This window comes from Sulfitobacter sp. AS59 (assembly GCF_038899995.1).
Taxonomy (GTDB): domain Bacteria; phylum Pseudomonadota; class Alphaproteobacteria; order Rhodobacterales; family Rhodobacteraceae; genus Sulfitobacter.
In genome coordinates, this window is the sequence record NZ_JBBMQK010000005.1 from 173,014 (window position 1) to 230,684 (window position 57,671).

Genomic DNA, 57,671 nt, shown 5'->3' on the forward strand with positions numbered 1-57,671 from the left:
AGTACCCTTTGACGTCCTTGGCCGCGCTGTCATCAACGGAGGTGACCGATGATCCCAGACGTGTGGGCGGCAACAGCGGCACGCCATAAACCATCCCGTCAACCTTGGCATCCAGACCATAGATTGCCTGACCGTTGGTCTTGGTCCCGATGTCCAGCGCGGTCACGTCCTTGCCGACCAAACGCAATTCGGAATGCGGCTTAAGCGGCAGCGCCTTCAGCTCGTCTTCGGTAAAGCTGCGGGTCAGACCGCCGCTGACCAGCTCTGCATAGGTGATGCTGTTGGTACCATCTGTGATAGTCCCCTCGCGGGCCGTACAGGTGGCTGGATCAACGCCCCATTTTTCAGCGGCGGCTTCGATCAGCGCAACACGTCCGGCAGCCCCGGCTTGGCGGTAAACCGGCCAGCTTTGCCAGACCGACCAGCTGCCGCCGGTGACCATAAGGCCCCATTTTTCGGCTGTGTCGACGTGGGTGATATTCACGTTTTCCCATGCGACCTCAAGCTCGTCCGCGAGGATCCGCGCGATGGCAGTGCCAACGTGTTGGCCCATTTCAGCGCGGATGATGTTGACGTTCACCTTGCCCTCGCTGTCGATCCAATACCACAAGGACGGCTCGAACGTTTCGCCAGTGGGGGCGACCGGCACGCCGTCAGCGGCGGCGGGGTCCATCGCGGCAAGCGACGCGCGGGGGAACCCGAATGCAACGCCAGCGGCGGTCATCGAGACAAGGAAACCGCGACGGCTAAGCTCTGCCGGTTTGGCGGTGTTGGTGAGGCGTGAAAGCAATTTATTACCCATTATCTTGCGCTCCTGTCATTGCGGTCGCAGCTTCGCGAACGGCTTTGCGAATGCGCGGATATGTCATGCACCGGCACAGGTTGCCGGTCATGACGGCATCAATGTCGTCATCGGTGGGGTCGGGGATGTCTTGCAACAATGCAGCAGCTTGCATGATCTGACCCGATTGGCAGTAGCCACATTGGGGCACGCGCAAGTTGCGCCATGCTTCTTGCACCGGGTGATTGGATTGTTCATCCAGCCCTTCGATGGTGGTCACGCTGGTTCCGGCGACATCAGACAGCGGTGTGATGCACGACCGCGTGGCGCGCCCGCCAACGTGAACCGTACAGGCCCCGCACATGCCAATGCCACATCCGAATTTTGTACCCGTTAAACCGACTTCGTCACGGATGGCCCACAGCAGGGGTGTATCAGGATCTGCGTCGACGCTAACATCGCGTCCGTTGATCTGAAATTTTATCATCTTGTCTTCCTTTAGATTAGTGTGCGGTGGGACCGTTCACACGGATATCAGCAACCGTATCGGCCAGATTTGGCCAGTCGGGTTTGCCTGCGCGGTTGCTGCGCAGATAGGCGGCAATCGCGGTGATTTCGTCGTCGTTCAGCGCGCCACGAAAGCCCGGCATCACAACGCCCGGAATACCCTCGGGGCCGTTGACGCCGTCCAGCATGACGTGGATCAGGTTATTGGGCTGTTCCATATTGGTGGCAGAGTTGATGCCCAAGTCGGGACGGCCTTGGCGAATTTGCTCGACGTTATAGTGGCACGAGGCACAGGCCGTGGCGTACAGCCGTTCGCCTAAGTCGCGACGATACTGCGGGTCGGGTTGGTTGCGTTGCAGGCTGGCCAAGACGACTTCGCTTTGTGCAGGATCATCGTCGGTCGCCCCGACCTTGTCCGCCAGATACACGGCCAATGCGTCCATGTCGCTTTCGGGCAATTCGCGCACGCCTTCGTGGACAACCGGGCCCATGGGGCCGGCAGCGACCCCGTGATAGGTCGTTGTGCCGTCAATCAGATATGTTTTGAATTCAGCCGCAGTCCAAGGCACCGCAGACGCGTTGGCAGCTGTCAGGGCAGGGGCGTTCCAGCGGTCAATCTCGGCCCCGGCGTATTGCTGCGATTGTTTTTCGGCACCCAGCAAGTTGCGTGGCGTGTGACATGCCCCGCAGTGGGTCAGCCCCTCGGCAAGATAGGCGCCACGGTTCCACGCCTCCGAATGGGTCGGGTCCGGTTCGTATTGGCCAAAGTCGGCAAACAGCAGTTTCCATCCGGCCTGCAAGAACCTTTGGTCCAGCGGGAAGGGCAGTTCGTTTTCTTTCTGAACGGTTTTGACCGGTTCGACCTCGGTCATGATGTAGGCATAGATCGCATCCACGTCTTCATCTGTCATTTTGGTAAAGTGATCATAGGGGAAGGCAGGGAACAGATGGCGGCCTTCGCGGTCGACACCTTCGTGCATGGCGCGGCGGAATGCGGCGGGGGAATATGACCCGATGCCTGTTTCCACGTCAGGCGTCAGATTGGTGGAATAGATCGTACCAAACCCGGTATCCATCGCATAGTTGCCCGCATATGCTGGGCCGTCGGCAGCCGTGTGGCAGGTGGCGCAATATCCAGCCGCAGCCAGAATGCGGCCCTTTTCGACGGCGTCAGGATCAAATTCATCGCGCTGATCGGCAGTGATCGGATCAATCGGTGACTTATATGCGTAGACGCCAAACCCCAATGCCCCGATGACCCCTAGGGCAATAGCTCCGAGGAAGATTTTTTTCAGCATGGGGATATCCTTGATCTGTTGGCGCGCGTTTGGCTTGCGAGGGTGTCGAAAATTAACACCGCTGAGATCAACGAAGGGGATGCCCGGAAAGTTCCGGGAAATATCAAAAAGATAATTGGTATTTGGCGGGTACCCATACCCACCCGGTAACCGCGCCCCTCCGCACGCCCAAGCGGGGTGCGGAGGGGGCCGTTTGATCCCGCCGAAGTAATCCGTCTTTAGGCGGCTTGCGCCTCGGCCACGCGTTCTTTGCGCAGATAGGTGTGGTACAAGACCGGCACCCCGATCAGGGTAAGCACCGAAGCAAAGCCAAGGCCCGCCATAATCGTCACCGCCATCGCGGCAAAGAACCCATCATAAAGCAATGGGATCATACCAAGGATCGTCGTGCCAGCGGCCAAGATCACAGGACGCAAACGCGAAACGCTGGCCTTGATGATCGCCTCTTTCTGAGGGAGCCCTTCGGCCTTTTGCACGTCGATTTCCTCGACCAGAACAATCGCGTTTTTGATCAGCATCCCTGACAGGGCGAGCAGCCCCAAAAGCGCGGTAAAGCTGAACGCCAACCCAGTGAAGAGCAGACCCAGCGACACACCGATGATAGACATCGGTACAATCGTCCAGATCACAGCCGTCTGACGCAGCTTGCCGAACAGCAGGATCGTGATCAGCAGCATCGTGCCAAAGCTAAGCGGCATTTGCTTGCCCAGCGATTCCTGCGCATTGCCTGCGCTTTCAAATTCACCGCCCCATTCGAGGGAATAGCCGGGGGGCAGTTCAATCCCCTCGATCTGGCTGCGAATTTCGGGAAAGACGGTTGGCGGGGTCAGGCCGTCGATGACGTTGGCATTTACCGTAATCGTCTGCACCCGGTTACGCCGCTCGATCACGGGGTTCTGGGTCACAACCTCGAACCCGTCGATCACTTGGATCAGGGGCAGGTAATCCTGAATGGCACCGGAATAGACAATCTGATCCAACAGCTGGCCGTCGCGGGCTGTTTCACTGCGCGGGGTGCGCACAATGATGTCGATCAGCCGGTCGCGTTCGCGGTAGGTGCCTGCGGGAATGCCGTTGGTGGCAAGCGCAATTGCATTGGATACATCACTGCGCGAAATGCCTGCGGCCTGCGCGCGATCCTCGGCGTAAAGCGGTCTGGTCACGATCTCTTGCTCGCGCCAGTCGATGTATTCGCTGTGCAGATTTGGCGTCGCGGTGGCGAGGATTTCCTTGGCCTCGTTCGCCAATTCCCGCAGTACATCCGCGTCTGGCCCGGAAAACCGTGCTGCGATATCCGAGCTGACGGGCGGGCCAAAGATGATCCGTTTCGACTGCAGTTCGGCCCAAGGCAGGGTATTGATCACGAATTGATCCAGATCGGCACGCAAGGCGGGGATGGCGTCGTTGGTTTTCGCGCGGATCACCAGTTGCGCAAACGAGCTGTCGGAATCCGGTGCCGCATAGGTCAGCATAAACCGGCTAAGCCCTTTGCCAATCGTGGTCGTCACGGCATCGACATCGTCGCGCGCCGCCAGCCAGTCTTCGACGATTTTCACGTCTTCCGAAGTCGTCTCGATCGAGGTGCCCTGCGCGCCTTTGTATTCAAGATAGAACAGTGGCGTGGTGGCCGGTGGAAAGAACTGCTGCTTTACGTTGCCAAATGCGATGACGCTGGCGACTGTGGTGCCGAGAAGGGCGGCAATCACCAGCCAGCGCACCTTGAGCGCCGACCGAACAAGCCAGCCATAGCTGCGGAAAACCGGTCCGTCATAGCCGCTGTCATCAGCGGCCAATCCGCCAACCTTGAACATATAATGCCCAAGCAACGGCGTGATGGTCACGGCGACCAGCCACGACAACATCAGTGAAATGGTGATCACGGCGAACAGCGAGAACATGAATTCGCCTGACGCATCCGGCGACAGCCCGATCCCGGCAAAGGCCATGACACCGATCACAGTCGCCCCCAATAGCGGTATCTGAGTCTTGTTCGCGGCGCTGTCAGCGGCATCTTTTGACGACCGCCCTTTGCGCATATCTTGTTGCATGCCTTCGGCGATTACGATGGCATTATCCACCAACATCCCCATCGCGATGATCAACGCACCCAGACTGATCCGTTCGACTTTGACCTCGAACAGGTACATGAAAAAGAACGTCGCCAGAACGGTAAGCAGCAGCGAAACCCCGACAACAACCGCTGCACGGGGACCCATAAAGATGGCGAGAACCGCGATCACCACACCCACAGAAAGCGCGAGCGAGACGAGGAAACTGCCGTTGGATTCCTCAACAACGCGGTGTTGTTCATAAATCGGTTCTATCGTGACGCCGATGGGCAACATCGTTTGCAGCTTTTCTAATTCGGCCTCGACACGGTGGCCCACTGCCACGATGTTTTCGGACGACAGGCCGGATACGCCCATGGAGAATACCTCATGCCCATTGTGGCGCAGTATATGTTCCGGCTCGTCAACGCGGCCGCGGCTGACGCTGGCAATATCAAGCAGGTTCATCACCTCGCCCTGAAAACCGAAGGTAAGGCCGCTAATCTCGCTGACGCTGTCCTCGGCCGAGGGGGCCGCCACGCGCAAATTGCTGGTGCCGTTCGATACAAAGCCGGTTGGGTTAATCTCGGTAGAGGCGCTGATCGCCCCGATGATCAGGCTGGGATCAACGCCAAGCGACGATAGAATTTGCGACGAAGGCTCAACGAATATGGCCTCTTCGGGCAGTCCTTGGATCTGGACATTTGCCACACCATCGACGGTCAATAGGTTACGGCGCAGATATGTTGATATCTCCCAGATTTCAGCATCGGAGAAGCCGGGGGCCGACACCGCGTATAAAATGCCGTAAACATCGCCAAAGTCATCATTCACGGTCGAGGGTAAAGCACTCTCCGGCAGGTCTGCCCGCGCATCAGAGACGCGGTCGCGCAGATCGTCCCAGACCTGAATAAGCTCATCCCCGCCATATGTATCCTGAACTTCGACCTCGATCACCGAAAGGCCGTGGGTGTTGCGCGATGTGACCTTTTTGATCTCGTCCATCTGCTGGATTTCAGCCTCCAGCACCTCGGATACCTCGGTCGAGACTTCGGCGGCATCGGCACCGGGGTAGGGGGTAATGACCAGCGCGCTTTTCAGCGTGAATGTGGGGTCTTCGAGCTTGCCAACGGATAGATAGCCAAAGGCACCGCCAAACAGTGCAAACAAAATGAATATCCAAGTGTAGATTGGATACTGAATCGAAAAGCGTGCAATTTTCATCAGATCAATCCGCGCTTAGCCCGGCATAGGGCCGTACTGTTTCGCCAGCGCGTAGCAGATGCGCCCCCGCAGCCACGATTTGTGTATCAGGGTCCAGCCCGGACAGCGTGATGTCGGTGCCGGTAACCGATCCGATCTCGACATCTTGCCAATCAACCGTGCCGGTTTTTGCGTCACTGGCGGGGGTGTAAACCATCACTTTAGTGGTGTCGCCGTCGATCGTCACCGCAGATGGCGGCACGATTGCGATAGGGCTATGGGCGGCATCCATCGTTGCAGTAACTGTCATCGACGCACCGGGAATGATCGCAGGGCTGACTATATCATCTGGCAGGGCAAAGGTGACGCGATAGCTTTGGCCGATGCTTTGCGTTTCCGCGTTGAATTCACGCAGCTCAAGCGGAACCTCGGTGGCGAAAAGCGGGGACACACCGGTAAAGGTCAGGCCGCCCGTGGCATCACGTTGCTGGAACAGCCGCTCGGGCACGTCGATTTCCACACGTACTTCGGACATGTCATGCAGGCGCACGATGGCCTGACCGGGGGACACATTGGCAAAGTTCGGGGTCAGCCGCGATGCGACCAGCGCGCGGAACGGAACAATTAATGTGGCATCATCCAAGTCGTCTTGCGCTTCTTCCAAAGCAACCTCGGCAAGATCACGGGTGGTCTTGGAATCCTCGACCTGCGTTTCGGCGACGGTGTTGGACTGGGCCAGTTTTTGCGACCGGACATAATCACGTTCTGATTGTTCTAACTGCAGCCGCGCACGCTCAACAGCGCGTTCAAAAGGGGCACGATCTAGTGCTGCAATCTGTGTGCCGGCCTCGATAAACTCGCCTTCCTGGGCGTCGAAGGATACCAGCCGCCCGCCAACCTCAAAGGATACGTCGACAGTTTCCTTGGCGACGATCTGCCCGAAAAAGACCCGTTTGTCTGGCTGTGCAGATCCGCTTGGCGTGATCAGTTTCACCGCCCGCATCGGTGCCGGATCCCCCGACGGCGTCAAAACAGCCGCGTCTTGGGCGAGACCTGCCAGAGGTAAAAGACAGATAATTGCGGTTAAAACAGGTTTAATCATGCCGGGCTCCTGATGAGTACTGGCTGGTACTTAAACCGTTTGACATCATGTGCAAGGCAACTAAGTACTGTTTAGTACTTTGAGTGCGATAAAAATACAATTTGGTGTAGTTATGTGTATGGTTTCTGCCGAGATTAGAATTTTGAATGCGGCCCGTGATTTGTTTTTTCAACACGGGTTTTCCGACGTGTCCACCGATATGCTGGCACGAGAGGCCGCGGTGTCAAAGGCCACTATTTATAGATATTTTGAGAATATGGCCGATATCCTGCGCCGTCTGACCGAGGTCGAGACGGCCAAGATCAGCGGTACGGATCAGCCGAAAATTGAAACGCGCGAGGACCTGCAAGACGCGTTGACGCAATTCGGCATGCGTTTGCTAAATTTCTTGAATCAGAGTGATACAATCGAGTTTGGCCGCCTGATCCACGAGGAAGCGCGCAAGAATCCTGACATGGGGCAAGCGTTTTTTCTGACGGCATATGGCAAGACGCATGATGCGCTTACCCGGATTATCCAAGAGGCTGCGGATAACGGCCTGCTGACCCTGACGGCAACACCCCAAGATATTGCCGAGGATCTCATGGCGCTGTTTACGGGGTCGGGGATGAAGCGTGCGATGCTCGGCGTTTGCGACAAACCTTATGATGGCCTTGACTGCAACGTCGATCGCGCAGTGCACACCATAATGACGGTATACGCGACGAAAGGCTGAGACCCAGCCTTCGATGCGTTGGCGAATTTTCGCGAAAAACGGGAAATTATTTAATCCGACTAATTTTGTCGGATTGACATACCTTACTAAATAAATCAGGAAAGACCTCATGCAAGCCATCCCGATTCCGATTGCGGTTCTGGCAATAGATTCGATAAGCGAGGTCTTTTTTGAAATGTTATTCACGGCACCACTGGTATCCTTGAACTTTGGCGCACAGGTTCGCGCGCCAAGCAAACTCCCAGTCTTTGCAGGAGCAGCCTCATGAGCCTTCAGCAAAGCCCGCCCCAGACGACAGCACATCAATCTGCGTTGCCAACCTATGATGCCCGCGACCTGACCCAAAGCGGTGAGCTGGCGCATATCGTGCTCGAAGAACAAATCTATACGTTGCGGATCACCCGCGCTGGCAAATTGATTTTAACGAAATGACAGAGCCACGGCAAAATCGCGGTGGCGCGCCGGTTGGTTATGTGACCGAGCTTGATCATATCGGCGCGGCATCGGTTATCTTTTTGCGGCTTTGGTCAGATGGCGCGGATGCGCAGGCCAAGGTCTGGAAAGATCTTTCGGCGGCATTGGGCCCGGTTAGGGGCCGCAAAGCGCTGCAATCCTTTGAACAGCTGTGCAACCTATGTGCCCGCCACGGGCGCAGGCCGCTGATGCGCCATTCGGTGCAGTGCAAATGCCTCGGTGCCGATGAATCCTGCTTCGCGAATTTCGTCACATCGGCGGCAGATGGCGAACACGAAGACGCGATGCTGATTGCGACTTTACTCGTTCGGGCCGACGTGGCACCGCTTATCGTATCCTGTGCTGCCGATTTCGGCTTGGCGCTAAAGCGGATGCATCTGGCAACCGCGCCAATCCCGACAGCCTACCCCACAACCTTACATTAAAAGGACGGTCCCATGACGCGTATGACATTTATGACAACAGTCGCCGCACTGGCGCTCGCGACACCTGCATTGGCAGTAGAAAAGTCCGAGGTGCTGAACACCTATGTCACGATCGCGCAGGCCAATTATCAGGACAGCTTGATCACAGCGGAGCGCCTGCAGGCTGCCGTGAATACATTGCTGGATGCTCCGTCTGCTGAAAACTTGACCGCCGCGCGTGCGGCCTGGCTTGAGGCGCGCGTCCCTTACCAGCAAACCGAGGTTTACCGCTTCGGCAATGCCATCGTCGATGACTGGGAGGGTAAGGTGAATGCTTGGCCACTGGACGAGGGGCTGATCGACTATGTTGATGCGTCCTATGGCGGTGCGTCGGACGAGAATGAATTCGCAGTCCTGAACGTCGTGGCAAGCCCCAAGTTCACGTTGTCCGGCAATGACATCGACGCGACCGCGATCACACCAGCGCTGTTGTCAGAGACGTTGCACGAAGCTGACGGTATCGAATCCAACGTGGCCACAGGGTATCACGCGATTGAATTTCTGCTGTGGGGCCAAGACCTGAATGGCAACGACCACGGCGCGGGCGACCGTTCTTGGACGGATTATGCTACGGGCGATGACTGCACAAACGGCAACTGTGACCGTCGCGGTGCCTATCTGAAAGCCGCCACCGATCTGTTGGTATCTGATCTTGAATGGATGGCCGCACAATGGGCCGATAACGGTGACGCGCGCACCACGCTTTTGGCTGACGAAAATGCAGGTTTGGCCGCAATGCTGACCGGTATGGGATCGTTGTCCTATGGCGAACAGGCGGGCGAGCGCATGCGTCTGGGGCTTATGCTGAATGACCCCGAAGAAGAGCATGACTGTTTCTCGGACAACACACATAACAGCCACTACTACGATGGGATGGGCGTTCAAAACGTCTATCTTGGCGAATATGTGCGCGTTGACGGCACGCTGGTGTCCGGTCCGTCGCTGTCGGATATGGTTGCCGAAGCGGATGCTAGCCTTGATGCAGAAATGCTCAGTAAGCTGAGCACGACGATGATGGCCTTGGGCCGCATCAAAACGGCAGCCGAGGCTGGTTTTTCCTATGATCAGATGCTGGAACGCGGCAATGAAGCTGGCGAAGCGTTGGTCATGGGTGGTGTGAATGGCTTGATTGATCAGACCCGTTCGATTGAGCGCGTCGTGAAAACGCTTGGTCTTGATCAAATCGCATTTGAAGGCTCAGACAGCCTTGATGATCCAAACGCAGTGTTCCAATAAGCGGCTCGGTCAGCTTTGTAACAAGCTGACCGATAACAATTAAAAATCTGGATAATAACGATGAAAACGACAGTATTTTTGGCGGCACTTGGTGCCGTAGGTATCACAGGTGTGACAGCCGCATCCGCGCAACAAATCGGGTTCGAGTGGGAAGGCAGCGTCGAGATCGGCGTTGATAGCACCGTATCTTCTGATGACGCATCGGCCGAACTGACCGACACTTATGTGTCGATCTCAGCCGCGTTCGAGGCCGCATTGACCAATCGTATTACCGCCTTTGGTGGGCTTACGCTTGAATCCGTCACCGATGCCGTAGACAGCCGCGAGCTGGACGATCTGGGCCTTTACGTTAGCGAATTGGGTCTGCGGTTTGATCTGGGCGGCGCGACCGTTTCCGCGGGTAAGATCAGCCCTGTATTCGGTGTGGCATGGGATGCAGCACCGGGCTTCTATGGCACATCGCTGGCCGAAGATTACGAACTGTCCGAGATGATCGGCCTGCGGGCAGATACCGAACTGGCCAGCACAGGCGGTGTGTTGTCCTTTGCGCTGTTCTATGCGGATGATACCTTCCTAAGCGATAGCATCGGGACCAAGCGGGGCCGCAATTCCGTGGCGGCTGGCGGTGCTGGCAACACTGGAAAACTCAACAACTTTGCCATTCAGTACAGCCAGGAAATCGGTTCTGGCACCGGATGGGTTGGCCTGCGGAAACTGTCCGCAGGGACGGGCGACGCATCTGACGAAAACGGCATCATCGCCGGTATGGCCCAAGATTTGGGCAACGGTTTTGAAACGCTCATTGAGGTGGCGCATTTCAGCGGCGCGGGCGGTAACGACGAAAACGCGACATATGCCACATTGGGCGGTGCCTATGGCATGGGCGTTTGGACGTTCTCCTCTACCGGGACCATCGTTGATCGGGAAGCCGGTACCGATAGCATGATTGCATTGGGTGCAGACCGCGTATTGACCGAAAATTCCGAGATCAACTTTGGGCTGGCACGTTTTGATGTCGATGGGGTCAAATCGACTTCCGTCGGTCTGGCGGCAGTGGTATCGTTCTAGAAAGCTTTAACAATTGTTTGCACCCCTTCAACATTCCAGACGCTGCCCGGCCATGATGGCGCTTGTGGGGCAGTTATGGGCGGGCAAGCATTCGTTACCCTAGTTAAGAGCAGTGAAAGACCAGATGCCTCACTTGAAAGTTCATAGTTTAATAATGATCGGAAGTGGGGTGATGATGGCGGCGGTTCTGGGAACCGCCGCCATTTCTGATCAAGGGGTGTGGGGTCTGGGCGATCCGCATCTGAACGTCGTCCCCAGAACGCCGCAAGAAGCCGCGCGTATCGCGGATGTGACGGCCCTGACCGATGATTTCTCCAAACCGCAACGGTTCGAGGACAAGCCGGCCGGTGCGGCCACCGTGCGTGCGCGCAAGGATGCCGATGCGTTTTCGCAACCGTCGGGCAACATCAGCTTTGAGGACGAACTGACGTTCAAAGTGGGCAACGGATTGTTCCGCAAACTTTGGGTGTCTGCGCCGTCTTCTACGCTTGCATCTGATGGGCTTGGCCCGCTGTTTAATGCGCGGTCGTGCCAACGCTGCCACCTAAAAGACGGGCGCGGCCATCCGCCAGAAAATGCCGATGACAACGCGATTTCGATTTTCCTGCGCGTGTCGATCCCCGGCACGGCCGACGATGCAGTCGCTGACATTCAGGGCTATTTCGGGACCCTGCCGGACCCGACTTATGGCACGCAATTGCAGGATTTCGCGGTGCAGGGATACAGCGCCGAATACAGCCTTGGGATCAGCTATCAAGAACAACCCGTCGAATTGGCGGACGGCACAATTGTCAGCTTGCGTGCGCCAACCTACAGCGCGGAAAACCTGGGCTATGGCCCCTTGCACCCCGCCGCGATGCTCAGCCCACGGGTTGCACCGCAGATGATCGGCCTTGGCCTGCTTGAGGCGATCCCGGCGCAAGATATCCTTGCCGGTGCCGACCCTGATGATCTGGACGGCGATGGTATCTCGGGTCGCCCCAATGTGGTGATGTCAGCGGTGTATCAGCAACCCATGCTGGGCCGTTTCGGGCTCAAGGCAGGGGCACCCACCGTGCTGGAACAATCTGCGGCAGCCTTTGCCGGTGACATCGGCATTTCGTCGCCGCTGCACCCGTCGGGGGCGGGGGAATGCACCCAAGCGCAAACCGATTGCCAAGCCGCCATTCACGGGGACGGCGACGACCGCGTCTATGAAATTGACGGCGAGGGGCTGGATCTGGTTGCGTTCTACAGCCGTAATCTGGGCGTTCCAGCGCGGCGGGGCGTGGATGATCCGCAGGTCTTGCAGGGTAAGAAAGTGTTTTACGAAACAGGCTGCACCGCCTGCCACACGCCCAGCTTTGTGACCCACCGGTTGGAAGACCAACCCGAGCAAAGCTTTCAGTTAATCTGGCCCTTTACCGATTTGTTGTTGCACGACATGGGGCCGGGCCTTGCCGATAACCGCCCCGAGGCGCGGGCATCGGGCAGCGAATGGCGCACGGCCCCGTTGTGGGGCATCGGCTTGACACAGCAGGTCAGCGGGCACACGTATTTTCTGCATGACGGGCGCGCGCGATCGATCCTTGAGGCCGTCTTGTGGCACGGCGGCGAGGCGCAAACCCAGCGTGACGCAGTCGTTGCAATGCCCACCGCAGACCGTGACGCGCTGATCGCCTATTTGGAGAGTTTATGAAACGCATTCTATTGATCGCTTTGGCCGTCGCCGCGCCCTGTATTGCAGCCGCGCAAGCAGCTGATCCGGTGGTGAGTAAAGTCGTCGATGCGCATATCTTGCCAAGGTTCGAGACATTGGCGCAAACCTCTGATCAGTTGGCAAGCGCAGCCGCGACAGAGTGCACGCCTACCTCCGAAAACTTGCGCGCCGCCTATGGCGACGCGTTCGATGCATGGGTCGCGGTCAGCCATTTACGCTTTGGCCCGACCGAAGTGAACGACCGCGCGTTTGCGTTGGCGTTCTGGCCCGACAGCCGCGGCGTGACGCCGCGCACGCTTGCCACGTTGATCGCTGACCAAGACCCGGTCATCGCAACACCGCAGGCGTTTTCCCAAGTGTCGATTGCGGGGCGGGGGTTCTATGCGATGGAATTCCTGCTGTATGACGATGTCATTAGCGCCGCAGGGGATGCCGCCTATCACTGCGCCTTGGTACAAGCGGTAGCGACTGATATCGCGGCGACAACAGTGGCAATTTTGGCAGACTGGCAGGGCGACTATGCCGCTCGCATGCTGAACCCCGGCCCAACCGGAACCTACCGGTCGCAAGAGGAAACCGTGCAAGAACTGTTCAAAGCGTTGACGACGGGGTTGGAATTCACATCGGACACGCGGCTGGGTCGACCTTTGGGCAGCTTTGACAAACCGCGCCCGGCCCGTGCCGAGGTCTGGCGTTCGGGCCGTTCCGCGCGACATGTGAAGATCAGCCTTGAGAGCCTTGAAAACCTGATGATGCTTTTGGTGGGGGATAATGGCGATCTTGCTGCACGGTCAGAGCATGCGTTTGAGAATGCTTTTTCTAAACTCAGCGATTTGAACGATCCGGTTTTCGCAGGGGTCGCAGCGCCACAAACCCGTTTGAAGATCGAAGTCGTACAGCAATCTGTCGATGCTATTCGCGACATCGCCCGTGCGGAACTTGGGCCGACATTGGGGGTCGCTGCTGGCTTTAACGCGCTGGACGGGGATTGATATGCAGGCCAACCGGCGGCGATTTTTGGGCGGCTTGCTGGCCGCTGGCCTGATCCCGAAACCGACATGGGCAGATGCGGGCGGCCCGGCCTATCTGGCCGCAGCGGCCAAGCCCGACGGGTCATTTACGCTGTGCGGGATTGGCAAGGCGCTGGACATCACGTTTGAAATACCGCTGCCCGCGCGTGGTCATGCTGCCGCCGCCCATCCGACTCGTCCCCAAGCCGTTGCATTCGCGCGGCGTCCGGGCACCTTTGCCCTTGTGATCGATTGTGTTTCAGGCGCTGTCAAAGCGCAGCTACATTCGCCCCAGGGGCGGCACTTTTACGGTCATGGGGCATTTTCCCAAGACGGCGATTGGCTGTTCACGACCGAGAATGATTATGAACAAGGGCAGGGGCGCATTGGCGTTTGGGACGTTAGCAAAGGCTATACCCGCGTGGGCGAATTTCCCAGTGGCGGTGTCGGACCACATGATATCAAGCGGTTGCCCGCGTCGGATATTCTGGTGGTCGCAAATGGTGGGGTCGACACGCACCCCGATTCCGGTCGCGTGAAACTGAACATTGCCACGATGCAGCCAAACCTGACCTATCTGGAACAGGGCAAGATCATTGAGGTTGCGGAACTGCCCTCTGAATTGCACAAGAATTCGATCCGTCATTTGGCGATTGGGCCAGATGGTCAGGTCGCCTTCGGTATGCAATGGCAAGGCGATGGCCAGATGTCGGCCCTGATTGGCCAGCACCGGCAGGGGCAAGCAATTCAGTTGATCGGCGCGGATGAGGACCATGCCCGCGCATTGGACGGATATATCGGCAGTATTGCCTATTCCAGAAATGGTAAAAAGATCGCAGTGACATCGCCCCGAGGCGGGGTCGTGCATCAATACGACGCAAATGAACTGACGTTTGACCAGATGTTTGAACTGCCAGATGTGTGCGGTGTCGCCCCCCTAGATCGCGGTTTCGCGATCACATCGGGCAGGGGGGACATTGGCAGTCTTGGCAGCGCGGGGGCCGCCTTTGCGCAGTCAGATGCACTGCGGTGGGACAATCATCTGGTCGAGATTTGAGGGCGGGAAAACCGGCGTTGCCCAATGCCACGCCTTTTGGCTGGGGCCGGTCGGGGAGTACGACACCTGCTTTACTCCTATCCCGCATCTCTTGGCCTTAGGCGCAGGGCGATTTACCTGAAATCATACCGGTATCGGCCCACGCTATTGCAGCTTTCTTCAGAATCGTGGTGAATGATCGTCGCGCAGACGCCTTGACCCGCCTTCGGAGTAATACTTTGGATCAGTTTGACTATGTAATTGTCGGCGCGGGGTCGGCTGGGTCTGTTTTGGCCAACCGGCTGACGACCTGCGGCAAATTCAGCGTGCTGCTGCTTGAGGCGGGCGGATCAGATTTGAATCCGTGGGTCCAGATGCCCATCGGTTATGGCAAAGTATATTACGACAAGCGGGTGAACTGGAAATACACGACCGAACCGGTTCCCGGTCTTGGTGACCAGCGGTCCTATTGGCCGCGCGGCAAGGTGCTGGGCGGATCAAGTTCGATCAACGCCATGGTCTATGTGCGCGGTCACCCCCGCGATTACGCGGAGTGGAATGCGGTGGCCCCCGGATGGGGCTGGGATGACATCGCCCCGGTCTTTCGCCGCATGGAAGATTGGGACGGCCCAATAAGCGAAGCACGCGGAGTTGGCGGCCCCTTGGCTGTGCATGACGTCACCGACGAAGTGCACCCGTTGACCCTAACCTATCTTGAGGGCGCAGCGCAGGCGGGTATCCCTACAAACCGCGACTATAACGGCCCCGATATGGAAGGGGCTGCCTGCTATCAGATCACGACCAAAGGTGGCTATCGCGCCTCGGCGTCGCGCAGCTATCTAAGCCCGGCCAAAAAACGCGGGAATCTTGAGCTGCGCACCGAGGCCCATGTCACGCGGGTCTTGATGGAAGGTACCCGCGCTGTGGGGGTTGAATACCGGCGGGGCGGGCAAACCCACAAAGTGCGGGCAGGGGCGGAGGTTATCCTGTGCGGCGGCGCGATCAATTCGCCGCAACTGCTGCAACTGTCGGGCATCGGGCCGGGCGCTGTGTTGCAACAGCATGGGATCGACGTGATTTCTGATGCGTCGCAGGTGGGGCGTAACCTTCAGGATCATTTGGGCAGCGATAACCTGTATGTATCGCGGGTACCCAGCCTTAATCAGGAATTGGGCCCGCTGCTGGGCAAGGTGAAAGCCGCGTTGCAGTACGCGATTGCACGCAAGGGGCCGCTGTCGCTGAGCCTTAATCAGGGCGGTGGCTTTGTGCGCGTCTCGGAATCTTCGGACGGCCCGGATTTGCAGCTTTATTTCTCCCCCGTTAGCTATACCCGCGCGCCTGTGGGTGTGCGCCCCTTAATGAACCCCGATCCGTTTGCGGGCTTCTTGATGGGGTTTAATCCCTGCAAGCCGACCAGCGTCGGGCATCTGCAGATCAGATCACCCGATCCCATGGATGCGCCCGAAATGCACCCCAACTATCTGGATACGGAATACGACTGCGCCATGATGCTGGCAGGCACCAAACTGATGCGCGACATCGCCGGAACCGCCGCGATGAAATCTGTCATTGAAAGCGAACTTTATCCGGGGCCGGACGTGGTCAGCGACGCAGATATCTTGGCGTATAACCGGCAAAAAGCGTGGACGGTTTTCCACCAGTGTTCGACGTGTCGGATGGGCAGCGATCCCGCCACTTCCGTTGTTGACCCGTGGCTTAGGGCGCATGGCATTCAGGGGCTGCGGGTCGCGGATGCGTCGATCTTTCCAACAATTCCAACCGGCAATACCAACGCGCCTGCCATCATGGTGGGGGAAAAAGCATCGGACATCATCCTTTCCGACGCGCAGCGATAAAAGGGCATACTATGCAGCTGAAATCGATTGAAACATTCACCACCCCCGATGTCGGCTTTGTGCGGGTCACAGCCCAAGACGGATCGCAAGGCTGGGGGCAGGTGTCGACCTATCATTCGGACATCACCTGTCAGGTTTTGCACCGGCAGGTCGCACCACATGTTCTGGGGCAAGACACCACCGATCTGGATGATCTGCTCGATATCGTGGCAGAGCGTGAACATAAATTCCCGGGCTCGTATCTGCGCCGCGCGATGGCAGGGGTGGACACGGCGATCTGGGACCTGCGTGGCAAACAACAGGGTAAATCGGTGGCCGAATTGCTGGGCGGCACACCGGGTTTGATCCGTGCCTATGCGTCGTCAATGAAGCGTGACATCACCCCCAAGGACGAGGCCGCGCGTTTAAAGCATCTGCGCGACACCCAAGGGTTTGACGCCTTCAAGGTGCGTGCAGGAGCAGAGGTCGGCCGTAACAAGGACGAATGGCCGGGCCGCACCGAAGAAATCATCCCAACCATGCGCCGAGAACTGGGTGATGATGTTGATCTGCTGATTGATGCCAACAGCTGCTATTCCCCCGACCGCGCGATTGAGGTGGGGCAGATGCTGCAAGATAACGGGTTTTCGCATTTTGAGGAACCTTGCCCCTATTGGGAGCTGGAGCAAACCAAGCAGGTCACCGATGCCCTTGATATCGACGTGACCGGCGGAGAGCAGGATTGCGACCTGCCGACATGGAAACGGATGATCGACATGCGCGCGGTAGATATCGTGCAGCCCGACATCCTGTATCTGGGCGGGATCAGCCGCACGCTTAGGGTGGTAAAAATGGCAGCAGCCGCTGGTCTGCCTGTCACGCCGCATTGCGCGAACTGGTCGCTGGTCACATTGTTCACCATGCATCTACTGCGGGCGATCCCGAATGCGGGCAAATATCTGGAATTTTCGATCGAGGGGCCGGACTACTATCCGTGGCAATATGATCTGTTCGTCGAAAACCCCTATGCGATCAAGGATGGGCAGGCCTGCGTGACGGACGCGCCCGGTTGGGGCGTTGAAATCTCGCCCGAATGGCTTGCCCGGTCCGCCTATCAGATCAGCGAACTGGAATAGGGCGCAGGGGCGGGCGAAGGTTAGGTTTTAAACGGCATCGGTTGTACGACGGTCTCAAAACGCGTGCCTATAATTAACGTCAGCCCTTGGCCGTTCGGTTGGAGACCCGTCTGAAAATGGCTTTTTGAAATTAATGTAACAATTTTGAAAAAATCCGCGAAAACCGCCTTGCAGCCCGCGCTCAACAGAGATAGCACACCCCTGCGGGATGGAGCAGTCCGGTAGCTCGTCAGGCTCATAACCTGAAGGTCGTAGGTTCAAATCCTACTCCCGCAACCAACTTTAGCGAACTTTCGCTTTCAGCAAGGCCCGCCTCTCCGGCGGGCCTTGCTGCGTTTATGATCTCCAATAGTTTTCCGCGCAGTTCGAGGTGGTGAACCTTCTCGTCAGCGTCCCAATCAACCGACACAGTATCAACCAAGCTGTGCAGTTCCTCGCTGGCGCGGCCAGATACCTCTTCGTCTTGCAGGGTTGCCACAATGTCCTCGACATAGGCTCGGTAAAGAGCCGGCAGGTCGGTAGGCAAGGTGATCGGCTCTGGCGTTAGTTCGGCTCGTTTGGCGCGGGCTTCGATCAACTCAGCGTCTACCTTGTTAAGTTGTGCGACAATCGGGGCAGAAAAATCGCCATCCTCGACCGCTTTCATCAGGTTTGCGTGCCTTGTCTCCAGCTTGCGGATGCTCTGGTTGTGAATGCGTAGCATATCCTCACGCTCCTTCTCGGCGGATTTCATACGCGCCAGAAACTTCGCCCGAAACTCGGCATAGGCTTCGTCTTGCATCAGCCCGGTCTTGAGGCCTGAGAGGATTGAGATGGCCGCATCCTGTTCTTTCAAACCTGGCATTCCGGTGCAGATGGCCGCGCCTTTTTCTTTGGCATTGGCGCAGTAATAGCGTCGCGCCTTGCCGCTCCCCGCGATGGTAAGATTGCCGCCGCATTGCCCGCAAGACAGCAGGCCGGAAAGCAGATACTTGCGACGTCGCATTCCCTGAGCCACGGATAGGCCGTTGGGGTCGCTTGCCGCTTGTTTGGTTCGTAGGCTTTCTTGGGTAGTCTGGCGCGCCTTTGCGGACTCCCAGACAGATTGTTCGACAATCCGGAGTTCCGGGACCTCAAACGTGATCCAGTCTTCCTGTGGGTTTAGCCGCGAGACCCGTTTGCCAGTCTCAGGATGTTTGGAGTAGCGCAGCCGATTCCACACGCGCCGTCCAATGTAGAGCTCGTTGTTCAGGATCCCAGTGCCGCGTTCACGGTTGCCGTTGATGGTTGTCTGACGCCAGTGACCGGAACTGTTGCCCTTGCCGCGCGGGGCAGGAATCCCGTCGGCATTGAGGTCTGTGGCAATCTGGATCGGCGATTTACCTGCGGCGTATTCCGTGAATATCCGCTCCACCACCAGTGCCTCATCGCGGTTGATGTCCTGCTCGCCCTTGTTGACGTCGCCGGCTTCTGTGCGGCGCACGCAATACCCATAGGACAGGCCGCCCGCGCTTTTGCCTGCCTCGATTTTACCAATCAAGCCGCGCCGGGTCTTGTAGGAGAGTTCTTCGAGAAATATTTGGGCGAATGTGCCTAAGATACCGATGTCGAAGATGCCCAGTTTGCCACGATGCAACTGGTGCAGCTCACACTCTGCGTGGCGGGCTTCCTTGTAGAACGCCATCAGAAACTCAAGATCCCGCCCCAACCGGTCGAGATGTTCAAACATGACGATATCGAATTGTCGGGCTCTCACAGCCGCCAGCAGTGCCTCATAACCTGGACGGCCCTTGGTGGCTCCGCTGAGGGCTGTGTCCTGGAACACTTGGACAACTGACCATCCCTCACGATCAGCATGCTTGCGGCATTCGCGCTCCTGATCCTCGGCAGACTTGGGGTTCTGCATATCTGTTGAAAAGCGGGCGTAAATCGCAACGCGGGGCGTAAATGTCATTTATGATCTCCTTGAGTTACGAAGCTGCCGCACGGCCTCGAAAAATACAAATCCAATTTTTGAAAAGCGGGGACGTAAGCGTCTTATTCTGGACAAATTTTTCCTTATCATCCAAGCTACTGCGTTCGGTGTTTCCTCCTTCGTTCCGCTCTCCTGAGCGGCCCGCTTGGCGGCGACTTCGGCAATCAGGTCGATCAGATTTGTGAGGGTCATTTGCTTCTCTTTCGGTTGTGGACACCAAAAACCAACAACACGACGAGACACGGTGCCCTTTTACGGTTGGTCGTTTGCGCCCGCACAGAGTTGATCTGTGCGGGCGTTTTTGTTTACGGGCGGCCGACATCTGTAGCAGCAGAAGGTGGGGATCGGCGCGCCCTGACGCAGGGTGTCTAAACCTGCGTGTCTCGGGAGGTCAGAGCGTTTGGCGCAGCTCTGACAGGGCCGTCTCGGCGTGCATAAGGTCGTGCACAGCCATCAACGTCTCAAGCAAATCCAGCAGGATGAAAAACGCCCGCGCGCAGTCCTGTGCTTGTTGCGTCTGGCGCGCCTCATTCCAGCAGGCAGGTGCTGACACATTGCATTCGTCGTAATCGACGTGTGAGAGCACTGTCGTGCCGCTTTCGATATGGCGGGAGAGAACGTCGATCTGCACATCCAGTTCGTCCACCATCTCTTGGGTGAAGATTTTGCGGTTCTCAATCGCATCGACAAGACGCTGAAACCCGACGCGTTCCTTTGGTTTGATGTTGTGCAAGATGTCCAACTGGATTGCCGTGAGGCAGTCACGTGACTTGGCAAAGGCTGATGCTGCGAGGGCGTCGATGTTATCATAGGTGATGGGAAGAAGTTGGGTCATGAAAGACCTCCTTTAAGTTTGAGTGGGGTGGCTTCGCGAGATGCGCGGTTCCGCAAAAGGAAACCGTGCTCTTCGCGCTGCCAGCGCTCTTTTTCCTCTCTTTGCTCCCGCAGGGCCTCGGCGTGGATATCTGCCTCTGCATGAATGCGCGCGCGCACGTCGTTCATGCGCTCGATCAGCGGTGGATCGAGCCGACCGATGAGTGTCCCGCGATTATCACCCCCGTCGAAACCAGGATGGTTCACGCTGACGATGACGCGACGCGCGCAGACGAAGCGCGACGGACGATCAAGCCCTGCGGCGTGGCACGAGGGCGTCTGGTTCACCCTGACTTCATAGCCGCGGTTGGCCTCTGTTGGGGCCGAGGTGCCGTAAGCGAGTTCAACAAATGTGGTGCCGTTGAGGTCGAAGACGTCGAGCACCAGGCAGGGGCGGCGTTTGGGCTGCTCTGCCGGGGCATCAGCGTCGTCGTTGACCGGAAAGCGAAACAGCACGACATCGCCGCGCTCGATAAGGTCTTGCCAGTCAAAAACCGGCACGAAGGATTGGGGGGAATAATACATCTGGGGTCTCCTGTGATGCGATTGAAAATCGACACCAGCTTTGGAAACCTAAAAAGCCTCCAGTTTTGCTGCGCGTCACAAAGACCGCGCAGCAAAACTGGAGGCGAAAACCGGGAGAGCGACGAGAGGGATGCCCTCTCGTCAAATTTTTATTGGAAGTTCTGGATTAGGTGTATCACGTTGAAACCGTTACGATCAGCACAATGGGCGGAAAGTGTGCATTCGCTGCAAGTGCGAAGTTGAGTTACGTTGATGGCGACAGGTCAGAGTCAAGCAGTCAAGGAACAGGTGTTTGTGCTGCGATACGGAAGGCGGCTTCGAGCCCTCTTTATCAAATGCCGTCCCGGTCTATTTCCGAGAAGCAGAAAATCAAAGTTGTTGAAACCGCCCCAAATTCAGTTTTGAGGTGGTTGATAATCACTGGACTGTCGCTCACCTATGCAGAAATTAGCTCCTAAGACAGCGCGCCTTACGCTCGTACCAGATAGATAAATTCGAATTAGAAAGATTCATTACACTAACTTGTTAGTGGTGCAAAAGTGCTGATCGTAACGTTGACGGCTTTAGAACGGCCGGTGTCGTCCGTCTGGATATCATACTTGGCAATACCACCTAAACATAGGTCTTGCCAAACTAAATCGTTTACAGCAGCCCTAGGAACAAATGTCTCTCGACCAGACGACTCGACAAGAAACCCGAAGTTTGGTTTGCGACCTTGCTCTTTAAGTGAACCCTTCACGCCTCTGATCGTAATATCTGGCCCATCGACGGTATCATTCACAACCTTCGCAGCTGCGGTCTCAATCAATTCATTCAGCTTCTTTATCAAGGGTTCCCCGAGTTTTGTGTTGATTGTCAAACGACAAACTTCGAAATGAGCTTTCTGCAGGTGCTGTAACATAGTTTCGTCGACTATGGCTGAATCAATAGTTTCCAAAAATCCCAAAAACTGCTCCATGGGTTTGATCAAATCAGCTTCAATTCCATTCTGAGCAAAATGAGATATCATCTTTTGAAAATTCTGTGTTCTCAAATCTGAAAATATCAACTTCGACTTCAAATTTGAAAAGTGCTTATCCAGCTCCCCTGAGAGTAGTTCTTCAGCCCCAGAGAAATTAAAATCGAACATTTTTGCACGAGCTAGCTCACGCTTCACTTCAATTGAATCTGGATCAATTCGACACGCTTCACTTAAATGAACAATGGCACTTTTACAATCATTGTAGGAGCGTAGAAAGAAGCCGCCATAAAAGTAGTGGATTTGGGGGATTTCGGGTGCAAGTTCTATTGCAGTCACGTATGAATCATTTGCGCCAGAAAGATCATTATGACGGATCTTTACGAAGGCCTCAACACGGTACACCTCAAAATAGTCGGAATGAGCGATTTTAATAGCCTCCAAAGCTTCAAGGGCACCTTGTAAGTCATTGCCAGACGAAAGACGCAAAACATTCCTGAGTTGTTGAACCGCCAGCGCTTCTGAAATCGACCTGACCGTATAGTGCCGAGGATTGTACCATGATTTCCCTCCAGCGCCTTTCTCTGTCTGATAAACAGAACTTAACCCCCGAAAACGAGAGATTATATCGTTTTTATTTACAGGTGTCTCTTTGAGGATTCGGCTTACGTAAGATCTCGCAAATGGCCTGATTTTATAGTTCACCTCTAGGCCATCGAAGTTCTCAGTATCCACTATAGTGAACTTGAGCAGCTCAGCCAAACCAGACTCAAGTTTTGTTACTTCAATATCTGATACATATTGAAGTACACCAAGTGAGACCGCGCGTGGTAAGGATATGATTATTGAAAGTGTCAGCCGAGCATTTTTACCTAAAACATCAAAGACATTTTCCAAGCAGTATCTCAGGGCTATCTCTGGATTGGCCAGAATTTTTGTAGGTGTCAGCCCTGAGGATACACCAAGACAAAACCATTTCAAAAGGAGCGGCTTGTAATCCAATTTCCGTGCGAAGAATTTTATCTCATCATTGTTCACCTTTGAAAGCGCTTCGATACCGTATGCTTTAATTAATGCACGCAAATATGTTGTGCTTTCTGCCTCTGAAAGTGTGCCTACTGATACAGTCAGCCCACCCGTCACTGGCACCCTTGAGGTAAATACAATTTTGCTGTCACCAGGAATATCAGCAACGAAATCTGTGATCGTTTTATCCAATACTGTTTCCAAGTTATCAATGACAAGTAATATTCGATTATTTTCAAGTAGCTGCCGCACTATATATAGAGGATCTTTCCCAGTATCTCCGAATACTTCTCCGATCTTATCAAATAGTCCAAGTGAGTTAACAATTGCCTGCTCTACTCTTTGAATTTCACCAACTGTCAATTTAGACGATTTTGCAGAGACCCAAACAATTGCTTCGAATTCATGGTCTCCCGAATTTATTAGGCCATAAAGTGATTGAAGCGCTAGCGCAGTTTTCCCGTTCCCACCATCGCCAAGCACGGTCACCACTGGGTGCCGCCCAAGGATTTTTTTACGCAACTCTTGCTCTAACTTGGGGCGGGGAACGAAGCCGGTATCGTCATAGTCTGGAAGAGGTAAGTTATGAAAAATAGAAACATCACTCACATCGTCCAAATAAGAGACAGATTTTCGCGTCACGGAATCTGGGTCATTATTGTATTCTGTCAATTGTCGTTCAAGGTTCGGCCAATACGCTTTATTTTTTACGAGGTCGTTAGCCAAAGCGAATGAAACGGCATGTTCATTTACTGTTAACGGGCGACCGTGCATCAATGAGTTCCTTATAGGCACGCATTTTTCTAAAATCTGGCGCTTGGAGGAAAAGTGGCTTCGCAAAGAATCATCTAACTTACTGCGAAACCTCTGAACAATTGCTATTTTATCGCCTAGGTCTAGATAGTTTAAAAGATCAAAATCATCCGCATTTTCCGTCGGTTCATCAGTGCTATTAGCCGATCGCAAAATCGTTTTTTCTCGCTCTTGCTCTGTGAGAAGGTGGTCGTCAACTTGACTGGAAATCGATCTGATGTGTCGAACCAGGTCCCGCTCGATAGCGTCAAAAAAAATAAACAATGCAATTCGTTGATAGCTTGCCATTTGGTTGTCCCAACTTAGTCACGGTCCGATACGTATTTCTCGATATAAGGCACTAGAAAACTTCGGAATACAACTGCAGGTTTGAATTGTGGTCCCTGAGGTTAGCTAACTTGCAGTGCCAAATCTGAGGAGTTCGTAGCTAACCTTGATAGATGATCAAGCCGCCTTGGATTCGCGCGGTCTGGTATATCGCAAAAAGGTGACGCGCTCCAGGCAACGCGACTAGTCTAACGCACATGCTACGAAGATCCGGTTGCCGCCACAAATGTTGATGTCAATCTGACAGTGTTCAGATTTTTGCGCTTGCAGCGAACGGCAGAAAATGTCCGCAGACTGTGAATTAGCCATTTCTCTGATTTAGCGGTTGCAGCGAATGGCAAGTTCGGCGGGCCTCACCGCAGCATCGAACCTGCATAGTCAACGGCAGCAATGGGACGCCTATTGACCTGTGATTCCCTGCATTCCAAAACCGTCGGAGGCGCCTGAGAGGGTGCAGGGACAGACGGCGAGTGGTCCTTGCCTTGGAGTGTCCAGAGAGGGGAAGGCCCCTCTTTGGTCCCAGACGGACAGGCTGCCAGGGGGTGCAGGGGGAGTGGCGAACGACGACCCTGCGAGTGGGGATGAAAGGGGTGGGCGAAACCTCCCTTTCTCGGGCTGAAAGCCCCGTGCGGGTTTGGGAGAGTTGGACGTCTCCCAAGGTCGCCGCAGGCGGCCCGGGGTCCAGGGGCTTGCCCCTGGCGAACGCGTAGCTCGCACGCAGAACCGAAGGGCCGGAGTGCGAGCTACTTAGTGAGTAAATGACTAGCGCTCCGAAGAAGCCGACGCATGTCGTTTCCGGCCCACAGGAAATAATCGGCGGGAGTAGCAGCGCCGATCTGAAGTCCGCCCGTATCTGCGGGCGCTCACGGCACTAAAGCGCGACACGTCCAGACTGAGAGTCACATGTGAACGATAAGACCAATACTGGACTTATGGTCTCACGTAGCACTTATTTTACTGCACTGCTTTCTAAGTGGGCAGTGTTGCATCGTACCACAGCACTTTACCCCTCGTTGAACGATCTCAATGATCATCAATTTTTCCAACCGCCTACGCTTGTGCTCAAGCATGATTAGCTGCTCCATTTCTACCCTATGTGGACAGTCGGTTCGAAGCGTCGGCTTTCCAGTTTGAGGCTCCTGCATAGTTATATCCATGCAATGAACGGAACCTGACGCGGTCTTCCGACAGCCACGAGGACAAGCTGTTCTTGAATTTGCCACGTGACTGGGCTTTCCCCTATGGCCTTTCGCGAAGGGTAATAATTCGTTCCCTAACCACCCTCGGTGCCGGAAAATTCCTTCAAGGAGCTCATCAATCCAACCGAGCGGAAGCGCGATCTTTTCCATGTCCAACTGCACGTCTGCTGCAAGGCCATGAGAGAACTGAGCGCCAACAGGCCACAACCCTGTAGTTTCGGCGTTAAATTGATGCACAAGAAATGTCTTGAGAGAACGCCACCATGCATGGGCCGCCTCAACATCAATAATCGTTCCAACGCTATCAAGCTGAGTGCAAAAGGACCCGTCTTCATTGATATGTCGTTCTGGGCAACATTTTGGAAGCTGAGCGCCAAGAGCTGACTCTCTCACAGAACTTCCACCTAGCTTTGAAGGTCCAATAACAAGAAACCAATCTCGGACAACCGAACCATCCGGAGATGGCGGTCGCGCAAGTATTTCGACCCCGCCATCTCGGGGGCCAAGTATTTCAACCCAATTTGGAAGGGCTTTGAGCAACAAACGAGGCAGGCCAAAATCATCCAAAATGTGCGCGTCCCGCCGCTGGTCGAATAGTAACAGGCTCAGGCGCATAGTCCTCCTCGGCTTGAGTAGATCGCTTTATCGTCGGAGTGTTTAGATATGCAGGTTCATGTCGACCTTCTTCCTCCTGCCCGAACGCCATGACAACCTCATTGTAGGTTCGGTTCGAACCGATACCGTGCGCATCAATCAGGTCGTGAATTGCAGGACCTGCCACTCTAACTGCAACTGGTCCAACCGCTACGCCGCTCTCAATACCACGCTGCATTTGCTCTGACATTGACGTCGCCGAACTAGCGGCCACACGAACGGACCGATCACCTCGAATGCCTAAACGAGTTATAGGCGTCGGTCCAAGTTCCATCCCGATCGCTAGCCCCAGATGTTCAGTGCCCTCAAGTGCTTCTTTACAGAGGCGGAAAGAAGATTCTAAGCCTCCTGCCAATTGGAGCCCCTTCCTGACGCTCTCACCCCGGTTTGTCTTCAAGTGATCTCCAGAAGCCGTAACTCCGTGGATGCAGTCCCCAATAAAGCGGACCTTGCGTCCTCCGAAATCGCTTTCCAGAACATTCTGCAACTCGCCTCGTATTACGTAGAGCGCACGGACAGCCTCAGGCACTTTGCCTGTGCTAATCGCGCTCTCTACGAACGCGGTATACCCATCGATGTCCGCAAACAGCGACACCAAATCCATCCGAATTGATTTGGAAGGCATGAGGTCGGAGTATTTGATCTCCCTAAGTGGCGGGGGCGCATGATAAAAAGAGAAGGATACATTTGTTGTTTTACCGAGAGCCGTTTGAGAGGTGCGTTCGTCCGCCCACGCCTCCATGACTTGATCTGCCGTAGGCATCGACCGTCCATTTTGAATATTTGCCTCAGAGAAGTAACCGCGATTGTTCGCCACCTCAGACACCTTCATATCTGAAATATGCGAAAGCCCATCAGCACTGTTCTGGGCCTGACCGAGATTGAGTATGTCGCGAACACGTTGGGAAACATGCACGCCACTCTCGTCTCCCTCTGCCAACTTCGCTGCTTGATTTGCAGCGCTACCGAGAAATACCGGCTCGGAATCGTCCGCCGATCCGTCATCAATGGCGACGCACTTTCCCGCATCGACACCAATTCTGAACTTCGCTTGTAAACCCTCCTCCGCTAGGTCTTCTGCTGCTCGTGCTGCGACCTCTCGATACAGATCGATAAACCGAAACGCCTGAGCGACTTCAATACTCGTGATCCCTGCATCGGTCAGTGCAGGCACAATTGCGTGCATCCGTCCACCATGAAAATCGACGCGCTGAACCGCTCCAAATTCCGAAATTCTGTCGCAGGCGCTGTAGTGCATATGAAGGAACTCAAGCATCCGTGCATGCCCTCGCTCAGTCTCAACGCCACTTTCAATCCGGTGCTCGTCGAGGTTTTGGATCGAGAAGTATATGTGGATTGCATCAACAATTATGGCCTGCCCACGACGAACCCGAAAAATGGACGTGCTCTCGGAGGCTACATCTACCCACTTGTGAGCTTTCCGGCGTTTCTCAAGAAACACGTCAAAGTTCTGTACCGTCGGTTTTGGGACCGAGGACATCAGAGACTTGATACGTTTACTCGCTCGTTCTGCATTCCAAGCCATCTGTTTTCTCCAATCTGCGTTAAATACTCTTCGAATCAAAGGTGATAATAAAAACTATGACTATCATGATTTTAAGGGAGGTGCTACTAATGAATAGCAAAAGGGGGCGTTATGAAACTATCAGACATAAAAATGATCCAACGCAGGCGCTTGGCGTTCATAGAATTTCACCTCCTGTGGGAGGGCGAGATTGGAAGGCGAAAGCTTCAGGAGCAGTTTGGTATCTCCGCCCCTCAAGCGACAAAGGACCTGTCCACCTATGTCTCGCTGTGCCCAGAGGCCATGCATTATGACCCTCGGAAAAAGGCCTACACCCCAGCCAAAGATTTTCAACCGATCATCGCATCTCCGAAGTCGGACGGATATTTCCGACAACTTGAGATGCACGCCCTCGGATACAGAACTTTGAAAGGATCGTGGCCATCAAACATGCCAGCTCACGAAATCACTGAGCTACCGACGCGAACAGTTGACCCCGACGTATTAAGAACAACTCTATGGGCGATCCAAAACAGATCACCTATGGTGGCAGTATATACGTCAATGACAGGCTCCCCCGTCGAACCTCGCACGTTGCTTCCGCATGCATTGGCCAGCGACCGAAGCCGTTGGCATGTGCGAGCATATGACGTGTCAAAGGAACGATTTTCGGACTTTGTGATGTCACGCTTCAAATCGGCGACACGATGCAGCAAACATGCTGAAGCCCCAATAGATGAGGATTGGGAACGCTATGTTGTCCTACAGATGGAAGCTGATCCGAACGCGGAAGAAATGACCCGACAAGCGGTCGAATATGAACACGGAATGGCAAACGGGAAGTTGGAGTTGCGCGTCAGACAAGCCATGCTCACTTACATGCTTCGAACTTACGGTTTTGTCCCCTTCAAAGGCAACGACTTAAGCGCCCCTTCTGCGCTGCGTTTGTCATTAGTTGAACCGGATATTGTTGAGACGTGGTTAGGATGGCGATGAGCAAACCAACTAGTGAATCCAAGCGAACTGAAACCGCTACCAGTCCTCTCGATCAAGATAGAATTCGAGAGATATTGCTTCAATCGGAAATCTTAAGCGGCCTACCCGAGACCGTCGAAAAGTTCTTAGACGCCGCCGGGGAATCAATAGAGTTCTCAAAGGGCGATATGTTGATCCGTGAGGGCGCAGACGACCGAGATGTTTACTTCGTTCTAACTGGAAATATCGCAATATTGAAAAATAACCAGGATGGCACGACGCATGAGAGGCATTCATATGACGCGCCGCAGTCTGTAGGAGAGATTGCAGCTCAAAAAGCGGACCAATTTCGGACAGCGTCAGTTATGGCCAACTCTGAGCGGGTAGTGGCGCTCAAAGTCCCAGCGCAAGTATATTGCGATGCTATTGCGGAGAATAGCGAGTTCGATAGACGCGCGCATCAGAGAAACCTCCAAATGACAGTGCGCAACATCGGAGCTAGAAGAGCTGAAGTAGAAGAGATACCTAATGAGCGCCCTAACCTAATAATGATCGGCATTGTGGCATCGACAACCGGTGGCATACTGGCCTTCGCATCGTTTCTCATTGGTCTCTCTCCAATGTGGATATTATTTAACTGCATAACGACCGCCGCGCTTATGGCTGGAGCAATGTTTGTCTGGACTGTTCAGTTCGCCTGCTCTCTCGGCATGTCTAAGGTTATTCTGATTGCCGTGGCTGACCGAATTCTGCTTAGCGGCAAGGGGGGGATGTCAGTTTTGGGAAGCGAGGTGGCGTCTTTCGAAATCGAACGTGTAGCCCCGCGAGAGGCCATCATTGACGGAACAGACATTTTACTCTTCACCGCATTCTGCGTCTACGCATACTTTTTTGGCTCGGAACGGTCAAAAGCGAAGCATAACTTAAAGTCGCGCCATCCCAATTAACCTTTCATCTTGAGGGAGGCTTCCTTTAATGTTCGATGTCGTCTGCCTCAGGTATCATCGGGAAACTCCCGTTGGCGACAATAATCGAGGTCCACAGCTTGAATAAGGAAGCCAAAACCAGTCGGTTTTTATCAACGAATTTACTGCCTGTTCCGTCCCCTCTCGACGCGCTTTCAAATCATTCAATCCGACCCGACATCCGTACTGGAAAACGTGACGAACCCTATCGTCGGACTTTCGGATGCGAAGACCTTTTCATTGAATGGCTGCTTTCACCGGACCGCCCCTGAGGCCTCGCATCTGCAGCGAAGGTCGGCTTCCCGCCCAAACGACCTACCGATTGATAGTCCACTAGCGCACCATCTCTTGAGCAAATTCTTTCACCGGAAACTTTCGACCATTAAAATTATGGTCTCAGAATTTGCGTATCCATTTTTTCGTCTCCACCACCAAGGAGATAAAAAATGGATGGTTCACATTTCGACACACGTTACCCTGTTGTTCTGCGCCTTGAGGGCATCGGCCCGGAAAACCTTGCCGGTTATGAAAAACATCGCAAGCGGGTTGGGGGCGACCTTGGTCATGTCCTCAAGTATCCACCAGCGCCCAACCGTCGCCTGATTGGATCTGAGGATTGGGCCGCTGAGGCCTTGGCTGAGATTTCCGAGATTAAAGCGCAGAACTTCGCGGCTGAGTTGGAGGCGCTGGAAAAGCGGAACCGCAAAAAAGATATCCAACAGCGCTTGGCAGAAGGGCCTCACAATCCCTGGCGTCCAACACGGCACGGGCCGATGCGAGAAGTGATTTTGACGGCCAACAAGGAATGGTTCGATGCGGATCCCGCAGCAGTTCTTGATGAAGGCGTCGGCAAGAACCAAAGGATCGCGGATTTTCAGCGCCTGTCCATCGCGTGGCTGAAGAAGCAGTTTGGCAATGACGTTATTCACGCCCGTGCAGACCTCGATGAAGATGCTTATCACATCCACGCTGTGGTTATGCCGCGTGCACTTGTCGAGATGACGCGTACGGATAAAAAGACCGGCGAGAAAAAGGTCATTGCGACGCGGCTGATGTTGCAGCCATCGAAGTTCGATGTGATCAAAAAATACGAGCACGCCCAAGATAGCGTTGGCGAATGGTTTGCTGAGATCGGGCTTGATCGTGGTGAAAAGCGCAAAGAGGCCTTTCGTCAAGCTGTCGCTAAGGGCGACACGCCGCCGCCAAAACGAATGCATACCAAAACGCGGGACTGGCGGCGCAAGAAGGATCGTGAACTCGCAAAGCGTGAACGCGATCTTGATACCCGCTCAGTCGCCATCGAAGAAAAATCTACAGAGGCCGACGCTATTATCGAGATCACCGATGCGATTGCGCAAGGTGTGGTGGATCCCACCGCAACGGAGGCGGGGGCCACGATCACCCCTGTGAAAGGGCGCGAGAAGGACGAAGTGTTCTTGCGGGCGCAACGACTTGCACTACGTTCGCCCAAAGGTGCCTCCCGCGTTGCGAAGGCCTTCCGAGGTGGATGGGCTGCGATGTTCAAAAAGGCGCGGAAAGAGGCGTTCGAGCGTGTCACAGATGACTTCCGCGCGGCCAATAAGGTGATTGAAGAGGTGAAAGCTTTGTTGGTCAATATCGGTGGAGCCTTGGGAGGCGAGATATCTGGAAAAGTTGGCACGTTTTCAGACTTGGCTATGCGCCTCAGAAAAACAGTCGCTGCAGGAATTCTTTCACATGAAAGACCCGAAAAAAAGAAATCACGCAACAACAATGATTTAGCAGATTGATCAAATTTTTCTTCCCGAAAAAGTCACTACAGGATGACATGCTTTCCCATTTAATTTTTACGCAGCCGGACATTCCGTCCCGGTAGATCCAATAAACCAAAGGACCCTAAAATGAGTAAACGTATGCCACGCAAACCCGTCAAAGCCACACGTAAAAAACGCAACGAAGTGCCGATGAGCGCAGCAATGCAAGCCGCGATGTTTAAGGTCGCGAATGTTGCCGCGAACATGTCCAAAAAGGATGAAGCCACGCAGCAAGCCGCGCGCAAGGCGATTGCCGATACGATCGAAGAATGGGTTGCATTCCTGACCGAAAACGACCCCGAAGCCGTTGGAGATTTCTACTACGAAATCTGTATGCTGGCGACTGCCGGCAATCGCCGCCGTATCGCGAAACACGCGACTATGCCTGAGGGTATCTTCGAGCGCGTTGAAGATGATTTACAAATCCAAAAGGAAGAAGCCGAGCGCGAAGCCGCGAAGGCGCGGGCCAAAGATGATGGCGACGATAGCGCCGACCTTGTTCCCGCGTAATACTTAGCCGCCGACATTAAAGAAAGTTCGCCAAAGTCCAACTCCCCCTCCCGCAACCAAATTCATCGAACCCTCAGATTGTTGATATATGTCAGCGTCTGAGGGGTTCGTTTACCCCCCCCTTACAGTAATCAGTATGTCGCCAAGCCCCTCGACGGTACGCTTATCAGCGACTTTGTCACTTTGTTCGTCCACTTATTCTGGTCCAGCAGAGATGTCAGTGGAAATCACGCGATTTCGGGATGATCCGCGCGTTGCGAGGGTGAGACGGCGCAGCGTTTGGGAGCGGCTTGCGAACTTCGTCTGCGCGCGCGAGGGGGACGTCCATAACGTCGTTTGAAAGCCGATCAAGCGCATCGCTGCGATCTGCCAGCTTATGCGCCACGACATGGATCACGTCATCGCTACGCTGCACCATTCCGGAGATATGCATCAGGCGGGATTGCATGATGACCTTGCGAAATAACGCCATCACCTTGGGCCAAACGACAAGGTTGGCAACACCTGTTTCATCCTCAAGCGTGATGAAACACACCCCCTTGGCGCTGCCGGGGCGCTGGCGGATCAGCACAATACCGGCGAGCGAGACAGGCTGCCCGTTGCGCATCTGTGTCAGGTTGGCGGCGGGAACATAGCCTTGTCGTGCCATGCTGCGCCGGAAAAAGGCCATCGGGTGCGTTTTGAGGGACAATCGCAGTGTCTGGTAATCCGCAACGACATGTTCGCAGGTGGGCATCTGCGGCAAGGCGAATGCTGTCTCGGCCCCTTCGTCTTGGGCGTCTTGGAACAGGGGCAGGTCAGGTGCGTCGCGCAAGGCACGCGCGTCCCAAAGCGCCTGCCTGCGGTCAAGGCCCATCGACCGGAACGCATCTGCGGCGGCAAACTTGCGGATCGTGCCCGCGTCCAGCCGCGCAAGTGTTTTAATTTCCTTGAGGTCGCGAAAGGGTGCCCCGCGTGCTTTTACCAAACGTTCCGCCATCCCCTGTGACAGGCCATCAATCTGCCGCAGGCCTAGACGTACGGCAAACCTTAACGGCCCCACGGGTTCAAGCGTCGTGTCCCAGTCGCTGAAATTCACGTCGGGCGCACGGACCTCGACATTATGTTCGCGGGCGTCGCGTACGATTTGCGCAGGGGCATAAAACCCCATCGGTTGCGCGTTCAGCAGGGCGGCGCAGAACACATCCGGATAGTGGCACTTGATCCAGCTGGATATGTAGACCAGCAGGGCAAAGCTTGCCGCATGGCTTTCGGGGAAGCCATAATCCCCGAACCCTTTGATCTGGTTGAAACACCGGTTGGCAAACTCAGGATCATATCCGCGCCCGATCATGCGTTCGACCATTTTGTCTTCCAACGCGCCGATTGTGCCACGAGACCGGAACGTCGCCATTGCCTTGCGCAGTTCATTTGCTTCCTTGGGGGAAAACTCGGCCGCGACCATAGCGATCTTCATCGCCTGTTCCTGAAAAATTGGAACGCCCAACGTCCGGCCCAGAATATTTTGCAACTCATCCGGGTCGTGGTCAGGGCCGGGGGATGGGTATTCGACCGCTTCTTTGCCGCTGCGCCGTCGCAGATAGGGGTGCACCATGTTGCCCTGAATGGGGCCGGGTCTGACAATGGCGACCTGCACCACCAGATCATAAAACTGGCGCGGTTTCAGGCGGGGTAACATGTTCATTTGCGCCCGGCTTTCGACCTGAAATGTGCCGACGCTGTCGCCCTTGCACAGCATGTCATAGACCTTTGGGTCTTCCTTTGGGACCGTCGCCAAATCGAACCGTTTGCCATGGTGCGCTGCGATCAGGTCGAACGCCTTGCGGATGCAGGTCAGCATCCCCAACGCCAGCACATCCACCTTGAGAATGCGCAGCTCGTCGATGTCGTCTTTGTCCCACTCAATAAAACTGCGGTCCTTCATCGCACCGTTGCCGATGGGGACGGTGCGGGTCAGCGGGGTTTCTGTCAGGATGAAACCACCGACATGCTGCCCCAAGTGGCGCGGCATACCGATCATCATATCGGCCAGCTTGATCGTGCGCGCAATAAGCGGGTCGCGCAGGTCCAGCCCGGCCTCTGCGGCTTCTTTTTCGCCGACTTCTCGGCCCATGCTGCCCCAGATCGTCTTGGCCAAGGCCGAGGTGATGTCCTCGGACAGGCCCATCACCTTGCCCACTTCGCGCAGGGCCATGCGGGGGCGGTAATGGATGACAGTGGCGCAAAGACCGGCCCGGTCACGCCCGTATTTGTTGTAGATGTGCTGGATCACTTCCTCGCGCCGCTCGTGTTCGAAATCGACGTCGATATCGGGGGGCTCAATCCGTTCCTCGCTGATGAAGCGTTCGAACAGCAGGTCGTTCTTGTCGGGATCGACCGCAGTGATACCCAGCACATAGCACACGGCTGAATTGGCGGCAGAGCCACGCCCCTGACACAGAATGGGGGGGCTGACCTCGTGTCGGGCAAATTGGATGATGTCGTATATCGTTAGGAAATACTGCGCGATGTCGAGCTTGCCGATCAGGGCCAGTTCCTTTTGCAGCCCGGCGCGCACCTTGTCGGGGGTGCCGCCCGGATAGCGTTCTGCGGCCCCCTTCCAAGTCAGCTCTGTCAGATACTCTTGCGGGGTGCGGCCCGCTGGAATTGTTTCTTGCGGATATTCATAGGACAGCTGGCGCAGGTCGAAGGTGCAGGCATCTGCAACCGCGCGGGTGGCGCGGATCGCATGGGGCCATTCGGCAAAAAGATCGACCATCTGCGCGGGTGATTTCAGATGACGTTCCGCGTTTGCCGCCAAGAGAAAGCCGGCCTTGGTGATGGTTTTTTTGTTCAGGATGCAGGTCATCACGTCCTGCAAAGGACGACGGTCCGGCGCATGATAATGCACGTCATTTGTGGCCAAGATCGATAGACCATGCTCTTTTGCCAGATGATCCAACCGGTTGATCCGTGCCCGGTCATCGCCGCGGTACAGATAGCTTGCTGCCACATGGCGCAGGGTGGACAGGGCGCGGGTTAGGGCGGGCAGTCTGGCGGCAAACTGGCCAAGGTTCTCATCCGGTAGAATGATTAGTTGTACACCATCCGCGTTGGCCGCCAAATCCTTGAGGCTGATATCGCAGGCTCCCTTTGCTTGCCAATCGCCGTTTTTGTCGTGCATCTTGCCACGCGATAACACTTCGCAAAGCTGCCCATAAGCGTCACGGTCCCGTGGATAGGCCAAAAACTCCTCGCCGGTCACAAGCTTCAGGCGTGCGCCGATGATGGGCCGCAGGCAGGCTTTTCGCGCTTCGGCATGAATGCGCACAACGCCTGCCATTGTGTTCAGATCGGCCACGCCAAGCGCATCATGCCCTTGCGCCCAAGCGGTTGCGCATAGATCTACGGCATCCGATGCCCCGCGCAGGAACGAAAAACAGGTGCTAACGCCAAGCTCGACAAAGGCGGCGCGGGGGTTGGGGGTGAACCCGTCTGTATCAAGGGTGCGCCGTGGGCGCTGATTGTCCATCTCGGGCATTATGCGAACATCCCGTGGATGAACCACCGTGGGTCGCCGCCGCGCCCGTCCTCATGCAGCCCCTCTCGGTACAGCCAAAGACGTTTGCCAAGCTGATCCTCAATCTTGAAATAATCGCGCAGCCGTGTTCCGGGACGGTCCTTCCACCATTCCGGTGCAATGCGTTCGGGGCCGACATAGCGGGCGACCTTGTGGGTCTGTCGCCGCCAGATGAATTGGGCGGGGGGACCTTCGGGAACGGCATAGACGACGCGCACCTCTTCTGGTGAGGACAGCAGCCGGATAGGGCGTTCGCGGGGCAAGGTTAGGGTCATATCCTGCGCCGTGTTTAGCGCGGGGGCCATCCTTTCTGCGCGCTCGGGCAGGTGACTGGCGTGAAGCACAGGATGCTTGACCGACCGATCCCCAAACCGGGCCATCAGACGGTCAATCAGTTGCGCAAGCTGCAGTTCCTCGTCCGATCCGCCACCCAGCCGGTTCTGTACAATGGCGACGGGTTCAACCGTTTCTGCTTCCAGCGTGATCAGGTCGAACCCGAACCCTGGCTTGATCCGCTCCAGCTTGACATCGAAAAGACGGGCGAGGTGGGCGGGATCACGACTGGGCGCTGCAATGGCCGCCGCGATCGTGCTGACCTCACCGTCGGTGCGGTAGACGCTTAGGGATAGACGGCGGCAGCCCAAACCGTGATGGATCAATTGATTGCAAAGTTCCCCACAAAGGTCGGGCAGGTAGGCCGTTGGATCTTGGATCGGTTCGGGCAGTGGTGTTTGCGCCTTGATCCTTGGCCGGGTTTCTTTGCTTGCGACGGGTTCGGCCAGATGCCCCATGGCCTGATCAAGCCTGAGCAGCGGGTTCGCGTGCAGGGCCTCGCGGGCAAAACGGCGGGTCAGGGACAGGCGCGGTACATCGGCGAGGGTGCCAATGGTCTTGAGGCCGAGACGGCGCAGCAAGATCAGGGTGGCCTCGTTCAGGCGCAGTGCGGAAACAGGCAGGGGCGCAAGTTGGGCCGCTAATCTTTCGGCTGGGCAAATCGCTCTGATCTGCCCGTATCGCGCCAGCGCCCATGCTGCCCCCCATGTCGGCGCAACAGCCACCCGAGAGGTGAGGCCCAGAAACGACAGGCGCTGTTCCATCTCGATTAACATGGCCGCCTCGCCGCCCATCAAGTGGTCGGCACCGGTTGTATCCAGTATCAACCCGTCCGCACCGTCCACGACTGTCCAAGGGCACCAGCGCCGCGCCCATAGCATGAGGCGGTTCAGGGCAATCTCGTCCCCGGCGAGATCGGCGTATTCAACGCGCAGGTCGGGGCAGGCAGCTTTGACATCCACGACGCGGGCACCAAGGTGGACCCCGACAAGGCGCGCCGGACGATTGGCTGCATGGATGACCGGACCGTGCTGCCCTTCGCAGGCCAGAACAACGGCCACGTCATCGGGTGGCGCGGCGCTTAGCCTCTCCATCGTTCTTTGCCATCGGTCCATCGCGAAATGGGGAAGATATATCGACACGATCCGCCGTCCGGTCATGGGTCGCGATCCATGTGCCGGGCTGGGTATGGCGCGCGCGGAACAATTCGACCTGCCAGCGCGGGTCGCCGGGGGCTTTGGGGTCGTGCGGATGGGGCAGGGACGGCAGCGACGTCACACGCCACCGGTTTCGTGCGGCGCTGAGGTCGGGTGATGCCGCGCGCCGGACCAGCCAGCAGGGTATCCCATTGCGTTCCGCCCGTATCACCAGCCGTTTGGTGGCGGTGAAATCCAGCGCCTTGGGATCGCCCCATATTTCGCCGACCACCGCGGCAAGGGACGTGCATCTGAGGCCTTCTTCCATCGCCCACAGCACATCGACAGGACGGTTCACATCGATACGGATGATGGGCCGGTTCGGTAAACCCGGCAGGTAGGGGTGACCTGTCTCTTGTCGTGACAGCCGGTCTTGGACCCAGAAAACAGGGGCGCTGCTGGCGGGAAGTTTGGACAGTAAAAAACCCAAACCTGCTGTATCGGTGGCCGCTGTCGGGAAAATCTCCGACAGCGTGTGCCATTGCGTCGGCGCAGGCCCCGAACTGGGCCCGTTGCTGAGTTTGCGTATATTTGTAGGTTTGCACGACACAGATGATTCCATATGTTCACTATATGTTCTAATTCAAATGTGGGGGTGTTGGCAACTTGCGATCCGGCAAGCCATGCAGTGAAAAGGGGCTGCGCGCAGTGCAGGCAGCCTTGGGTTTTCGCTTGCGGTGGTAGAGCGGGACCCGCTTTTAGGGCGCATTTTCTTTCATGAATGGCAAGTCTGTAACCGTGACCTGACGGGATGTGCCATCTTGCACGATCATCAAATCATTCGGGTCATAATCGCGGGCGGTCGAGATCATTCCGACACCGATGTTGCTGGCAAAACGGGGGGAGTAGATAAAATCGCTGAGCAGGCCGACAATACGCCCGTCGCTGGTTTTAATGTCCAGCTGATGTGCGCAGTTTTCTACTGGCATACCGGACAGGAAAAAGCCCACGCGCATTCGTTTCGGCCCCTCGTCTTTGATCTTTCGCAGGGCTGCTTTGCCGACAAAGTCCGCCTCGGTATCAAAATCAACGAGCTTGCCCAATGAAATCTCAAACGGGTTGCAGGGGTTTGTTTGCAAGCGGCCATCTGCGCCATAGGAAACCAACCCGCTCTCGATCCGCTCAAGGTCATTGGGGGCACCGGGGCGGATGCCATAGGGCGCGCCTGCCGTTTTGACGATGTTCCACAAGTCACACCCGCGCGCACCATCTTGGAGGTAAAGCTCAAACCCGCCCTGCTTGGACCAGCCCGACCGTGCCAGAACCAAGGGAATGCCCTGCAATTGGGTTTGCTTGAACCCGAAGTATTTCAGTTCCTTCACCCAATCGCCAAACAGATCGGCAACCACAGCTTCGGCCTTGGGTCCTTGAATGGCCAGCGGCGATACGTCCGGCTCGAAGACCTGAACATTCATGCCGCATTCCGCCGCGATGGCGCTGGCCCACAGGGCGATATCACTGTCAGCGATTGACAGCCAAAACCGGTCGGGGGCCAGCATCAGCAGCACCGGATCATTGATGAGATTGCCCGCGTGATCGCAAATCGGGACATAGCGGCCCTGGCCGACCTTGGTTTTCGTGATGTCCCGCGTTGTGAGGTATTGCACCAGCTTCGCCGCATCCGGCCCTGCGATTTCGACCTGCCGCTGTGCTGCCACATCCCACATTGCAACGCCATTCATCAGGCTGTCATATTCGGCCTCAGGCTCACCAAAATGCACCGGAATGAACATGTGATTGTAGACTGAAAAACACGCCACACCATCCGCGACAGTGGCATCAAAATACACCGATTTTCTATTATTGGGGCCAATGCCGATCTGATATGTCACGTAGGTATTTCCTGCAGTTACTGCGCCATCCGTTTCGCCGGCACCATATGGTTACTTACTGCATTAAGGGGGCAAAATATTCAACGTTTTAGCAAAAGTTTGCAGGTGAAATATGGTGCCCTTTAGCTGCGCTTAATCAGCGTTGAAATGATTGTCATAGTCGCTGACCAGCAACCGCGCGGGGGCTGCGTCCTCAACAATCTGGGAAAAGCGCGCAATCGGTTCGTGAAAGATATTATCCGTCTCGTCATCGTTGACGGTGCTGACCTCGCCGATCAGCACATCCGCGCCTTCGCCCCAAAAGGCGTGCCAGTCGCCGGGGCGCAAGGTGACGCTTTGCCCGGGTGCAAGGCGCAGTTTGTCGCCAGCATTGAAGGTCACCCATTGACCGTCGCACATCACCTGACCACCGGCATTGGGGTCAAGTCGACCTGCGGCATCTGAGCCAAACAGCTCGACCACCAGCGTGCCACCGCCGCGGTTGATGATGTCTTCGGCTTTGATCTTGTGGGTGTGCATGGGCGACAGTTGATCCTGACGCGATATCAGCAGTTTTTCGGCATAGCACATGCCGCGCCCCGCATTCAGGTCAGCCAGCACACCGTTGCGCAGTGTAAATAGAACAAGGCCCATTTCATCAAACCGCCCCGCACCGTAATCGGTCACATCCCAGCCGCAGCGGGCGTCGATCAGATGTGCCGCACTGTGCCTGTGGGCGGTAAAATCAGCAGGCGACCAATCGGCAAAGGGAGGCAGCAAAAAGCCGTGTCGCGCGATCATATCGCCCGCTTGGGCCACAAGTGTGTTGATGGTCGACCGTTTCATCCGCGATCCCGCTCTGCTGGTGCCTGCTCGAGTGAGGCAAACTGCGTGGTAAAGAAATACTGGCTGAAAATCGGGCCGCAGGCTGCCCCAAGCGCGCGTGCTTCGCCGCCAATGACGCCCTCTTCGATGGCGGGTAAAAGCAAGCCGCGACTGTCTTCTGCGGGTAGCTTGGCGGTGACGGCGGCGACCAAGCGGTGGCGCACATCAGGGGGCAGCGCGCCGTCAATCACCACGGCCTCAAAGTCGATGACCGCGCACACCGACATACACGCCTGCGCAATGGCATGGGCCGATCCGTCAATCCAATCCTCAACCTCTGCCGGATAGGCCGACCAATCTTGCGGTTGTTTCCAAAGATCACGGGGGTCATGTCCGGCTTTCGACAGGGCGCTTTCAAGAACATGGACCGATGCCACATCCAGCAACTGCTTGGTGCGCCCAGCACGGTCGCCGACGCGCAACGGGCCAAACGCGCCAGCGTTGCCTCTGTTGCCCTCGTAAACAGACTGATTAAGGACGATGCCGCCGCCGATAAAAGTCGAGACGAAAAAATAGGCGTAGTCGTGGAATTCACGGCCCCGGCCATAGACATGTTCGGCCCAGCAGGCGCTGGTGGCGTCGTTCAACATGAACACCGGAAGGTCCGTAAAACGGGCAATCTCCTCGTGAAAGGTCAAATCCTTCCAGGACAGAAAATCCTCGGGTGTATTGCCATTCGACGCGCCCCATTTCCAAATCTCGAAGGGGGCCGCGATGCCAAAACCGCACAGTTGCGCCGCTGCTTTAGGGCCAATTTCGACAAGCGCGTCGGCATAGCTTGTCGCCAAGAACTCAAAAATCGTCTGGGGGAGGGCGATCTCATAGGTCAGGCTGCGCTTGAACAAGGTAGCACCGCACATATCCATCACAATCAGATCGCAGCTTCGACGGCCCAGTTTACACCCGATGGACAAAGCGCCCATCGGATTAAGTGTAATCGGGACAGACGGTTTACCGACTTTGCCGCGCACGGGTTTGCCCTGTTGCGTCAGGCCATCGTTTTTCAGCTTTCGCAAAATAACAGACACGGTTTGGGCGGACAGGCCGGTTAGGCGGGCCAGATCACTGCCGGGCATCGCGCCATGACGCTGAAGCTGCGACAGGACCAGCCGCTCGTTATGGTTGCGCAGCCCTTTTTGGTTTGCGCCGTGGCCCAAAGGACGTACCGCGGTGTAATCATTCATGCTGCGCGCTCAACTTATCCAAATCCCTTTGTAAAACTGCAGCGATATAATTAATAAGTCAAGTTTATTTATTAATTGACAGGCGCGCAGTTTAGTTGAATTTTAATCCTGTCGTCGCGGTTGATTCGCCGCGCTGTTTGAAATTCTGGGAGGAATAGCATGAACAAACTTATCGCAGGGACCGCATTGGGTCTGATCGCACTGGCAAGCACCGCATCTGCCGGCAGCCACGCCGTTTCGGCATGTCTGATCACCAAGACGGACACAAACCCGTTCTTCGTTAAAATGCGCGAAGGCGCAGAGGCCAAGGCCGCTGAGTTGGGCATGGAGCTTAACTCCTATGCTGGCAAGATCGACGGGGACCACGAAACACAAGTCGCCGCAATCGAGACATGCATCGCCAGTGGCGCCAAAGGCATTCTGCTGACGCCATCCGATACGTCCTCAATCGTGCCCGCAGTACAGCAAGCCCGCGATGCAGGTCTGTTGGTCATCGCGCTGGATACGCCACTTGACCCGATTGATGCCGCCGACATGACATTTGCCACGGATAACTTTCTTGCTGGTGAACTGATCGGCCAATGGGCTGCCGCTGCCTTGGGTGATGACGCAGCGAATGCGAAAATTGGGATGCTTGATCTGGCGGTAAGCCAACCCACAGTTGGTGTTCTGCGCGATCAGGGTTTCTTGCAAGGTTTTGGCATTGATCTGGGCGATCCCAACAAATGGGGCGACGAAGACGATGCGCGCATCGTGGGCAATGATGTGACCGCCGGTAACGAAGAAGGCGGCCGCAAAGCCATGGAAAACCTTCTGGCCAAGGATCAGGGGATCAATGTTGTCTATACCATCAACGAACCTGCCGCTGCCGGTGCCTATGAGGCGCTTAAGGATATTGGTCGCGAGAATGACGTGTTGATCGTATCGGTCGATGGCGGTTGCCCGGGTGTTCAAAACATCGAGGACGGCGTGATCGGTGCCACGTCGCAGCAATACCCGCTGCTGATGGCATCCAAAGGGATCGAAGCAATCGCAGCTTTCGCCAAGGACGGCACAAAGCCACAGGCCAGCGAAGGCAAGGATTTCTTTGACACTGGCGTGGCACTTGTGACCGACAAGCCGGTTGACGGCGTCGAAAGCATCAGTGTCGCTGAAGGCAAGAAGCTTTGCTGGGGCTGATATAGCCGCGGTAAAAATATAACGTCAGTCGGGCGGATATTACGCGCCCGACTGAAACAGACGTATTGAGGGTGGATGCCACCTTCGCATTGGGGATTTGGGGGGGAGAAAACAATGTCCACCGGGGATAATTTCGAGGCCGCCGCATCAAGTGCTACGACAGATGTCGCGCATTTTGATGAGACCGGATCAGGCTTCGTTGGGAAACTTCACCACGCGTTGCATGTGACGCCAGCGCTGGTGCCGCTTATCGTGCTGGTCGCGTCAATCGTGGTCTTTGGCACGCTGATGGGGGCCAAGTTCTTCTCGCCCTTCGCATTGACCCTGATTTTGCAGCAGGTGCAGATTGTCGGCATCGTGGCCGCGGCGCAAAGCCTTGTTATCCTCACGGCGGGGATTGACCTTAGCGTTGGCGCAATTGCCGTGATCTCCTCGGTCGTGATGGGGCAGGTGACCTTTCGCTATGGGCTGCCTGCCGAGGTTGCGGTGGTCTTGGGCCTTGCCTTTGGCACCTTGATCGGCACGGTGAACGGCTGGCTGGTGGCTGTGATGAAGCTGCCCCCGTTTATCGTGACGCTTGGTATGTGGCAGATCGTGCTGGCGGCGAATTTTCTATATTCCGCGAACGAAACCATTCGCAGTCAAGACATCGCAGCGCAGGCCCCCTTGCTTCAACTGCTGGGGACGAAATTCAAACTGGGCGGCGCGGTGTTTACCCTTGGTGTGATTTTCATGCTGCTCTTGGTGCTCGTGCTGTCCTATGTTCTGAAACACACTGCTTGGGGCAGGCATGTGTATGCTGTGGGCGACGACCCGGATGCGGCCGAGCTGTCGGGCGTTAACGTGAAAAGGACCATCATCTCGGTCTATGCCATCGCAGGGTTGATCTGTGGCTTTGCTGGATGGGCGCTGATCGGGCGGATCGGGTCTGTCTCACCTACTTCTGGGCAGTTGCTGAACATCGAAAGCATCACCGCGGTTGTGATTGGCGGTATCTCTCTGTTCGGCGGGCGCGGTTCGATCCTAGGGACGTTCTTTGGGGCGTTGATCGTGGGTGTCTTTACACTCGGGTTGCGACTGGCTGGGGCCGACGCGCAATGGACCTTCTTACTGATCGGCGTGTTGATTATTGGCGCTGTTGCAGTGGACCAATGGATTAGAAAGGTAGCCGCGTGATGGAACCGATGTTGAAAGCCCGCGGGCTGGTGAAGCGCTACGGTCGGGTAACGGCCCTTGACAATTGTGACTTCGATCTGATGCCGGGCGAAATCCTTGCCATTATCGGCGACAACGGGGCCGGCAAAAGTTCGTTGATCAAGGCGATCTCGGGCGCTGTGACGCCAGACGCCGGCACCGTGACGCTGGAGGGCGAAGAAATCCGCTTCCGCTCGCCGATTGATGCGCGCAACGCGGGGATCGAGACAGTGTATCAAACGCTCGCGATGTCACCGGCCTTGTCGATTGCCGACAACATGTTCATGGGCCGTGAATTGCGCAAACCGGGCTTTCGCGGATCGGTCTTGCGGCAACTGGATCGCAAGCGGATGGAAGACATCGCCCGCCAAAAGCTGTCCGATCTGGGGTTGATGACGATCCAGAATATCAACCAAGCGGTCGAGACATTATCGGGTGGCCAACGTCAGGGCGTCGCCGTGGCGCGCGCTGCGGCCTTTGGGTCAAAGGTGATTATTCTGGACGAACCCACAGCCGCCTTGGGGGTCAAGGAAAGCAGACGGGTTCTGGAGCTTATTCTGGAAGTCAAAAGCCGTGGCATCCCGATCATCCTGATCAGCCACAACATGCCCCATGTGTTTGAGGTAGCGGACCGTATTCACGTACACCGTTTGGGCAAACGCCTATGTGTGATTGACCCGAAAAACTATACGATGTCGGACGCAGTTGCATTCATGACAGGCGCTGCCGTGCCGGACGCGGCATAGGGCGCACCCGTTGTGTTGGAGACGTTGGCCCGCAGAATTAGCGCGGTGGCATATACCGGCAAGCGGCGTGTCGTCGCGTTGGCCGGGCCGCCCGCTAGCGGAAAATCCACTTTGGCAGAGACGCTTGAACGCAACGATAGCACGATGCAGGTCGTGCCCATGGATGGCTTCCATCTGGACAACGCCCTGCTGATCGAACGCGGTTTATTATGCCGAAAAGGCGCACCTGAAACCTTTGACGCCGCTGGTTTCATCCACCTGATCCGGCGGTTGAAAACCGAGGACGATGTCGTGTTTCCCCGCTTCGACCGATCCCTTGATATGTCGATTGCGGGGGCTGGGATCATACGCCCTGAAACGACGACAATACTGGTCGAAGGCAATTATCTGATGCTGGACCAACCCGTTTGGCGGGATTTACGGCAGATTTGGGATTTTTCTGTCGGCATCGACGTCAGCCTGCAGGTCTTGGAACAACGCCTGCTGCAACGCTGGATCGACCATGGCTACACCCCTCAAGACGCGCAGGCAAAGGCCGAAGGGAACGATTTGCCAAACGCTAAGCTTGTGCTGGAAAACGCATATCCTTGCGACATCGTCATTGCCCAAGACCAGCAGTCCATTATTGCATGACCGGCCCCAAGGTCGGCAAAGTTGCATCCCATATTCGCCAACCCATAGGCCAGCCAGCCGCGCATTAAAAAAGCCTTAAGATTTCGCTGGCATCCGCGTATTTTCCCACATATTTTTGTCGGGAATTTGATCAACGGGTCGGATAGCCAGTATTTTTGCGAGGGTTCTATATGAGCGAACAGTCATCACAAATGTCTGTGGTCCAGGACCATCAGGCTTATCTAGACGGCACACATGATTTTCAGATCGATATTGAACGGCTGGTCAAAAGCGATTTGGTCCGGACGATCTTAGAGACGGTCATGTTGGCGACCAACGCGCGCTTTGCCGCCGTGGCCCGCGTCACGAATGACCGTTGGGTGGCATGCCGTTCGGTGGACGAGGTGAATTTTGGTATTGCCGAAGGTGACGAAATCGAAATTCAATCGACGTTTTGTCAGACCGTCCGGGATACCGGCGACGAAGTCATCTTTAATAATGTCGCGACAGACAAGGTTTATCGCGACGATCCTATCGCTGCGAAATTCGGCATCGTCAGCTATGCCTCTGTCCCTATTTACCGCAGCGATGGCAGTTTTTTCGGGACGCTATGTGCCATCGACACCGAACCGCGTGATCTGGGCGGTTTGCGCGCCCACGCGATGCTAAAGATGTTTGCCAATCTGATCGGGCGCAGCCTGTCGGCCGAGGAACGGATCGAGGCGCAAGAGCTGGAGCTGGAGCACGAGCGCAAGCTGGGGCAAATCCAAGAGGAATTTGTCGCGATTTTGGGGCATGACCTGCGCAATCCGGTTGCTGCATTTGCATCCGGTCTGCGGCTGTTGGGCAAAGAGCCGATGCCGGATAAGGCACGGTCGACGCTGAACCTGATGCGCGCGCCTTTGCATCGCATGAACGAGCTGATCGATAACCTGATGCTACACGCGAAATCGCGGCTTGGCGGCGGGATCAATATCCGTTCGACCGAAGACGCGCCTTTGGCCGTTGCCGTCACCGAAGTCGTCGAAGAAATACGCGCTGTGGCCCCAGAACGACAAGTCGAACTGGACTTGCGTTTCGACCGTCCGATCACTTGTGACGCGTCGCGGATCGCGCAAGCTGTTTCAAACCTGTTGTCGAACGCGATGTCACACGGCGCACCGGGAACGCCGATCAAAGTGGTGGGCGAATGCAGTTCTGGTCAGGTCATCATCAGCGTCACCAATCAGGGGCAGGAAATCCCGGCAGAGCTAAGAGAGAACCTGTTCCGTCCCTTCCAGCGCGGTCGGACTTCAGAGGGCGAGGGCCTTGGCCTTGGCTTGCATATCGCGTCCACCATTGCGCGCGCCCATGGCGGGGTGATCGCGGTTGATAGCAATGCGGCGGGCACGGTGTTTTCAGTTCAACTGCCTGGTTAAGCCGTCAAACTGAAACATCCGCACCCGCCGCTACATGCCAGCGCAGGGTGACCTAGGCGCGGTTCCATTCCCGGTCGCCCTTGGCGTCTTTGACGCGCGTGGGCAGACCGATGTTATCAAGCAGTGAAAACAGCGGCTTGGGGTCCAACTCCTCTACGTTCATCATGACCCCTTGGTCATAAGTGCCATCGGCGATCAGCATCGCCACGGCCACCGGCGGAACGCCCGCTGTGTATGAAATGCCCTGGCTGCCGACCTCGTTATAGGCGTCCTTGTGATCGGCGACGTTATAGACGAACACCTCTACCTCTTTGCCGTCTTTGATGCCTTTGACCAGATCGCCGATGCAGGTTTTGCCCGTATAATTCGGCGCAAGGCTGGAGGGATCTGGCAACACGGCCTTGACCACTTTCAGCGGTACGACCTCTAGACCCTCGGCTGTGACGACCGGCTGTTCTGACAACAGCCCAAGGTTTTGCAGAACGGTAAAGACGTTGATGTAATGATCGCCGAAACCCATCCAGAACCGGATGTCAGCCTCTGGATAGTTCGCGGCGAGGGAATGCACCTCGTCGTGGCCGGACATATAGGCCTTTTGCTTGCCCACAACGGGAAGATCCCATTCGCGGCCAACCTCGAACATCTTGTTCTCTTGCCACGCGCCTTTCTGCCAGCTGTAAACGGTGCCGGTGAATTCGCGAAAGTTGATCTCGGGGTCGAAGTTGGTCGAGAAGTATTTGCCATGGTCACCGGCGTTGATGTCGACAATGTCGATCGAGGTGACTTCGTCCATGAACTCATCCACGGCAAAGCGGGCAAACGCATTGACCATACCCGGATCAAACCCGGCCCCCAAAATCGCGGTGACACCCGCGGCCGCACAATCTTCACGGCGCTTCCATTCATAGTTGCCATACCATGGCGGCGTTTCACAAATCTTGGTCGGGTCTTCGTGAATGGCGGTGTCGATATAGGCAGCACCGGTCTGAATGCAGGCCTCAAGCACGGTCATATTCACAAAGGGCGACCCCACATTGATCACGATCTGCGCGCCCGTTTTGGTGATCAGTGCCGCAACCGCCGCACTGTCCATCCCGTCAACCTGATGTGCATCAAAAACGCCGTCCTGTTTCATCGCCGCCTTGTCGTGGACAGTTTGAATGATCTCTTGGCATTTTGACAGGGTTCGGCTTGCGATATGCAGATCGCCCAAGACATCGTTATTTTGCGCGCATTTATGGGCCACAACCTGTGCAACACCGCCTGCGCCGATGATCAGAACATTACGTTTCATATATTCAAAAGACCTCTTTTTAGTGGGTTCAGGACAGTGCGGCTGCAAAGTCGTCATAGTCAAAGTCGCGCACCATGCGTGTGGTTCCATCAAGCTCGCGGATTGCGATACTGGGCATCTTGACGCCGTTGAACCAATTTTTCTTGACCATTGTGTACCCTGCAGCGTCTTGAAATGAAATGCGATCCCCGGCCTTTAGCGGCGCGTCAAATCGGAATTCGCCAAAGATATCGCCGGCAAGGCAGGATTTTCCGCAGATCATCCATTGGTGGTCGCCCACGTTCGGGGTGACCTTTGCAGGCTCGCGGTAGATGAGCAGGTCCAGCATATGCGCTTCGATGGAACTGTCGACGATGGCAAGGTTTTTGCCGTTATGCATTGTGTCCAGCACTGTCACCTCAAGCGTCGCGGCCCCGGTGATCGCGGCTTCTCCCGGCTCAAGATACACCTGCACGCCGTAGGTTTGGGCAAATGCCTTAAGACGCGCGGCAAGCTGATCCAGCGGATAGCCTTCGCCGGTAAAGTGAACGCCGCCGCCCAAGCTGATCCAGTCCATACCGTGGATCAACGCACCAAAGCGGTCTTCGATCAGGGTCAGCATCTCGTCGAAACGGTCAAAGCGGTCGTTTTCGCAGTTGTTGTGAAACATCAAACCGCTGATTTTATCGCTGACCTTGGCGATCTCGGCCGGGTCATGTTCGCCCAACCGGCTAAAGGGGCGGGCGGGATCGGCCAAATCAAACTCGGATGTGGAAACGCCCGGATTGACCCGCAACCCGCGCACATGCCCTTGGGATGTGCGATCAAATTTCGACAACTGACCGATTGAGTTGAAAATGATCTTGTCGGAATGGGCCAGCACCTGATCAATCTCGTGATCTGCATAGGCGACCGAATAGGCATGGGTTTCGCCCGGAAACTTTTCATGGCCCAAGCGAACCTCATACAGCGATGACGAAGTCGAGCCGTCCATATACTCCGACATGAAATCAAAGACGGACCACGTCGCAAAGCATTTCAGCGCGAGCAGGCATTTCGCGCCGGAGGCCGCGCGCAGTTGCTCAATCTTTTCAAGATTGATCAGGAGGCTGGATTTATCGATCAGATAATAGGGGGTCTGCACAGCAAAACCTTTCATTGGGTCCATGTCGTGCGCCTGGGCGCTGAGCCGAAGGAAATATTGGAACATCGATTAAACGATGTGGCGATATGGTACGTCGTCTGCCGCTTTTTCGAAAGGGGCGTTTAGCGGCTCTGCCTGATCGACGCAACGGTGAAAACTGTTCGAATTCTTTAATGTTCTGGCGGATGCACGACGGGATCTTGTTGTCTTTTCTACAGCCACGCCCTTGCCTATGGGGTGGCCGAAACCTACTGCTAGGCCCACGGCCCCATATTTCCCCATCAGGTCAGACACAGCGCATATGCCCATTAACGTTCCTGCCAACCTCACCGGCTATGCCGCCGCGTGGAGCATTGTTTTTGTCTGGTCTTTTTGGCTGATCGTCAGCCGGGTCGCCAATGACAGCGGATTAACGATCTATGATCTGGCCGCGTTCCGCTATGGTCTGGCGTCGCTGGTGGCTGTGCCGCTTTGCCTTTACTACAAGCCATGGCGGGGTCTGAGCCTTAAAAAGATCGCAGTTGTCTCTTTTATCCTAGGCCCGATCTATATCCTCACTGTCTTTTCCGGCTATAAATACGCGCCTGCCGCGCATGGCGGGATTTTCATGAACGGGCTGCTGCCCCTGATCAGCATCGTCTTTGCTGTCTTTATAACGCGCATGCGCCCCAGCTTTCGGCAATTACTAGGGGCCGGCATGATCCTTGTTTCCGCGGTCGCGCTGTCCTTTGATGCAAGCGTCAGCAGCGGGGCAGACGCATGGATCGGTGACATCCTATTTTTGATTGGTGCGCTGTTTTTCTCCTCCTACGTTATTCTGTCAGAGCGGTGGCAGCTTGGGGCCATGCAGATCATTTTTTGTGGGACGATCGTGAACGCGGTTATTTACCTGCCGATATGGGCGCTTTGGCTGCCATCCGGCATTGCAACGGCACCGATGGGGCCGCTGGTGTTGCAAGCCATCTATCAGGGGTTTGTGCCGAACCTGATTGGCCTTCTCTTTATTGCCTATGCGTCGCGCACAATCGGGAACGGAAACACGTCTTTCATCCTTGCGGCTGTTCCGGGGGGCGGGGCTATCCTCGGCGCGCTAATCTTGGGCGAAAGCCTAAGCCTGATCAGTGTTTTCGCGCTCGTGGTCCTGACGGTCGGACTGTTGATCAGTGTGCGCAAACGCAAACCATTGCCAGCCTGATAGGGGGGCAACGGCGCATAGGCGTATGACACCGCCACCCTTATGTCAGACGGTTCAAAATGCCTTAAGGCTTTCAGTGATTTGCGCTCGTACCCGCGCCGCCGCTTCGGCTTTGACCGGGCCAAAGCCGCGAATATCCATCACCATGCCTGCGATGCGTGCGGCATCCTCTGTATTGCTGGCGGTTAGGCCTGCCGTAAGCGTATCCAGAACAGCGCGGTATTCACGGATCAAAGCACGTTCCATCCGGCGTTCCTCGGTATAACCAAAAGGGTCTAACGGTGTGCCGCGCAGGCGTTTCACCTTTGACAATCCGCGAAATGCAATCTGCATCCAAGGGCCGAAGCTGCGCTTGATCGGGCGTCCACGGGCGTCTTTCGCGCCGGATAACATGGGCGGGGCAAGGTGGTGACGGATGGTGATGTCGCCATCGAACCGGTCTTTCAGCCCTTCAATAAATCCCGTCTGGCTGTGCAGCCGCGCAACCTCGTATTCATCCTTATAGGACATGAGCTTGAACAACCCCTTTGTGGCCGCTTCGGTCAGGGGGCCTGCTGCGCCGATAATCTTGGTTTCGGCTGTGCGCACATGTTCGATGGTTGCGCGGAAGGTGTCGGCCCAAGCTGCATCTTGATACTCTGCCAGAAATGCCGCCCGACGTTCGATCATCTGATCCACCGTCTGAATGGCACTGATGGGCAAGTTCGCGGCGGCCTCGACCGCCGCGCGGTCGTGTACCACCAATCGCCCCCAGCCAAAGGCACGTTTGTTCTGATCAGGTTTGACACCATTCAGATCGATGGCTTTCATCAAGGCCCCAAGCGATAGCGGCACCAGCCCTGCCTGCCACGCGGCCCCCAGCATCATGACATTGGCAAACACCGTATCGCCCAACAGCGCCTCGGACAGAGCATTGGCATCCAGCGTGTGCAAGCCTGCGGCATCGACGCCTTTGGATATGGCCTGTAGCCGGGTATCGGCGTTCAGATCGGCATCGCGGTTCTGCACCAGATCGCCGGTTGGCATCACCGCAGTATTCACCACGGCGCGCGTCCCCGCGTGATAGGTCATGGATGCTTTGGGCGATGAACTGACCACGATATCGCAGCCGATCAAGGCGTCGGCAGAGCCGGGTTCGACCCGCACCTGATTAACCTCTGCCGCGCTGTTGGCCATGCGGATATAGCTGATGACGGGTCCGAATTTCTGGGCAAACCCCATGAAATCCAGAACCGACGCGCCTTTCCCCTCGAGGTTGGCGGCCATGGCGACCAATTGCCCGACGGTCACGACCCCGGTGCCGCCGACACCGGTCACGACGATATCCCAAGGCTTTGACAGATCAGGCTGGATCGGATCAGTCAGGGTTTTCGTCAACCGGTCAAACGCCGCCGTGCCGCGCCCTTCGCCGCGTTTTAGCGTGCCGCCTTCGACAGTCACGAAGCTGGGGCAGAAACCGTTGACGCAGGTGAAATCCTTGTTGCAGGTGTTCAGATTGATTTTACGTTTGCGCCCGAATTCGGTCTCTAGCGGTTCAACGCTTAGGCAGTTGGATTCAACGGAACAATCCCCGCAGCCCTCGCAGACCAGCGGGTTGATGACGGCGAATTTTTTTGGGTCCTCCATCTGACCACGTTTGCGCAGGCGGCGCTTTTCTGTGGCGCAGGTCTGCTGATAGATCAGCACAGTGGTGCCGGAAATTTCGCGCAATTCGCGTTGAATGCGGTCCAGCTCGCGGCGGTGATGCACGGTGACGGCACGCGGCAGGTCGGTGCGGTGAAACCGTTCGGGCTGATCGGAAACGATCACAACCTTCTTTGCGCCTTCGGCCAAAACAGATGTCGCAATCGCCTCGACCGAAATGGGGCCGTCCACCGATTGCCCGCCGGTCATGGCGACGGCGTCGTTAAACAGGATTTTATAGGTAATATTGGTGCCGGCGGCGATGGCTTGGCGAATGGCGAGCGATCCTGAATGGTAATAGGTGCCCTCGCCAAGGTTTTGAAAGATATGACGATTGCCATTAAACTGCGATCTGGCCACCCAGTTCACACCTTCCCCGCCCATTTGGATCAGCGACGTCGTGTTGCGCCCCATCCAACTGGCCATGAAATGACACCCGATGCCGGCAAGAGCCTGACTGCCCTCGGGCACCTTGGTCGACGTGTTATGCGGACAGCCCGAGCAGAAGTAGGGCGTGCGGGTCGCGCCGGGGATGTTGATCGGATTGGTTGTGGTTGTGGGGCTCGCCTTGTTGGCCAGGTCAGTTAGGTCAAGATCGGTGAAATTACGTTCCAACCGCTGGGCAATATGGCGGGCTAACATGACCGGGCCCAATTCCTGCGTCCAAGGGATCAGCCGGTCGCCATTTTCGTCGCGTTTGCCGACCATACGGCGGGGTTTGCGGCCGGGGAAGTCGTAGAAATGTTCTTTCAACTGGCTCTCGATAATGCCGCGTTTTTCCTCGATGACCAGCAATTCGTCCTTGTCTTGGGCAAAGGCCAATGCGCCTTCATGCTCTAGCGGCCAGACCATCCCGACCTTGTACAGGTCGATGCCCAGCTCTGCCGCGCGAGCCTGATCAATGCCAAGCAGGCGCAACGCCTCTAGCACGTCCAGATGGGATTTTCCGGTCGTGACAATGCCAAAGCGCGCAGGATGACCCCATTCGGCCCGATCAATCGGGTTGGCGCGGGCAAACGCCAGAACGGCCGCCTTTTTATGTTCCAACCGTGCCTCGATCTGCGGGCCGGGGAGATCGGGCCAGCGGTAATGCAGCCCCTCGGGCGGTGCGGTGAAATCGTCGGGTGTGGCGAACTCTCGCGGGGGCAGCAGGTCAAAAGACATGCCGGATTCAACCGTTTCTGAGATGGCTTTGAACCCCACCCACATCCCCGAAAACCGCGACAGCGCATAGCCCCATTCGGCAAAAGGCAGAAACTCCGCCACGTTTGCCGGGTTCAGTGTCGGCATGAAAAAGTTCATGAAGGCGACGTCGGATTGGTGCGACATCGACGATGATACGCAACCATGGTCATCCCCCGCGACCACCAACACGCCACCATGCGGCGACGACCCGTAAGCGTTACCGTGTTTCAGCGCGTCGCCCGCACGGTCCACGCCCGGCCCCTTGCCATACCACAGGCCGAACACCCCAAGACATTGCTTGTCGGGGTCGGTTTCAACTTGCTGTGTGCCGATCATCTGGGTCGCGCCGAATTCCTCGTTCACGGCTGGCAGAAAGGTCACGCCTGCCTCTTGAACAATCTTGGCATTGCGTCCGATTTCCAGATCGATCCCGCCCACCGGCGATCCGCGATAACCAGAGATATAGCCGCGCGTGTCCAGCCCGTTGTCCCGGTCGCGGCGCGCCTGATCCAGCGCCATACGTACAATGGCCTGCGTGCCGGTCATAAAGACCCGACCCGAGGTTCGCGAGTAGCGATCACTAAGGGCGTAGTCTTTCAGGATAGGGGTTTGATCGGTCACGGGGCGGCCTCGCATGGGTGGTGATTGGTTTTGGTGTAAATACCTCGGTTTGCCTGAGAGATGTGTTCAATCATATTGATATATCTGCGCTTGATGAATTGAACGCTTCAAATATACTCAAATCATGAATGAAATGATCCCGCTTAGCCCCGCCGAGTCAAAACTGCTTTCGATCCTGCAAGAAGACGCTTCGCGTAGCGTGGCGGACCTTGCCGAGGCGACGAACAGTTCTGCTGCCACGATCTGGCGCCGCATCCGTAGTTTGGAAGACCGCGGTATCATTGGCCCGCCTGTACGTCTTGTCGATCCGGCCAAGGTCGGGCGCGGAATGGACGTTTATTGTCAGGTGCGAATGAAATCTCAGGACGCCAAAGCGCGCGCCGCTTTTCAACAGGCCATCGATGCGGAGCCTGCGATTATTGAGGCATATTCAGTCACCGGAGATTGGGATTACATGTTGCATATGGTGGTTCAGGATATCGCTGATTTTGAAGCGGTATTAATGCGCCGTCTGTTGGATCTTGACTGTGTTGCAGGGACGTCGACCGTGTTTGCATTGCGCCGGATCAAACACACGAGCAAAATTCCGGTTTAAGCGATTTGCGACGCTTAAACGTCGGCAATCTAAGCCGGGGGCAGCGCCCTTCGAGGGGCGATCGGGCGCGGTTTGCTTGACCAGAACATGCGAACAGGCGCGGAGGCTGCGCAATTTTTCTATCTGCTTTTTGATGGCAATTTTAGGTGTCGACCCTCTAAGAATATGACTTTGTGAGCCCGTATTTCACCAAAATTTAATAGGTTTGCGGGATGACTGACCTATCAAATTCAGTCGTTTCGGCTTTTGTTTAAAGGGTGCCCGTGGTGAAGTCTTCAGAACCCCATATGGGGGGCGTTTCCATTTTACATATCGCCATCGTTTTGATGTCTTTGGCGATGACAATTGGCGCATATCTATATTCAAGGCATCAAGTTGATTTGCAGGTCGAAAACCGGTTTCATGCGGCGAAAGACCGTGCAATTGGCCTGATTGTCGATCGTATGTCGCGATATGAAGACGCGTTGTGGTCCGGCGTGGCGCATGTTGATGCGCTTGACGGTCAGACCAACCGTTTGGATTGGAAGGCCTTTGCGGGCTCGCTGAAAATACGCGAACGATATCCAGGTGCTAACAGCTTTGGCGTCATTTCCTATGTGGAACGGGATGATTTTGCCCAGTTTCAAGCCGCACGTGCCGCCGAAGGCCCGGGTTTTGATGTCTACCCGGTGCATGACCAAGATTTCCTACTGCCGATTACCTATATCGAACCCGAAGACATAAACGCGGCGGTTGTTGGCTTGGACGTGGCGCACGAGACAAATCGCAGGGCTGGCGTTTTGGCTATCCGCGACAGTGGCACCGCGCAGATTACAGGGCCAATTGTCCTGATGCAGGACAGCGGTCACACGCCGGGTTTCCTGTTCTACACGCCGTTTTATCGTGGCGGAAAACCGCAAACTGTACAGGCACGGCAAGAACAATTTGCGGGCGTCGTTTACGCGTCCTTTGTCGTGCGTAAACTGGTCGAAGGCCTGCTGTCAAAAGACCTGCGCGAGGTCCGGTTCAGCATCCGCGACAATGATAAAATTATCTACGATGAACATAGCGACGAGGACCCTCTGCGCGACAACAATCCGATGTTTTCAGATACGGTTTCGTTGGATATGTACGGGCGCAACTGGGTCCTTGATATCCGTACGAACACTGCCTTTCGGCAACAAAATGGTTCGGAACAACCGACACTGATCCTGATCGGCGGATTGATTATTGAAATTTTGGTGTTCTCCTTGCTGGTGATGCTTGCGCGTTCCAACAGGCGGGCGCAAGCTTATGCGCATCAGCTTACCGTCGATTTGCGTTCTAAAACCGAGCATCTGGAACGCGCAAATGCTGAAATCGAACAATTCGTCTATATCGCGTCGCATGACCTAAGGACGCCGGTACGTGGGATCGGGTATCTCGCTGATATAATCGAGGAAGATCTGGAGGAAATTTTCGGCCCCCTTGATGATCACGCCGAGATCAAAGCGCAATTCAAGATGATCCACGAACGGGTGAACCGGATGAATGATCTGACAAAGGGCATTATGGAATTTTCCCGCATTGGGAATTTTGAGGCCGAAGTCCCCCCCAACATGAACCTTGAGGCGTTAATCGCCGATTGCGTCGTGGATATTTGTGTGGACGCTGCACAAATACAGCTGTCCTCCGACGTCGATAAAATATCCTGCGACAGTTATAATTTCCGCCGTGTCCTCGAAAGTTTGATCACGAATGCGTTTAAGTATCACCCCGAACCGGATGCCGCGCAGATCGATGTGAGCGTCGAAGATCAGGGCAACCGGCTGAAAGTTTCAGTCCGTGACAACGGCAAGGGTATTTCGCCCGAGTTTCACGGCAGAATATTCGATGTTTTCCAAACTCTTCGTAAGGGGGATGAGCCGGAAAGTACGGGTATCGGATTGGCCATCGTTAAAAAAGCGGTGCAGCGCCATGGCTACAATATCGCTGTGTCGTCATCAGAGAAGGAAGGCGCTGAATTCACGTTCTTTTGGCCCAATACCCAAACGTCCGAAGACCCTGAGCTGAGTAAGGTTGCCTAACATGGCACGTCAAATGAACATTCTTTTGGTCGAGGATAACCCCCTTGATGCAATGATTGTCGAGAGGACGATTTCCAAAATCGCGCCGGGCACCTTTGTCGAACGGGCCGAAGACGGGATAGAGGCGTTAGAGGTGATCCAGTCTGGGAGGCTGCCTGACCCATTTATGGTTCTGCTGGACATAAACATGCCCCGGATGAACGGACATGAGTTTCTGAAAGAACTTCGATCAAGCAGCGAGGCATCAAGCAGCATCGTTTTCATGTTCACAACGTCAGACAGTGTGCAAGATATCGAGCGCGCCTATGCCGAGCGGGTGAATGGATATATCGTGAAGCGGCACAATAAAGAGGGCATGAAGTCTGTTCTGGAAACCCTGCAAAGCTATTGGATGACGTGCGAATTACCGTGCCGGCCAGACGAGCGGAGCCTGAATTTGGCATGACTTGGGCAGGTGGCCTTTGTCACTGATGACTTGGTGACGGGGCAGCGATGTCGTTGCGGATGTCGCGGCCCTCTCGACAAAAGGGGCCGAGGGCCCGAGCCCACAGGATGCTGGTCCATGCCACCTCCGCTGACTAACGCGGTGTCCCACTGCAATGCCAAACAGCCCAATCTCCGCATTCCAACATAATAACCAAAGCCACACGTCCCTTACCGACTGTGCAGGTTGGTTCTTTAATGCTCCGCGGTGCCGGTTTACGACCTAACGTTGCGCGGTGTTTTGATCCACCACCCGCCAGCCCGTGTGGTTTTTTCGTTGACACATTGCCGAATGGCGGCAAGGATCGCCGCTAATAAATCCTGCTGAGAAATGTGAAAGTTTTGTAAAATCAACGATTTAAGTGCTGTTAGCGTTTGACAGGTGTTCAACTGCAGATGTAATGAATTCTGCGTAGAACGCGTGACAGGTGTCGGTGTCAAAGACCTTTAAAAACAAGGGGGTTGACCGGATATGATGGCCAAAAAAATCGGGCTCTGGCAGGGCGTTAGGAAGAATACTTTTAGGGAGAGACCATGACATACTTCAAACAGGCCGCCTCTGCGGTGGCGCTATTCGCGACGATGACTGCACCCGCTTTTGCCGAGTTTACACTTAGCGATCGATACACCGATGCGGATGGTGATCTGATCGCGGATATTCCAGCGGATGCCGCTGATCAGATTGATCCGTCGACGCTGATTTTTGCCTATACCCCGGTTGAAGACCCAGCGGTTTATGCCGAAGTTTGGTCCGGTTTTCTGGACCACATGAGCGAAATCACTGGCAAAAAAGTTCAGTTCTTCCCAGTACAATCCAACGCCGCCCAGATCGAGGCGATGCGCGCTGGGCGTTTGCACGTCGCGGGCTTTAACACCGGTTCGAACCCATTGGCCGTGGCCTGTGGCGGCCTGCGTCCTTTTGCAATGATGGCGGCCGCTGACGGGTCGTTTGGCTACGAGATGGAAATTATCTCCTACCCCGGTTCCGGCATCGAAAAAATCGAAGACATCAAAGGCAAGAAGCTCGCCTTTACCTCCGAGACGTCGAACTCTGGCTTCAAAGCACCTTCCGCGATCCTTAAGGCCGATTTCGACATGGAAGCGGGCCGCGATTTTGAACCTGTCTTTTCGGGCAAACACGACAATTCGATCTTGGGCGTTGCGAACAAGGACTATCCGGCAGCCGCCATTGCGAACTCTGTCCGGGCGCGGATGGTGGAGCGTGAAGTGGTCACCGACGATCAGCTTACGACCCTTTACACATCGCAAACCTTCCCGACGACCGGCTATGGTGTGGCGCATAACCTGACGCCCGATCTGCAGGCCAAAGTGAAAGAGGCTTTCTTCTCGTTTGATTGGGAAGGGTCTGCTTTGGAAGAAGAATTCGGCAAAAGCGGTGAAGCACAGTTTATCGAAATCGCGTTCAAAAAAGACTGGGAAGTGATCCGCAAGATCGACGATGCAAACGGCGTCGTTTACAACTGCCAGTAACTTTTTAGAAATTAACCAGGACAGGCGGGCGCAGATGCCCGCCTGTTGCATTTCGGAGCGTTCATAATGCTGAAATTGAAAAACCTGTCGAAAACCTACAAGACGGGTGACACGGCCCTGAGCGATGTGA

General features: G+C 55.7%; 45 protein-coding genes and 1 tRNA gene (2 of these 46 only partly in view). 26 read left to right on the plus strand and 20 right to left on the minus strand.

The window, feature by feature from the left end:
- The 5 genes from WNY39_RS13245 to WNY39_RS13265 form a co-directional block, all read right to left on the minus strand.
- On the minus strand, positions 1 to 802 hold the 5' end (the start) of the coding sequence (locus WNY39_RS13245) for a molybdopterin cofactor-binding domain-containing protein (protein WP_342846129.1). 1,520 nt of this gene lie to the left of the window's left edge; 802 of the gene's 2,322 nt are visible here — the first part of the coding sequence; the start codon lies at positions 800 to 802; its stop codon lies off the left edge, out of view.
- Positions 795 to 1,268, minus strand: a complete 474-nt coding sequence (locus WNY39_RS13250) for a (2Fe-2S)-binding protein (RefSeq protein ID WP_341233591.1) — start codon at positions 1,266 to 1,268, stop codon at positions 795 to 797. Before WNY39_RS13250 ends, WNY39_RS13245 begins: the two co-directional genes overlap by 8 nt.
- A 16-nt stretch (positions 1,269 to 1,284) precedes the next feature.
- Entirely contained in the window at positions 1,285 to 2,586 is a 1,302-nt protein-coding gene (locus WNY39_RS13255; RefSeq protein ID WP_342846132.1) for a cytochrome c, read from the minus strand.
- Between the two features lie 218 nt (positions 2,587 to 2,804).
- A complete protein-coding gene (locus WNY39_RS13260; RefSeq protein WP_342846134.1) occupies positions 2,805 to 5,858 on the minus strand; it encodes an efflux RND transporter permease subunit in 3,054 nt (1,017 codons plus the stop codon).
- 4 nt (positions 5,859 to 5,862) lie between these two features.
- Positions 5,863 to 6,939 (minus strand): efflux RND transporter periplasmic adaptor subunit, encoded by a 1,077-nt coding sequence (locus WNY39_RS13265; RefSeq protein WP_342846136.1) that lies wholly within the window; start codon positions 6,937 to 6,939, stop codon positions 5,863 to 5,865.
- Positions 6,940 to 7,051: 112 nt separating this feature from the next.
- Here WNY39_RS13265 and WNY39_RS13270 point away from each other — a divergent pair, with 112 nt between their 5' ends.
- The 11 genes from WNY39_RS13270 (at position 7,052) to WNY39_RS13320 (ending at position 17,891) form a co-directional block, all read left to right on the plus strand.
- The gene (locus WNY39_RS13270; RefSeq protein WP_342846138.1) at positions 7,052 to 7,654 is read left to right on the plus strand and encodes a TetR/AcrR family transcriptional regulator; all 603 of its coding nucleotides are present in this window, start codon (positions 7,052 to 7,054) and stop codon (positions 7,652 to 7,654) included.
- A 264-nt stretch (positions 7,655 to 7,918) separates the two neighbouring features.
- Positions 7,919 to 8,086: a hemin uptake protein HemP gene (locus WNY39_RS13275; protein WP_341233595.1), complete on the plus strand. Its 168-nt coding sequence runs from the start codon at positions 7,919 to 7,921 to the stop codon at positions 8,084 to 8,086.
- Positions 8,083 to 8,553, plus strand: coding sequence for a hypothetical protein (locus tag WNY39_RS13280; protein WP_341233596.1), 471 nt, complete (start codon positions 8,083 to 8,085; stop codon positions 8,551 to 8,553). The genes WNY39_RS13275 and WNY39_RS13280 overlap by 4 nt, the downstream gene beginning before the upstream one ends.
- A gap of 12 nt (positions 8,554 to 8,565) precedes the next feature.
- Positions 8,566 to 9,828, plus strand: coding sequence for an imelysin family protein (locus WNY39_RS13285; protein WP_342846141.1), 1,263 nt, complete (start codon positions 8,566 to 8,568; stop codon positions 9,826 to 9,828).
- Between the two features lie 60 nt (positions 9,829 to 9,888).
- Positions 9,889 to 10,896 (plus strand): hypothetical protein, encoded by a 1,008-nt coding sequence (locus WNY39_RS13290; protein ID WP_342846143.1) that lies wholly within the window; start codon positions 9,889 to 9,891, stop codon positions 10,894 to 10,896.
- 175 nt (positions 10,897 to 11,071) lie between these two features.
- Positions 11,072 to 12,574, plus strand: coding sequence for a di-heme oxidoredictase family protein (locus WNY39_RS13295; RefSeq protein ID WP_342846227.1), 1,503 nt, complete (start codon positions 11,072 to 11,074; stop codon positions 12,572 to 12,574).
- On the plus strand, positions 12,571 to 13,587 hold the full coding sequence (locus WNY39_RS13300) for an imelysin family protein (RefSeq protein ID WP_342846145.1): 1,017 nt from the start codon (positions 12,571 to 12,573) through the stop codon (positions 13,585 to 13,587). Before WNY39_RS13295 ends, WNY39_RS13300 begins: the two co-directional genes overlap by 4 nt.
- Position 13,588: 1 nt before the next feature.
- Positions 13,589 to 14,662 carry a DUF1513 domain-containing protein gene (locus WNY39_RS13305; protein ID WP_342846147.1) on the plus strand — a complete coding sequence of 358 codons (1,074 nt, stop codon included), beginning with the start codon at positions 13,589 to 13,591 and terminating at the stop codon, positions 14,660 to 14,662.
- Between the two features lie 218 nt (positions 14,663 to 14,880).
- Complete coding sequence (locus WNY39_RS13310; RefSeq protein WP_342846149.1) at positions 14,881 to 16,497, plus strand: GMC family oxidoreductase N-terminal domain-containing protein; 1,617 nt, start codon at positions 14,881 to 14,883, stop codon at positions 16,495 to 16,497.
- A gap of 11 nt (positions 16,498 to 16,508) precedes the next feature.
- Entirely contained in the window at positions 16,509 to 17,612 is a 1,104-nt protein-coding gene (locus tag WNY39_RS13315; protein WP_342846150.1) for a mandelate racemase/muconate lactonizing enzyme family protein, read from the plus strand.
- Between the two features lie 202 nt (positions 17,613 to 17,814).
- Positions 17,815 to 17,891: transfer RNA gene (locus WNY39_RS13320), tRNA-Met, on the plus strand.
- Here WNY39_RS13320 and WNY39_RS13325 read toward each other — a convergent pair.
- The 6 genes from WNY39_RS13325 to WNY39_RS13350 all read right to left on the minus strand — a co-directional run bounded on the left by WNY39_RS13325 (position 17,848) and on the right by WNY39_RS13350 (position 27,487).
- Positions 17,848 to 19,545, minus strand: coding sequence for a recombinase family protein (locus WNY39_RS13325; protein WP_342846229.1), 1,698 nt, complete (start codon positions 19,543 to 19,545; stop codon positions 17,848 to 17,850). The genes WNY39_RS13320 and WNY39_RS13325 overlap by 44 nt on opposite strands.
- Positions 19,546 to 19,758 (minus strand): hypothetical protein, encoded by a 213-nt coding sequence (locus tag WNY39_RS13330; protein WP_342846152.1) that lies wholly within the window; start codon positions 19,756 to 19,758, stop codon positions 19,546 to 19,548.
- A gap of 199 nt (positions 19,759 to 19,957) precedes the next feature.
- A complete protein-coding gene (locus WNY39_RS13335) occupies positions 19,958 to 20,401 on the minus strand; it encodes a hypothetical protein (RefSeq protein WP_342846154.1) in 444 nt (147 codons plus the stop codon).
- Positions 20,398 to 20,964: a type II toxin-antitoxin system PemK/MazF family toxin gene (locus WNY39_RS13340; protein WP_342846156.1), complete on the minus strand. Its 567-nt coding sequence runs from the start codon at positions 20,962 to 20,964 to the stop codon at positions 20,398 to 20,400. The genes WNY39_RS13335 and WNY39_RS13340 overlap by 4 nt, the downstream gene beginning before the upstream one ends.
- A 517-nt stretch (positions 20,965 to 21,481) precedes the next feature.
- Positions 21,482 to 24,049, minus strand: coding sequence for an NB-ARC domain-containing protein (locus WNY39_RS13345; RefSeq protein WP_342846158.1), 2,568 nt, complete (start codon positions 24,047 to 24,049; stop codon positions 21,482 to 21,484).
- Positions 24,050 to 25,846: 1,797 nt separating this feature from the next.
- Complete coding sequence (locus WNY39_RS13350) at positions 25,847 to 27,487, minus strand: adenylate/guanylate cyclase domain-containing protein (RefSeq protein WP_342846160.1); 1,641 nt, start codon at positions 27,485 to 27,487, stop codon at positions 25,847 to 25,849.
- 111 nt (positions 27,488 to 27,598) lie between these two features.
- Here WNY39_RS13350 and WNY39_RS13355 point away from each other — a divergent pair, with 111 nt between their 5' ends.
- The 4 genes from WNY39_RS13355 to WNY39_RS13370 all read left to right on the plus strand — a co-directional run bounded on the left by WNY39_RS13355 (position 27,599) and on the right by WNY39_RS13370 (position 31,709).
- Complete coding sequence (locus tag WNY39_RS13355; protein ID WP_342846162.1) at positions 27,599 to 28,462, plus strand: WYL domain-containing protein; 864 nt, start codon at positions 27,599 to 27,601, stop codon at positions 28,460 to 28,462.
- Entirely contained in the window at positions 28,459 to 29,388 is a 930-nt protein-coding gene (locus WNY39_RS13360) for a cyclic nucleotide-binding domain-containing protein (RefSeq protein WP_342846164.1), read from the plus strand. Before WNY39_RS13355 ends, WNY39_RS13360 begins: the two co-directional genes overlap by 4 nt.
- Before the next feature lie 464 nt (positions 29,389 to 29,852).
- Positions 29,853 to 31,175 carry a plasmid recombination protein gene (locus WNY39_RS13365; protein ID WP_342846166.1) on the plus strand — a complete coding sequence of 441 codons (1,323 nt, stop codon included), beginning with the start codon at positions 29,853 to 29,855 and terminating at the stop codon, positions 31,173 to 31,175.
- Between the two features lie 111 nt (positions 31,176 to 31,286).
- Positions 31,287 to 31,709, plus strand: a complete 423-nt coding sequence (locus tag WNY39_RS13370; protein WP_342846168.1) for a hypothetical protein — start codon at positions 31,287 to 31,289, stop codon at positions 31,707 to 31,709.
- A 217-nt stretch (positions 31,710 to 31,926) separates the two neighbouring features.
- Here the strand turns inward: WNY39_RS13370 and WNY39_RS13375 are convergent, their stop codons facing one another.
- The 6 genes from WNY39_RS13375 to WNY39_RS13400 all read right to left on the minus strand — a co-directional run bounded on the left by WNY39_RS13375 (position 31,927) and on the right by WNY39_RS13400 (position 40,677).
- A complete protein-coding gene (locus tag WNY39_RS13375; protein WP_342846170.1) occupies positions 31,927 to 35,229 on the minus strand; it encodes an error-prone DNA polymerase in 3,303 nt (1,100 codons plus the stop codon).
- Positions 35,229 to 36,695: a DNA polymerase Y family protein gene (locus WNY39_RS13380; RefSeq protein WP_342846172.1), complete on the minus strand. Its 1,467-nt coding sequence runs from the start codon at positions 36,693 to 36,695 to the stop codon at positions 35,229 to 35,231. The genes WNY39_RS13375 and WNY39_RS13380 overlap by 1 nt, the downstream gene beginning before the upstream one ends.
- Positions 36,664 to 37,359 carry a hypothetical protein gene (locus WNY39_RS13385; RefSeq protein ID WP_342846174.1) on the minus strand — a complete coding sequence of 232 codons (696 nt, stop codon included), beginning with the start codon at positions 37,357 to 37,359 and terminating at the stop codon, positions 36,664 to 36,666. The genes WNY39_RS13380 and WNY39_RS13385 overlap by 32 nt, the downstream gene beginning before the upstream one ends.
- A gap of 136 nt (positions 37,360 to 37,495) precedes the next feature.
- Complete coding sequence (locus WNY39_RS13390) at positions 37,496 to 38,629, minus strand: glycine cleavage system protein T (RefSeq protein WP_342846176.1); 1,134 nt, start codon at positions 38,627 to 38,629, stop codon at positions 37,496 to 37,498.
- A gap of 132 nt (positions 38,630 to 38,761) precedes the next feature.
- Positions 38,762 to 39,454 (minus strand): D-lyxose/D-mannose family sugar isomerase, encoded by a 693-nt coding sequence (locus WNY39_RS13395; protein ID WP_342846178.1) that lies wholly within the window; start codon positions 39,452 to 39,454, stop codon positions 38,762 to 38,764.
- On the minus strand, positions 39,451 to 40,677 hold the full coding sequence (locus WNY39_RS13400; RefSeq protein WP_342846180.1) for an ROK family transcriptional regulator: 1,227 nt from the start codon (positions 40,675 to 40,677) through the stop codon (positions 39,451 to 39,453). Before WNY39_RS13400 ends, WNY39_RS13395 begins: the two co-directional genes overlap by 4 nt.
- Before the next feature lie 159 nt (positions 40,678 to 40,836).
- Between WNY39_RS13400 and WNY39_RS13405 the strand changes: the two genes are divergently transcribed.
- The 5 genes from WNY39_RS13405 to WNY39_RS13425 all read left to right on the plus strand — a co-directional run bounded on the left by WNY39_RS13405 (position 40,837) and on the right by WNY39_RS13425 (position 45,826).
- Positions 40,837 to 41,856: a sugar ABC transporter substrate-binding protein gene (locus tag WNY39_RS13405; RefSeq protein ID WP_341233618.1), complete on the plus strand. Its 1,020-nt coding sequence runs from the start codon at positions 40,837 to 40,839 to the stop codon at positions 41,854 to 41,856.
- Between the two features lie 114 nt (positions 41,857 to 41,970).
- The gene (locus tag WNY39_RS13410) at positions 41,971 to 43,032 is read left to right on the plus strand and encodes an ABC transporter permease (protein ID WP_342846182.1); all 1,062 of its coding nucleotides are present in this window, start codon (positions 41,971 to 41,973) and stop codon (positions 43,030 to 43,032) included.
- Positions 43,032 to 43,796 carry an ATP-binding cassette domain-containing protein gene (locus tag WNY39_RS13415; protein WP_341233620.1) on the plus strand — a complete coding sequence of 255 codons (765 nt, stop codon included), beginning with the start codon at positions 43,032 to 43,034 and terminating at the stop codon, positions 43,794 to 43,796. The genes WNY39_RS13410 and WNY39_RS13415 overlap by 1 nt, the downstream gene beginning before the upstream one ends.
- 12 nt (positions 43,797 to 43,808) lie before the next feature.
- Positions 43,809 to 44,429, plus strand: coding sequence for a nucleoside triphosphate hydrolase (locus tag WNY39_RS13420; RefSeq protein WP_342846187.1), 621 nt, complete (start codon positions 43,809 to 43,811; stop codon positions 44,427 to 44,429).
- Between the two features lie 170 nt (positions 44,430 to 44,599).
- Complete coding sequence (locus tag WNY39_RS13425) at positions 44,600 to 45,826, plus strand: GAF domain-containing sensor histidine kinase (RefSeq protein WP_342846189.1); 1,227 nt, start codon at positions 44,600 to 44,602, stop codon at positions 45,824 to 45,826.
- 52 nt (positions 45,827 to 45,878) lie between these two features.
- Here WNY39_RS13425 and WNY39_RS13430 read toward each other — a convergent pair whose 3' ends face one another.
- A complete protein-coding gene (locus WNY39_RS13430; protein WP_093917691.1) occupies positions 45,879 to 47,120 on the minus strand; it encodes a saccharopine dehydrogenase family protein in 1,242 nt (413 codons plus the stop codon).
- A gap of 28 nt (positions 47,121 to 47,148) precedes the next feature.
- Positions 47,149 to 48,243 (minus strand): carboxynorspermidine decarboxylase, encoded by a 1,095-nt coding sequence (locus tag WNY39_RS13435; protein ID WP_342846231.1) that lies wholly within the window; start codon positions 48,241 to 48,243, stop codon positions 47,149 to 47,151.
- A 301-nt stretch (positions 48,244 to 48,544) separates the two neighbouring features.
- Here WNY39_RS13435 and WNY39_RS13440 point away from each other — a divergent pair, with 301 nt between their 5' ends.
- Entirely contained in the window at positions 48,545 to 49,438 is an 894-nt protein-coding gene (locus tag WNY39_RS13440) for a DMT family transporter (protein WP_342846191.1), read from the plus strand.
- Positions 49,439 to 49,492: 54 nt separating this feature from the next.
- On the opposite strand, the gene WNY39_RS13445 is transcribed toward WNY39_RS13440, so the two are convergent.
- Entirely contained in the window at positions 49,493 to 52,927 is a 3,435-nt protein-coding gene (locus WNY39_RS13445) for an indolepyruvate ferredoxin oxidoreductase family protein (protein WP_342846193.1), read from the minus strand.
- A gap of 124 nt (positions 52,928 to 53,051) precedes the next feature.
- Between WNY39_RS13445 and WNY39_RS13450 the strand changes: the two genes are divergently transcribed.
- The 5 genes from WNY39_RS13450 to phnC form a co-directional block, all read left to right on the plus strand.
- The gene (locus WNY39_RS13450; protein WP_342846195.1) at positions 53,052 to 53,522 is read left to right on the plus strand and encodes an Lrp/AsnC family transcriptional regulator; all 471 of its coding nucleotides are present in this window, start codon (positions 53,052 to 53,054) and stop codon (positions 53,520 to 53,522) included.
- Positions 53,523 to 53,788: 266 nt separating this feature from the next.
- A complete protein-coding gene (locus WNY39_RS13455; RefSeq protein WP_342846197.1) occupies positions 53,789 to 55,567 on the plus strand; it encodes a CHASE domain-containing protein in 1,779 nt (592 codons plus the stop codon).
- Position 55,568: 1 nt separating this feature from the next.
- Positions 55,569 to 56,012: a response regulator gene (locus WNY39_RS13460; protein WP_342846199.1), complete on the plus strand. Its 444-nt coding sequence runs from the start codon at positions 55,569 to 55,571 to the stop codon at positions 56,010 to 56,012.
- Between the two features lie 620 nt (positions 56,013 to 56,632).
- A complete protein-coding gene (phnD, locus tag WNY39_RS13465) occupies positions 56,633 to 57,541 on the plus strand; it encodes a phosphate/phosphite/phosphonate ABC transporter substrate-binding protein (RefSeq protein ID WP_341233678.1) in 909 nt (302 codons plus the stop codon).
- A 66-nt stretch (positions 57,542 to 57,607) separates the two neighbouring features.
- Positions 57,608 to 57,671, plus strand: partial view of a phosphonate ABC transporter ATP-binding protein gene (gene phnC / locus WNY39_RS13470; protein WP_342846201.1) — the start only. The gene runs 755 nt beyond the window's last position; only the first 64 of its 819 coding nucleotides appear in the window; it begins with the start codon at positions 57,608 to 57,610; the stop codon falls past the right edge of the window.

Bases quoted from the DNA above. Each gene is read 5' to 3' on its own strand.
- WNY39_RS13250 (WP_341233591.1), bottom strand. From the start codon at position 1,268: ATGATAAAATTTCAGATCAACGGACGCGATGTTAGCGTCGACGCAGAT.
- WNY39_RS13255 (WP_342846132.1), bottom strand. From the start codon at position 2,586: ATGCTGAAAAAAATCTTCCTCGGAGCTATTGCCCTAGGGGTCATCGGG.
- WNY39_RS13260 (WP_342846134.1), bottom strand. From the start codon at position 5,858: ATGAAAATTGCACGCTTTTCGATTCAGTATCCAATCTACACTTGGATA.
- WNY39_RS13265 (WP_342846136.1), bottom strand. From the start codon at position 6,939: ATGATTAAACCTGTTTTAACCGCAATTATCTGTCTTTTACCTCTGGCA.
- WNY39_RS13270 (WP_342846138.1), top strand. From the start codon at position 7,052: ATGTGTATGGTTTCTGCCGAGATTAGAATTTTGAATGCGGCCCGTGAT.
- WNY39_RS13275 (WP_341233595.1), top strand. From the start codon at position 7,919: ATGAGCCTTCAGCAAAGCCCGCCCCAGACGACAGCACATCAATCTGCG.
- WNY39_RS13280 (WP_341233596.1), top strand. From the start codon at position 8,083: ATGACAGAGCCACGGCAAAATCGCGGTGGCGCGCCGGTTGGTTATGTG.
- WNY39_RS13285 (WP_342846141.1), top strand. From the start codon at position 8,566: ATGACGCGTATGACATTTATGACAACAGTCGCCGCACTGGCGCTCGCG.
- WNY39_RS13290 (WP_342846143.1), top strand. From the start codon at position 9,889: ATGAAAACGACAGTATTTTTGGCGGCACTTGGTGCCGTAGGTATCACA.
- WNY39_RS13295 (WP_342846227.1), top strand. From the start codon at position 11,072: ATGGCGGCGGTTCTGGGAACCGCCGCCATTTCTGATCAAGGGGTGTGG.
- WNY39_RS13300 (WP_342846145.1), top strand. From the start codon at position 12,571: ATGAAACGCATTCTATTGATCGCTTTGGCCGTCGCCGCGCCCTGTATT.
- WNY39_RS13305 (WP_342846147.1), top strand. From the start codon at position 13,589: ATGCAGGCCAACCGGCGGCGATTTTTGGGCGGCTTGCTGGCCGCTGGC.
- WNY39_RS13315 (WP_342846150.1), top strand. From the start codon at position 16,509: ATGCAGCTGAAATCGATTGAAACATTCACCACCCCCGATGTCGGCTTT.
- WNY39_RS13325 (WP_342846229.1), bottom strand. From the start codon at position 19,545: ATGACATTTACGCCCCGCGTTGCGATTTACGCCCGCTTTTCAACAGAT.
- WNY39_RS13330 (WP_342846152.1), bottom strand. From the start codon at position 19,758: ATGACCCTCACAAATCTGATCGACCTGATTGCCGAAGTCGCCGCCAAG.
- WNY39_RS13335 (WP_342846154.1), bottom strand. From the start codon at position 20,401: ATGACCCAACTTCTTCCCATCACCTATGATAACATCGACGCCCTCGCA.
- WNY39_RS13340 (WP_342846156.1), bottom strand. From the start codon at position 20,964: ATGTATTATTCCCCCCAATCCTTCGTGCCGGTTTTTGACTGGCAAGAC.
- WNY39_RS13345 (WP_342846158.1), bottom strand. From the start codon at position 24,049: ATGGCAAGCTATCAACGAATTGCATTGTTTATTTTTTTTGACGCTATC.
- WNY39_RS13350 (WP_342846160.1), bottom strand. From the start codon at position 27,487: ATGGCTTGGAATGCAGAACGAGCGAGTAAACGTATCAAGTCTCTGATG.
- WNY39_RS13355 (WP_342846162.1), top strand. From the start codon at position 27,599: ATGAAACTATCAGACATAAAAATGATCCAACGCAGGCGCTTGGCGTTC.
- WNY39_RS13360 (WP_342846164.1), top strand. From the start codon at position 28,459: ATGAGCAAACCAACTAGTGAATCCAAGCGAACTGAAACCGCTACCAGT.
- WNY39_RS13365 (WP_342846166.1), top strand. From the start codon at position 29,853: ATGGATGGTTCACATTTCGACACACGTTACCCTGTTGTTCTGCGCCTT.
- WNY39_RS13370 (WP_342846168.1), top strand. From the start codon at position 31,287: ATGAGTAAACGTATGCCACGCAAACCCGTCAAAGCCACACGTAAAAAA.
- WNY39_RS13375 (WP_342846170.1), bottom strand. From the start codon at position 35,229: ATGCCCGAGATGGACAATCAGCGCCCACGGCGCACCCTTGATACAGAC.
- WNY39_RS13380 (WP_342846172.1), bottom strand. From the start codon at position 36,695: ATGGAGAGGCTAAGCGCCGCGCCACCCGATGACGTGGCCGTTGTTCTG.
- WNY39_RS13385 (WP_342846174.1), bottom strand. From the start codon at position 37,359: ATGGAATCATCTGTGTCGTGCAAACCTACAAATATACGCAAACTCAGC.
- WNY39_RS13395 (WP_342846178.1), bottom strand. From the start codon at position 39,454: ATGAAACGGTCGACCATCAACACACTTGTGGCCCAAGCGGGCGATATG.
- WNY39_RS13400 (WP_342846180.1), bottom strand. From the start codon at position 40,677: ATGAATGATTACACCGCGGTACGTCCTTTGGGCCACGGCGCAAACCAA.
- WNY39_RS13405 (WP_341233618.1), top strand. From the start codon at position 40,837: ATGAACAAACTTATCGCAGGGACCGCATTGGGTCTGATCGCACTGGCA.
- WNY39_RS13410 (WP_342846182.1), top strand. From the start codon at position 41,971: ATGTCCACCGGGGATAATTTCGAGGCCGCCGCATCAAGTGCTACGACA.
- WNY39_RS13415 (WP_341233620.1), top strand. From the start codon at position 43,032: ATGGAACCGATGTTGAAAGCCCGCGGGCTGGTGAAGCGCTACGGTCGG.
- WNY39_RS13425 (WP_342846189.1), top strand. From the start codon at position 44,600: ATGAGCGAACAGTCATCACAAATGTCTGTGGTCCAGGACCATCAGGCT.
- WNY39_RS13430 (WP_093917691.1), bottom strand. From the start codon at position 47,120: ATGAAACGTAATGTTCTGATCATCGGCGCAGGCGGTGTTGCACAGGTT.
- WNY39_RS13440 (WP_342846191.1), top strand. From the start codon at position 48,545: ATGCCCATTAACGTTCCTGCCAACCTCACCGGCTATGCCGCCGCGTGG.
- WNY39_RS13450 (WP_342846195.1), top strand. From the start codon at position 53,052: ATGAATGAAATGATCCCGCTTAGCCCCGCCGAGTCAAAACTGCTTTCG.
- WNY39_RS13460 (WP_342846199.1), top strand. From the start codon at position 55,569: ATGGCACGTCAAATGAACATTCTTTTGGTCGAGGATAACCCCCTTGAT.
- phnD (WP_341233678.1), top strand. From the start codon at position 56,633: ATGACTGCACCCGCTTTTGCCGAGTTTACACTTAGCGATCGATACACC.